The sequence below is a fragment of the Streptomyces sp. NPDC020597 genome, assembly GCF_044335095.1.
Taxonomy (GTDB): domain Bacteria; phylum Actinomycetota; class Actinomycetes; order Streptomycetales; family Streptomycetaceae; genus Streptomyces.
Genome location: NZ_JBIRUL010000027.1, coordinates 1 through 57,671, shown reverse-complemented (window position 1 = coordinate 57,671; position 57,671 = coordinate 1). Strand labels below are relative to the sequence as shown.

The 57,671-nt window shown below is 70.4% G+C and carries 41 protein-coding genes and 2 pseudogenes; 13 read left to right on the top strand and 30 right to left on the bottom strand.

The window, feature by feature from the left end; all coding sequences use genetic code 11:
- Positions 1–41: 41 nt before the first annotated feature.
- From ACH4ZA_RS32415 to ACH4ZA_RS32405, 3 genes and pseudogenes are all read left to right on the top strand, one after another.
- Positions 42–806: pseudogene (locus ACH4ZA_RS32415) on the top strand (helix-turn-helix domain-containing protein); the annotation flags it as partial.
- Between the two features lie 378 nt (positions 807–1,184).
- The gene (locus ACH4ZA_RS32410; protein WP_398432814.1) at positions 1,185–2,381 is read left to right on the top strand and encodes a GDSL-type esterase/lipase family protein; all 1,197 of its coding nucleotides are present in this window, start codon (positions 1,185–1,187) and stop codon (positions 2,379–2,381) included.
- A gap of 294 nt (positions 2,382–2,675) precedes the next feature.
- On the top strand, positions 2,676–5,570 hold the full coding sequence (locus ACH4ZA_RS32405) for a glycosyl hydrolase family 95 catalytic domain-containing protein (RefSeq protein ID WP_398432813.1): 2,895 nt from the start codon (positions 2,676–2,678) through the stop codon (positions 5,568–5,570).
- 50 nt (positions 5,571–5,620) lie between these two features.
- On the opposite strand, the gene ACH4ZA_RS32400 is transcribed toward ACH4ZA_RS32405, so the two are convergent.
- Entirely contained in the window at positions 5,621–6,190 is a 570-nt protein-coding gene (locus ACH4ZA_RS32400; protein ID WP_398432811.1) for a hypothetical protein, read from the bottom strand.
- 217 nt (positions 6,191–6,407) lie between these two features.
- Entirely contained in the window at positions 6,408–10,274 is a 3,867-nt protein-coding gene (locus ACH4ZA_RS32395; protein WP_398432810.1) for a hypothetical protein, read from the bottom strand.
- Positions 10,275–10,481: 207 nt separating this feature from the next.
- Here ACH4ZA_RS32395 and ACH4ZA_RS32390 point away from each other — a divergent pair, with 207 nt between their 5' ends.
- Entirely contained in the window at positions 10,482–10,721 is a 240-nt protein-coding gene (locus ACH4ZA_RS32390; protein ID WP_398432809.1) for a hypothetical protein, read from the top strand.
- Positions 10,722–11,033: 312 nt separating this feature from the next.
- Here the strand turns inward: ACH4ZA_RS32390 and ACH4ZA_RS32385 are convergent, their stop codons facing one another.
- On the bottom strand, positions 11,034–12,317 hold the full coding sequence (locus tag ACH4ZA_RS32385; RefSeq protein ID WP_398432808.1) for an MFS transporter: 1,284 nt from the start codon (positions 12,315–12,317) through the stop codon (positions 11,034–11,036).
- A gap of 56 nt (positions 12,318–12,373) precedes the next feature.
- On the opposite strand from ACH4ZA_RS32385, the gene ACH4ZA_RS32380 reads away from it, so the two are divergent.
- Positions 12,374–13,438, top strand: coding sequence for a DUF5937 family protein (locus ACH4ZA_RS32380; protein WP_398432807.1), 1,065 nt, complete (start codon positions 12,374–12,376; stop codon positions 13,436–13,438).
- A 616-nt stretch (positions 13,439–14,054) separates the two neighbouring features.
- Here ACH4ZA_RS32380 and ACH4ZA_RS32375 read toward each other — a convergent pair.
- Positions 14,055–15,248, bottom strand: coding sequence for an FAD-dependent oxidoreductase (locus tag ACH4ZA_RS32375; protein WP_398432806.1), 1,194 nt, complete (start codon positions 15,246–15,248; stop codon positions 14,055–14,057).
- A 75-nt stretch (positions 15,249–15,323) separates the two neighbouring features.
- On the opposite strand from ACH4ZA_RS32375, the gene ACH4ZA_RS32370 reads away from it, so the two are divergent.
- Positions 15,324–15,809 carry a MarR family winged helix-turn-helix transcriptional regulator gene (locus ACH4ZA_RS32370; protein WP_398432805.1) on the top strand — a complete coding sequence of 162 codons (486 nt, stop codon included), beginning with the start codon at positions 15,324–15,326 and terminating at the stop codon, positions 15,807–15,809.
- Positions 15,810–15,888: 79 nt separating this feature from the next.
- Here the strand turns inward: ACH4ZA_RS32370 and ACH4ZA_RS32365 are convergent.
- The 3 genes and pseudogenes from ACH4ZA_RS32365 to ACH4ZA_RS32355 all read right to left on the bottom strand — a co-directional run.
- Positions 15,889–16,144 (bottom strand): annotated as a pseudogene (locus tag ACH4ZA_RS32365) (hypothetical protein); the annotation flags it as partial.
- Between the two features lie 21 nt (positions 16,145–16,165).
- Positions 16,166–17,152, bottom strand: coding sequence for a trypsin-like serine peptidase (locus ACH4ZA_RS32360; RefSeq protein WP_398432804.1), 987 nt, complete (start codon positions 17,150–17,152; stop codon positions 16,166–16,168).
- A 54-nt stretch (positions 17,153–17,206) separates the two neighbouring features.
- Entirely contained in the window at positions 17,207–17,725 is a 519-nt protein-coding gene (locus tag ACH4ZA_RS32355) for a hypothetical protein (protein WP_398432803.1), read from the bottom strand.
- 97 nt (positions 17,726–17,822) lie between these two features.
- Here ACH4ZA_RS32355 and ACH4ZA_RS32350 point away from each other — a divergent pair, with 97 nt between their 5' ends.
- Positions 17,823–18,512 (top strand): SDR family oxidoreductase, encoded by a 690-nt coding sequence (locus ACH4ZA_RS32350; RefSeq protein ID WP_398432802.1) that lies wholly within the window; start codon positions 17,823–17,825, stop codon positions 18,510–18,512.
- Here the strand turns inward: ACH4ZA_RS32350 and ACH4ZA_RS32345 are convergent.
- From ACH4ZA_RS32345 to ACH4ZA_RS32325, 5 genes are all read right to left on the bottom strand, one after another.
- Positions 18,448–20,265: an ATP-binding cassette domain-containing protein gene (locus ACH4ZA_RS32345; protein ID WP_398432800.1), complete on the bottom strand. Its 1,818-nt coding sequence runs from the start codon at positions 20,263–20,265 to the stop codon at positions 18,448–18,450. The two genes, ACH4ZA_RS32350 and ACH4ZA_RS32345, sit on opposite strands and share 65 nt — an antisense overlap.
- Positions 20,266–20,404: 139 nt before the next feature.
- Complete coding sequence (locus ACH4ZA_RS32340; protein ID WP_398432798.1) at positions 20,405–22,216, bottom strand: ABC transporter ATP-binding protein; 1,812 nt, start codon at positions 22,214–22,216, stop codon at positions 20,405–20,407.
- Positions 22,217–22,356: 140 nt separating this feature from the next.
- Complete coding sequence (locus tag ACH4ZA_RS32335; RefSeq protein WP_020127262.1) at positions 22,357–22,482, bottom strand: SapB/AmfS family lanthipeptide; 126 nt, start codon at positions 22,480–22,482, stop codon at positions 22,357–22,359.
- A 129-nt stretch (positions 22,483–22,611) separates the two neighbouring features.
- A complete protein-coding gene (gene lanKC, locus ACH4ZA_RS32330; RefSeq protein ID WP_398432796.1) occupies positions 22,612–25,266 on the bottom strand; it encodes a class III lanthionine synthetase LanKC in 2,655 nt (884 codons plus the stop codon).
- A 333-nt stretch (positions 25,267–25,599) separates the two neighbouring features.
- Complete coding sequence (locus ACH4ZA_RS32325; protein WP_398432794.1) at positions 25,600–25,920, bottom strand: hypothetical protein; 321 nt, start codon at positions 25,918–25,920, stop codon at positions 25,600–25,602.
- 151 nt (positions 25,921–26,071) lie between these two features.
- On the opposite strand from ACH4ZA_RS32325, the gene ACH4ZA_RS32320 reads away from it, so the two are divergent.
- Positions 26,072–26,848, top strand: coding sequence for a hypothetical protein (locus ACH4ZA_RS32320; RefSeq protein ID WP_398432792.1), 777 nt, complete (start codon positions 26,072–26,074; stop codon positions 26,846–26,848).
- Between the two features lie 241 nt (positions 26,849–27,089).
- Here ACH4ZA_RS32320 and ACH4ZA_RS32315 read toward each other — a convergent pair whose 3' ends face one another.
- The 6 genes from ACH4ZA_RS32315 to ACH4ZA_RS32290 all read right to left on the bottom strand — a co-directional run bounded on the left by ACH4ZA_RS32315 (position 27,090) and on the right by ACH4ZA_RS32290 (position 33,631).
- On the bottom strand, positions 27,090–28,025 hold the full coding sequence (locus ACH4ZA_RS32315) for an SDR family oxidoreductase (RefSeq protein ID WP_398432791.1): 936 nt from the start codon (positions 28,023–28,025) through the stop codon (positions 27,090–27,092).
- A gap of 283 nt (positions 28,026–28,308) precedes the next feature.
- The gene (locus ACH4ZA_RS32310) at positions 28,309–29,577 is read right to left on the bottom strand and encodes an MFS transporter (RefSeq protein ID WP_398432790.1); all 1,269 of its coding nucleotides are present in this window, start codon (positions 29,575–29,577) and stop codon (positions 28,309–28,311) included.
- Positions 29,578–29,630: 53 nt separating this feature from the next.
- Positions 29,631–30,743: a DUF5937 family protein gene (locus ACH4ZA_RS32305; RefSeq protein ID WP_398432789.1), complete on the bottom strand. Its 1,113-nt coding sequence runs from the start codon at positions 30,741–30,743 to the stop codon at positions 29,631–29,633.
- Between the two features lie 174 nt (positions 30,744–30,917).
- Positions 30,918–32,642, bottom strand: coding sequence for an acyl-CoA dehydrogenase family protein (locus tag ACH4ZA_RS32300; RefSeq protein ID WP_398432788.1), 1,725 nt, complete (start codon positions 32,640–32,642; stop codon positions 30,918–30,920).
- 70 nt (positions 32,643–32,712) lie between these two features.
- A complete protein-coding gene (locus tag ACH4ZA_RS32295; RefSeq protein ID WP_398432857.1) occupies positions 32,713–33,273 on the bottom strand; it encodes a PadR family transcriptional regulator in 561 nt (186 codons plus the stop codon).
- A 178-nt stretch (positions 33,274–33,451) separates the two neighbouring features.
- Positions 33,452–33,631 carry a hypothetical protein gene (locus ACH4ZA_RS32290; protein ID WP_398432787.1) on the bottom strand — a complete coding sequence of 60 codons (180 nt, stop codon included), beginning with the start codon at positions 33,629–33,631 and terminating at the stop codon, positions 33,452–33,454.
- A gap of 465 nt (positions 33,632–34,096) precedes the next feature.
- Here ACH4ZA_RS32290 and ACH4ZA_RS32285 point away from each other — a divergent pair, with 465 nt between their 5' ends.
- Positions 34,097–35,233, top strand: coding sequence for a glycoside hydrolase family 5 protein (locus ACH4ZA_RS32285; RefSeq protein ID WP_398432786.1), 1,137 nt, complete (start codon positions 34,097–34,099; stop codon positions 35,231–35,233).
- Between the two features lie 54 nt (positions 35,234–35,287).
- Positions 35,288–35,713: a VOC family protein gene (locus tag ACH4ZA_RS32280; protein ID WP_398432785.1), complete on the top strand. Its 426-nt coding sequence runs from the start codon at positions 35,288–35,290 to the stop codon at positions 35,711–35,713.
- A gap of 234 nt (positions 35,714–35,947) precedes the next feature.
- On the opposite strand, the gene ACH4ZA_RS32275 is transcribed toward ACH4ZA_RS32280, so the two are convergent.
- Complete coding sequence (locus tag ACH4ZA_RS32275; RefSeq protein WP_398432784.1) at positions 35,948–36,400, bottom strand: DUF1569 domain-containing protein; 453 nt, start codon at positions 36,398–36,400, stop codon at positions 35,948–35,950.
- A gap of 154 nt (positions 36,401–36,554) precedes the next feature.
- Here ACH4ZA_RS32275 and ACH4ZA_RS32270 point away from each other — a divergent pair, with 154 nt between their 5' ends.
- Complete coding sequence (locus ACH4ZA_RS32270) at positions 36,555–37,049, top strand: lamin tail domain-containing protein (protein WP_398432783.1); 495 nt, start codon at positions 36,555–36,557, stop codon at positions 37,047–37,049.
- A gap of 111 nt (positions 37,050–37,160) precedes the next feature.
- Here the strand turns inward: ACH4ZA_RS32270 and ACH4ZA_RS32265 are convergent, their stop codons facing one another.
- Positions 37,161–38,270, bottom strand: a complete 1,110-nt coding sequence (locus ACH4ZA_RS32265) for a TolB family protein (protein ID WP_398432782.1) — start codon at positions 38,268–38,270, stop codon at positions 37,161–37,163.
- 265 nt (positions 38,271–38,535) lie between these two features.
- Between ACH4ZA_RS32265 and ACH4ZA_RS32260 the strand changes: the two genes are divergently transcribed.
- The gene (locus ACH4ZA_RS32260) at positions 38,536–38,949 is read left to right on the top strand and encodes a TraR/DksA family transcriptional regulator (RefSeq protein ID WP_398432781.1); all 414 of its coding nucleotides are present in this window, start codon (positions 38,536–38,538) and stop codon (positions 38,947–38,949) included.
- Here ACH4ZA_RS32260 and ACH4ZA_RS32255 read toward each other — a convergent pair.
- The 7 genes from ACH4ZA_RS32255 to ACH4ZA_RS32225 all read right to left on the bottom strand — a co-directional run bounded on the left by ACH4ZA_RS32255 (position 38,932) and on the right by ACH4ZA_RS32225 (position 52,799).
- On the bottom strand, positions 38,932–39,753 hold the full coding sequence (locus ACH4ZA_RS32255) for an ATP-grasp domain-containing protein (RefSeq protein ID WP_398432780.1): 822 nt from the start codon (positions 39,751–39,753) through the stop codon (positions 38,932–38,934). The two genes, ACH4ZA_RS32260 and ACH4ZA_RS32255, sit on opposite strands and share 18 nt — an antisense overlap.
- A 93-nt stretch (positions 39,754–39,846) precedes the next feature.
- On the bottom strand, positions 39,847–40,632 hold the full coding sequence (locus ACH4ZA_RS32250; RefSeq protein WP_398432778.1) for an SDR family oxidoreductase: 786 nt from the start codon (positions 40,630–40,632) through the stop codon (positions 39,847–39,849).
- A 92-nt stretch (positions 40,633–40,724) separates the two neighbouring features.
- On the bottom strand, positions 40,725–41,135 hold the full coding sequence (locus ACH4ZA_RS32245; protein ID WP_398432777.1) for a VOC family protein: 411 nt from the start codon (positions 41,133–41,135) through the stop codon (positions 40,725–40,727).
- A gap of 374 nt (positions 41,136–41,509) precedes the next feature.
- A complete protein-coding gene (locus ACH4ZA_RS32240; RefSeq protein ID WP_398432776.1) occupies positions 41,510–42,037 on the bottom strand; it encodes an STM3941 family protein in 528 nt (175 codons plus the stop codon).
- 156 nt (positions 42,038–42,193) lie between these two features.
- On the bottom strand, positions 42,194–42,640 hold the full coding sequence (locus ACH4ZA_RS32235; RefSeq protein WP_398432775.1) for a hypothetical protein: 447 nt from the start codon (positions 42,638–42,640) through the stop codon (positions 42,194–42,196).
- On the bottom strand, positions 42,627–49,022 hold the full coding sequence (locus ACH4ZA_RS32230) for an RHS repeat-associated core domain-containing protein (RefSeq protein ID WP_398432856.1): 6,396 nt from the start codon (positions 49,020–49,022) through the stop codon (positions 42,627–42,629). Before ACH4ZA_RS32230 ends, ACH4ZA_RS32235 begins: the two co-directional genes overlap by 14 nt.
- A 228-nt stretch (positions 49,023–49,250) precedes the next feature.
- On the bottom strand, positions 49,251–52,799 hold the full coding sequence (locus ACH4ZA_RS32225) for a LamG-like jellyroll fold domain-containing protein (protein WP_398432855.1): 3,549 nt from the start codon (positions 52,797–52,799) through the stop codon (positions 49,251–49,253).
- Positions 52,800–53,510: 711 nt separating this feature from the next.
- Between ACH4ZA_RS32225 and ACH4ZA_RS32220 the strand changes: the two genes are divergently transcribed.
- Positions 53,511–54,044, top strand: a complete 534-nt coding sequence (locus ACH4ZA_RS32220) for a hypothetical protein (RefSeq protein WP_398432774.1) — start codon at positions 53,511–53,513, stop codon at positions 54,042–54,044.
- Positions 54,045–54,086: 42 nt separating this feature from the next.
- Here the strand turns inward: ACH4ZA_RS32220 and ACH4ZA_RS32215 are convergent, their stop codons facing one another.
- From ACH4ZA_RS32215 to ACH4ZA_RS32205, 3 genes are all read right to left on the bottom strand, one after another.
- Positions 54,087–55,463 carry a glycoside hydrolase family 43 protein gene (locus tag ACH4ZA_RS32215; protein ID WP_398432773.1) on the bottom strand — a complete coding sequence of 459 codons (1,377 nt, stop codon included), beginning with the start codon at positions 55,461–55,463 and terminating at the stop codon, positions 54,087–54,089.
- A 94-nt stretch (positions 55,464–55,557) separates the two neighbouring features.
- The gene (locus tag ACH4ZA_RS32210; protein ID WP_398432772.1) at positions 55,558–57,126 is read right to left on the bottom strand and encodes an alpha-L-arabinofuranosidase B; all 1,569 of its coding nucleotides are present in this window, start codon (positions 57,124–57,126) and stop codon (positions 55,558–55,560) included.
- A gap of 416 nt (positions 57,127–57,542) precedes the next feature.
- A partial coding sequence (locus ACH4ZA_RS32205) for an AbfB domain-containing protein (RefSeq protein ID WP_398431743.1) occupies positions 57,543–57,671 on the bottom strand: 129 nt, incomplete at its 5' end.

Below are 57,671 nucleotides of genomic sequence, written 5' to 3'. Positions count from 1 at the left end.
CGTGGGCTGAAATCGTCCATCGCTGGTAATTTTCCGTCCTCATGAGGACGACGACGCTCTGGCTCGACGAGCCGCCCACCGTGGTGGGCGCCGGCATCGGGGTGCACGGCGTCTCCACCGCGCACGACGTCTTCCGCCTGCCGGACCTGTGGCAGCTGCACCTCTACCACTACGAGGGCGCCCTGTCGCTCGGGCAGTCCGTCCACGCCATACGTCCCGGCCACGTCAGCCTCGTGCCGCCGAACACGGAGGTGCACTTCCACTACCGGGGCAGGTCTGAGCACCTCTACGTCCACCTGCGGCTGCGGGAGAGCGGGTCGGCGCGGGCGGTCCCGGTGATGCAGGACGCGGCGGCCGAGAGCGCACGCCTGGCCGATCTGCTCCGCCGAGCCGTGACGGCCCTGCCCGCCTCGCCCTCGCAGGCCACCGCCGAAGTGTGGGCCGCTCTGTGGCGCATCGCCGAGTTGCCCCGCGGCGAGGGAGAGGGACGCCGCCACCCGTACGTGTCCGCCGCTCAGGCCCACATCGAGGAGCACCTGGCCGACCCGCTGTCGGTGCCGGACATAGCGCGGGCCGTCGGGATCTCCCACACGCACCTGACGCGTCTGTTCCGTGCCGAGACGGGCCTCACGGTCGTGGCGTACATCCGGCGCCGGAGGCTGGAACGCGCCCGTCATCTGCTGGCGTCCTCCACCCTGTCCGTCACCGCCGTCGCCGCGGCGGTGGGCATCGCCGATCTCCAGGCCTTCAACAAGGCCTGCCGTCGGGAACTGGGCGCGAGCCCGCGAGAGGTACGCGCGGCAGCCGGACGCCCCGGCCCGAGCGGCGAAAGAGAGACGTCGCAGGTGCTGAGGGCACGGAGGGCACAGGAGGCACCGCAGACCCCCGAGGCGCCGGAGGCACTGCAGGCGCAGGAGACACCGGGACGCCTCACCGGCCCCTGATCGAGGCCGCACACGGCCCTCCCGGGCGTTTCCATGCCCTCACAGGACGTCTCGTTTCACTCGTTGACGGTCACGACACCCCTGATTACTGTGCGCTACAAACCCCCCACTCATCGATGGACATTCGATATCTCGGACCCTCGGACGACCCCGCCCCGCCCCCCATCGTTCCGACGGACCGGCGCTTGGCGAGCGGCGAGCGGCGAATGGCGACCGAACCCAGCGAAGGAGACATCACGGATGACCGCGCTGCGCACGGCCCGCGGAACTCGGCGGAGGCACCACGGGCGGACGACGGTGTTCGCCGGACTGACCGCCCTCCTGGCGGCCCTCCTGAGCGGTGTGGGCACCGCGGGCGCCGCGCGGGCGACGCCCGCGGACACACGCGCTCTTCAGGGACCGGCCGACGCCGACGGCGGGCGGACGGCCCGCGTGAAGGGCGTACTGGCGCAGGTTCACACCGCAGGGCGGGTCAAGGACATGGGGAGCACAGTGCAGTACAGCTGGCCCGGAGTGTATTTCGAGGGCCGTTTCCGGGGCACGGGTGTGGGCGTGGTGCTCGACGACTCGGCCGCCGACTACGACGTCCAGGTCGACGGCGCCACGGTCGCCACGCTCGTCGCGCCCGGCCGGACCACGTACCGGGTCGACGGCCTGCAGGACCGCACGCACACCGTCCGGCTCGTCAAACGCAACGACACCCCCTGGGCCACCAGCGCGTTCAAGGGATTCGTCGCCGCGCCCGGCGGCGCCGTGCTGAGCAGGCCGGCGGCCCGCGTCCGCCAGGTCGAGTTCATCGGCGACTCCCTCACCGTCGGTTACGGCAACCTCTCCGCTTCCCGCGACTGCACGGGGGACCAGGTCAGGAGGACCACCGACGCCGACGTGAGCTACGGCGCCCTCACCGCCCGCCGGTTGGGGGCCGACTACCAGCTGAACGCCTACTCCGGCCTCGGCATGGTGCGCAACTACAACGGCGGCTCACCGGATGTCACCTACCGGTCCTTCTACGACCGTGCCCTGCTGAACGCGCCCGGGGACGTCTGGCAGAACCCCGGCACGTGGCACCCCCGGCTCGTCGTGGTCAACCTCGGGACCAACGACTTCTCGACGGCCGTCAATCCCGGTGAGCCGTGGACGCCCGACAGCCTCGCGGCCGCCTACCGCACGGCGTACGGCGACTTCCTGCAGAAGCTGCGGACGCGGTACGGAACCGCGACGACCATCGTGGCCGTCGGCGCCGGATCGTTCGCCGGTCATGTCCAGCAGGTGGTCAAGTCACGTACGGACGCCGGGGACAGCCGGGTGCGGTACTGGTACCTCGACGACTCCGGACTGGACTTCGCCGGCTGCCACTGGCACTACTCGGCGCATGACGACCGGCTCGTCGCCGACCGGCTCGCCTCGTTCGTCTCCGGCCTCCCGATCGCCTGGTGACGACCGGTAGCGATACATCCCACCTCATTGGGGCGACACCCTACTCAATCGCACACCCAGAGCAAGCCTGAAGTACCGAAAAGACAGGTGAACTCAGCCAGTTCAAGATTTTCCCGTCCTTCCCCTGGGCACAGGAAGGAGATGTCCCCGTTAATTCATCCCATGTTCCAGGTGTCAGGAGCCCGGAACATGGACGGGTCCCCTGGAGTCGGCTGCAGATCCGTCCCCGCAAGGAGCGGGTGCCGCGCGGCGTCGCACCCGCCCTGCCGCACTCACCACCAACGGAGTCAGCACATGGATCTGCCCGACCTGCCCATCGACCGCCGGCGCTTCCTCACCGCCGCCGCCCTGATGGCCGGGGCCACGACCCTCCCCCTCGTGTTCGCGGGCAGCGCCTCCGCAGCCGTCCCGCCCCAGGTCACCCTCCCTGACCGCGGCATATGGGACGAGGCCGCCGCGTCCGCGTGGACCGACGGGTTCCTGAGCGGCAACGGCGAGTACGGCGTCGTCTACTACGGCGCTCCCACGCTCGAGAAGATGATCTTCAACCACCACCGGTTCGTCCTGCCCAACGGCAGCCGGAGCGTCATGCCCCCGGTGATCTCCGGCCGGCTCGAAGCGGCACGGGACAAGGCGCTGTCCGGTGACTACGCGGGCGCGGCCGCCACGTTCGCCAACGGCTGGAACCTGCGCTGGACGCAGACCTTCCACCCCGGCTACGAACTCCGGCTGAGCACGCCGGGCATGACCACGGTCAACGACTTCGCCCGTGTCACCGACTTCCGCACCGGAGAGGTCACGCACACCTGGACCGACCAGTACGGCATCTGGGAGCGCCGTGTCTTCGTCTCCCGTTCCGACCAGGTCATCGTCCACGAGCTGCTGCCGGCCACGGGACGCACGGTCGACACCACCCTCAGCGTCAACACCGCCCTCGACGGCGTGCCGACCGGCGTCTCCTACTCCACGACCGCCACCGTGCGCAACGGCGACGGATACCTGAACCTGCGCGGCACCTACCCCTCGGGCGGCGCCTACGGCTATGAGGGCGCCACCCGCGTCGTCGTCACCGGCGCAGGCGCCTCGGTCACCGCCGGCGGGTCCACCCTCGTGGTCGCCAAGGCCACCAGGGTGCTGCTGCTGACCAAGCTGGGCCGCTACGAGACGTCGACCGGCTGGAACTCCCAGCCGCTGCAGACCGCGCTCGCGGGGCTGACCGCCGACTACGCCACCCTGCTCGGCCGCCACACCCCGCAGCACCAGGCGATGTACGACCGCTCCAGCATCGACCTGAACGTCTCCGCCGCCGACCGCCAGTTGTCCACGAGCGCCCTGATCAGCCGGCAGAACAGCAACAGATCCGCCGTCGACGTCGCACTGCTCGAGCGGATGTACGATTCCGGCCGCTACCTCTTCATCAGCTCCAGCGGGGTGCTGCCCCCGCGTCTGACCGGCATCTGGACCGGCACCTGGAACGGCTCCTGGGCCGACGACATCACCACCGACGCCAACATCAACCTTCAGGTCGCCGGAGGCAACATCCTCGACCTGGGTGACGCGATGCAGGGCTACTTCGACCTCGTCCTCGGTCAGCTGGCCCACTGGCGTGACAACGCCGCCAACCTCTACGGCGCCCGCGGCTTCCTCGCCCCCTCCCGCACCGACGGCGAGTACGGGCACATGCTGCACTTCAACAACGCCAGCTTCCCCGGCGAGGCGTGGACCGGCGGCGCCGACTGGCTCCTGTACCCGCTGCTCGAGCACTACCAGGTCACCGGCGACACTGCCTTCCTCCGGAACAAGCTCGGTCCGGCCCTGATGGAACTGGCCCTGTTCTACGAGGACTTCCTCACCCGGACCGACGCGAACGGCAAGGCCGTCTTCGTCCCGTCCTACTCCATGGAGAACACCCCGACCAGCACCGGCCAGGCCTTCTCCATCAACGCCACCGGCGACATCATGGCCGCCAGACACGCGCTGCAGGCCGCCGTCGACGCCGCCGACGCCCTCGGCATGGAGCAGGGAAGCGGCCAGGGGGTGCAACGCTGGACCGCCCTGCTCGCCAAGCTGCCCGCCTACACGATCAACAGCGACGGGGCGCTGGCGGAGTGGTCCTGGCCGGGCCTGACCGACCGTTACAACCACCGGCACGTCTCCCACCTCTACGGCGCCTGGCCGCTGCACGAGATCAACCCCGAGGAGAAGCCCGACCTCGTCAAGTACGCCCGCACGGCCCTCGACAAGCGCGGCGACGAGAACTACTCGGCCCACGGCAGTCTGCATCGCGCCCTGGCCCGCGCCCGCCTCAAGGACGCACCCGGCGTCTACGCCAACCTGCTGAAGATCTACGGCAAGAACATGGTGTGGCGGTGCCTGATGACCTCCCACAACCCCAACCTGGACATCTACAACTGCGACGCCGCCAACGCCGTCCCCGGCATCCTCGGTGAAGCGCTGGTCTACAGCCGCCCCGGAGTGCTGGAGATCCTCCCCGCTCTCCCCGACCAACTGGACAAGGGCGTCATCAGGGGTGTCCGCGGCCGCAACCGCATCACCGTCGAGTCGCTCACCTGGGACACCGGGGCCCGTACCGCCACCGTGAAGCTCACCTCGGACATCGACCAGGACATCACCTTCATCTGCCGACGGGGCATCACCTCCATCACCGCCTCGGCCACGGTCACGACATCGTCCCTCGGCAACCACGCCCGGGTCGTGTCGCTGTCCGCCGGAACGAACACCACCATCACCGTCGGCCTGCTGACCGGGCTCTTCAAACTGGTCAACGGCAACAGCAGACAGGTCATGGACGTCTCCGGCTCCTCCACCTCCAACGGCGGCTCCGTCATTCAGTGGCCCTGGTCGGGCAGCGCCAACCAGCAGTGGAGGTTCCTGCCCAACTACGACGGCTCCTTCCGCCTGTCCAACGTCCACAGCGGCAAGGTGCTCGACTGCCCGGGAGCCTCCACCAACGCCGGCACGGCCCTGGACCAGTGGCAGGACACCAACGCCGGCAACCAGTGGTGGAAGCTCGTACCGGCTGCCACCGGCGGCTACTACCACCTCGTCAACGTCAGGAGCGGCCTGCACGCGGACGTGGCGAGCGGATCGGCCGCCGACGGCGCCAAGGTCGTCCAGTGGCCCGGCGGCAGCGGCGCCGGCCAGGAATGGCAGCCCGTCGGAGTCTGACGCCCCGACGGCGAGCGCCGCCGGGGTGAAGCCGGTCAGCCGTGGAGGCGTCAGGGGGCCGTAACTACCACGTTGAACCAGGGGGTGCTGAGCGATCGCAGCGGCGAGTCGAGCTTCTGCATGTTCAGCCGGTAAGTCCCGGCGGGAAGCACTCCGCCGCCGGGCAGCGGGGCCAGCGGCAGGTACCGGCCGTTGAAGACACCGCTGCGGTCGTACGTCCACAGACCCGCGCTGGTACGCAGGATGGTGTAGGGGCCGCGAGCGAGCGAGGGGTTGACCGCGGACTTCTGCGAACGGTTGAGGACGAAGGACGCGCCCGCGTACGACGGCACGCGGGCCGGCCGGGTGAGGGTGAAGCTGAAGTAGCGGTTGGCGTAGCCCGCGCCGGAGGTCAGGGGCGGGCAGTTCACGGCGACCACGGTCCGGCCCGTCACATTGCCCAGGGCGAGAGGGTTGCTGTACGAGCCCGCCCCCGCGAGCCGACGGCAGTCGTACCGATAGGTGGCGGCGGAGGCGGACGGAGCGAGCGCCAGTGTCATGGCGGCGGCCGCCGTGGTGGCCGTGACGACTGCGGCGACCTTGCGCAGCGGGCGGGGCAGGACGGTGCTGTGACGCTTCATCTGGTGGTTTCAACCCCCTTCGTGAGGCCCGGAGTTCGAGCCGTCCGGAAACCTAGCCCAGCCGGGGTGCGGCGGGTGGCGGGTGATCGGTCGGGGAGAGAAACAGATCGCGGATGACGCCGGGCGGACTGCCCTTCTTCGTGGGCAGGACGGATGAGGTCCATCGGACCTCGCCCGGTCATGTCCTGTCCCCTGGGCCGTGTGCCTTGTGGCCCGGCTACGGGCGGTGCAGGGTGATGACCGAGGGGGTGCTCGCGTCCCTCTTGACGACGAACCGCTCGGCGGCCAAGGTTCGGACGGCTTCCGGCGCGAGGTGTGCAACTTGCTTGAGGAGGCCCTGCCACGAGCCGAGGGCGAGGGCCCGCGCGATCATTCGTTCGCGGTGCGGCGAGGCAACGGAGTCCGCGAGACGTGCCAGCGTGTGCGCTTGTGCGGTCTTCTGGTGTTGCAGGTGGACCAGCTCCTCCGCCTCCGCGGCACGCGCCGTGGCTCTGCGTGTGTCGCCCACCTGCACCAGAGCCACCGCCAGTTCGGTGAGGGGTGACAGTCGCGAATGGTGCGGCAGTCCGCCGATGAGCGTCTCGGCCAGGGTGGCCAGTGCGGCTGCCCGCTCTCGGGCGATCGAGTCGGCCGCAGCCGGTGGGGGCGGGGTGGCCGAGGGGTGGACCTGTGTCGACCGGATGCACAGGGCACAGGCCTCGGCGCGTGCTCCGGGATCCCCGATCGCCTCGATGGCCATGTCCGCGCGACCATGCTCTCCCAGGGTCGTGTAGAGCTCCGCCACGCAGGTCAGCTCCAAGGGCATGAAGAGGTCGTCGCCGATCGCGAGGGCGAGGACTTCGGCGTCCGCGGCCAGTCGGCGCGCCTCGTCGTGCAGCCCATGGGAGGCCATCGTCCTGCCCAGATTGATCAGGCCCCTTGTCCGGCGAGCCTGTTCCTGGACGCCCGGATTGTCCTTGATGGTGCGGGCGAGCTGTTCGGTGCGGTGAGCGAAGTGGCGGACACGGTCGAGGTCACCCCGGGCGGCGGCGAGGTCGGTGAGGGAGTTCAGCACCCGGCACCTCTCGTCGTCCATGTCGATCTGGAGAGCCCATCGCTCGGCGTCCTCAGCGAAGACGGCGAGTCGTCGGTCGTGGGGTCCGGAGCGGGTCCGGGGCGTCCGGTGCGGTGGGACGAGAGCCTTCGCCAGGGTGATCATGGCTTCGGCACGCTGCCCGTGATCGTCGATCTGGCGGACCGCCAGTTCCGCATCGGGCACGTCGCCGGCATCCGTCAGGACCTGAGCGAGGTCGGCGAGGGCGATGCTCCGGGGGTGTGCTCCTTCGGCGTCGCCCGCACCGCACAGCGCAAGACGGGCGACAGCGACGGCAGCCGCGTGGTCTCCGGCGGCCGCCCTGGCGCGGGCGATCGACGAGAGGGCCTCGAGCCGCTTGAGCCCCCCGTCTGCCCTGTGCGCCAGACGGGTCGCCTCCTCGAGTGAACCGGCCCAGGCGAGGCCTTTCGCGATGTCGGCCAGTCCGTAGTCGTCCGACGCCTTGTCGCCGCGGGCGGTGTTCTCGGCCTCCGCCGCCAGTTCCACGCCTCTGGGCCGGTCGGAGACCGCGAGTTGCCTGGCCACCAGCGAGAGTGCCCTGGCACGTGAGTAGGCGTCCGGAAGTGCCCGGGCGATCTCGACGGCACGGTCGTGATCCCCTGCCGCCGCCATGGCGCAGGACAGGTCCTCGGTCGCCTCGGCGGCGCTGCGCCGCCGGGCAGATGCCAGGTATGTGTCGTCGTTCTGCTCGGCGGAGACGCCCGTGAGGGGAGCGACGATGGCATCGACGACCATCTGTGCCTCCCGGAACCTGCCGGCTGTCGCAAGCCCTTTGGCCAGTCCGACGAGCATGTCCTCCCGCCGGTACTCCCAGTGCTCGAACGAGCTGCTGATGCGCAGCGCTCTGGTGACGTCCCCGACGGCAGCGGCGCTCTGCACGAGACGCGCGTAGGCGTGGTGCCACATCTGTTCCCCGTCCATCGAGCGGGCGGTCCGCTCCGCCGCGGCAGTGCACTCGAAGGCGGCCGCGGTGTCGCCGGACGCCGCCCTCACCTCGGCCAGCTCGCACCAGAGCAACGTGCGGCGGTAGCGGTCCGAGGCGCCCAATGCGTGCAGTGATTCCTCCACGGACTCCGCCAGACGCACGGCCCGAGCCGTTTCCCCGGCGACCGCCGCTGACCGTGCCACCTCGGCCAGAGCGGTCCCCCGGAAGAAGGGCTCGGCGATGCCGCACGCCACGATCTCGGCCTGCTCCAGATCACCGCCGAGGGCGATCCCTTTCGCCAGCGCGACGAAGGCGCGGAACCGGTCCCCGGGCAGGGGGAGGCTCCGTGCCGTCTCCTGGGCGCCGAGCCAGTCGCCGGCCTGTGCCAGGCCCTCCACCAACGGAACGAGACCTGCTCTGGACCCGAACTCGTCGGAGCTCGACCGGGCGGCCGCCTCCGCCCGACGGGGCTCGCCCAGCGAGGCCCAGGCCGCCGGCAGGGAAGCGGGGAGGATGCGGTTGCGGTCCGCGAGTTCGTTGCGGTGCACGGACAGCCGCAGCAGATGAACGAGGTCGGGGCTCGCTTGCGCGAGAAGGAAGTCCTGAGCCGTTTCGATCTCGGCGAAGGCGGCCGCGTCCCCGCCGGAGACTTCGAGCATGCGGTCGTGACGGCCCCGGTCGGCAGCGCACCTGAGCATCTCGGCCACCGCTTCCGCCCGGGCCTCCCCCGCTGCTCTGCCCACCGCCGCCTTCAGCATGTCGTGGTAGCCGGCGAGAAGGTATTCGGGCGTCTCCTCGGGCCATCCGCGCCCGCGGTAGGCGTCGGCCCAGGCGCGCAGCCGCCGACGGTGGCGGGCGAGGTCTGCCCCGCCGAGCTCCTTCTCCGCCATGACCCTCAGCTCTTCGTGAGCGAGTATGTAGACGCCGGCCGCTTCCTGACGCCTCCACAGCCCGGGACGGGTGGTGAAGGCGCGGCCCGTGGCCGCGTGCAGCCGTCCCTCGACCGCGTATCCGGCGAGTCCCGTGAGCTCGGCCAGGTCGTCCCGCGTGAGACCTCCGCCGGCCGCCGTCACAAGCCCCAGCAGATCCTGGCCGGCGGAGTCGCCGTGCAGGAGGCGTCTCAGATCCCGTTCGGCGGCGGTGCGCACCACCTGGGCGTGCGGCGAGGCGTCCAACCGCCGGATTGTCACGCCCTGGCGAAGGGGATGGTCGTCGGGGACGTCGTAGGGAATCGGCGGATGCGGTCGGCCCGCGACCACGACCCGCATGCCGCGCGGAGGGCGGACCGGAAGGAGCGCGGCGATGCTGTACGTGCCGGACCCCTCCGACACCCCCTGGTCCTCATCGAGGCCGTCGACCAGAAGGACGAGGCGACGGCCGCGCCGCAGGCAGGACGCGACGGCCGCCTCCAGCAGCCGCTCGAGGTGCGCCTCCCACAACTCCCGCGACGGACGCGGCAGTCCGGTGCCGCCCAGTACGGCGAGCTGGTCGGAGACCGCTTCGAGGAAGGCCCACCTGTCGTTGTGGGCGGCGAACCGGGCCGTCACGAAGAACGACACGACGTCGACCTTCGGTGGCGGGTTGAGCGCGAACCACGACATCAGAGCGGACTTGCCCGCCCAGGCGGGGGCCTGCCACCACAGGTAGCCGTGCGCGGCGGGACCTCCGGTCGCGAACTCTGCCAGCTCGTCGAGTTCGGCGGTGCGGTCGAGGAGTTCGGCAGGGGCGATCTGTTGCACGTACGTGCCGTAGAGGGAGCCGGGTGCGGAGGAGACCCACGCGGTGCGGGCCGCACGCAGGAGCTTCCGTCCTTTGGCCATCTCATCCGTGCCGCCGCCCAGGGCCTTCACCAGAGTGTCGAGTTGGCCCTCGTCGGCCGGCAGTCGCAGGCCGCGGAGCATGTTGCCGATCTCGTTGTGGCCTATGAGGCCCGACGTCCCCGCTGCGATCTTCCGCAGACTCGCGCAGCCGTTGGCCTCGCGGATCTTGTCGAGGTGCAGGAGCAGGTCCCGCACCGGTCCGGACTCGGGCCACCGCCCCTGGTTCGTCGGTTCGCCCCTCGCCACAAACGCTCTCCGCCTCTTCTGCCTGTCCGCCGGGTGTCCTGTGACGGGCTCGGCGACCGGCGCGGAACCGCTGGTCAGCCGACGTGCCTGTCTCCCCTCCCGCACACAGGACAGCACAACGCGCCGTCGGGGGGCGGCGGAAGCGCAGTATTCGTGCCGTCACAGGCGCCGGCCGGCCCGCTCCTCCTCACGGACAGGACCCAGAACATGAACCAGTGGATCTGCACCGACCGGCCGGCGTCGACCCGGCACCACCAGGGCAACGGCACGCCGCGCCGCATCGTGTCCGAGTTCCGGGCCCGGCTGCGTCAGCCGCTGGACGTCAGTCGCCACCGCCGTCTGCGCGCCCTCGCCCGCACGGCGGGCCACGGCATCGTCCGCGGCGCCGCCGGCGCCCTGGGCGCGAGCGGGATCGAGTGGATCATCTGGTGGATCCAGCAGCGCTGATACGGCGCACCCGCTGATCCCGTCGTACACCGCCGGCGGTCCCGGCCTCGGCACGGCCTTCTCGCCGCGCAAGCGGGGGCCGGTCTCCCGATCTCCCGTTCTCCCGGTCGCGCTGACCGCGGCCAGAGGGAAACGGAGCGTGGCCGCCGACGGCAGCCGATGGAGCCGTCGGCCTGCTACGGGTGGTCAGCAAGCCGGGCGGCAAGCGGGCGCCACCGTGCCCGAGCGCTTCAGTTGGCCCCCGAGCGCTCTTCCTGGCCCGGTTGGGCGTGGTGGCTGGCCCACGAGACGGGACTGCGGGCGGCGCCGGGTTCACGCTTCGGTGGCGGACGCCGCCGATGCCCGGTGGGGCAGCGCAGGAGGTGCCGGCAGCTCTCGGAGTGCGCGGATGGAGGATCGGAAGACCGGGAGGAAGGCGCCGGCCAGGCACAACGCGCCTGCCCACACGGCGATGCGTACGTTCGCGGCCTCACCTATGAGGCCGCCCAAGGCGGAGCCGATGGCCAGGGCGCCGGTGAGCAGGAAGCGGAAGGTGGCGTTCATACGGCCGAGCAGCGGGTCCGGAGTCAGGTGCTGGCGCAGGGTGACGCCGAGGACGTTGTCGATGCCCGTCTTGGTCATGGCGGCCAGCCATCCAGCGCCGGCCACCCACAGCCACGGGCCGGTGTCGACCAGTGCAACGGCCGGTGCGGCGGGTGCGAACCACAGCCCGGCCAGGGCCAGGGTGCGGCCGTGGCCGAGGCGGGCAGCAAGGGGGCGGGCGAGGCGGGCGCCGAGCAGGATGCCCAGGCCGCCGGCTGCCCAGTACAGGCCGAGTGCTCCGGCGGGCAGGTGCAGTTCGCGGCTGAACAGCACCGGCAGCATGGCGTTGATCATCTGTGCGCCGAGGTTGGTGAGGGTCGCGGTGAGCGCCAGGGGCCGCAGCTCGCGGGTGCCGAAGACGTGGCGCAGCCCGTCCGTGATCTCGGTGCGTAGCCGTCGCCTTGCGGTCGAGGGCTCCGTGCGGGCGTGGTGGCGGGCCACGCCGGTGAGGCCGCAGGCGGAGGCGAGGTAGGCGAGGGCCCCGCCGAGGATCGCCAAGGGTGCCGTGAGGAGTTGGACCATGAAGCCGCCGGCGCCTCGGCCGGCGATGTTGGCGCCGGCCATCAGGCTGACGATGGCCGCGTTCGCCGGTACGAGGTGCTCGCGGCCGACCAGTTCGGGCAGGACGCTCTGCGAGCCTACGTCGAAGAACACGGTGGCACAGCCGGTCAGCAGCACCACTGCGTACAGCTGCGGCAGCGAGAGCACGCCCAGCCACCAGGTGAGCGGTATCGAGGCGAGCAACACCGCGCGAGCGGCGTCTGCGGCAACCAGCAGGCGGCGCCCGGACATGCGGTCCACCCACGCGCCCGCGGGCAGCCCGATGAGCAGGAAGGCGGCGGTGGACAGCGCAGCCAGCGCACCGGCCTGGCCGGGGCCGACATCGAGCATGGTGACGGCGAGCAGCGGTATCGCCACATAGCCGACGTTGCTGCCGAGGTGACTGAGGGCGCTTGCGGCAAAGAGCGTGCGGAAGGCGCCCATGCGCCACGGGGAATCTGGGGCTTCGGTCATGCGGCGTACGGTGCGGGACGCTGTGCGGCTCTCCATAGAGATTTACGCTGGGCTGAATGATCGAGATCGAATTCGCCATGGAGGACGTGGCCCGCACCCGCTTCGCGATCTCCCCGCTGTGGGAGGTGGTGGCAAGCGTCAGGGTGCTCAAGGGGGCGGACGAACACGGCCTGCACCGCACCTGGGCGGACCAGGTACGTCCCCGGCTGGCGGCGGCCGGTCTCGACCTGAGCCCACTGTTCGACCTCGTCCCGGTGCCCGTGCGCTCGCCCTGGGCCGGCCGCATCCCGGGGTTCATCTGCCCGGCGCCCACGACGCCGCTGCCGTCGCTGGAGATGGAGCTCGCCACGGTGCGGGCCATGCCGCCGGCGCTTCTGCACACAACGGCCGAGGTGCCGGAAGCGAGGATGGCGGCGCTGCGCGGCGATCCGGCCGCCGAGCTCGCGCGGCTGGCAGACGCGATCGAGGCGTACTGGGAGCTGGCGCTGGCCCCGTACTGGTCGAGCATTCTCACGCTGCTGGAGGGCGACATCCGCTACCGCGCCGGCCGCCTGGTCGACGGCGGCGCGCAGCACCTGCTCACCGACCTCGACCCGCAGGTCACCTGGGATCAAGGCACCCTGCAGCTGGATCACCGCACCGTGCGCGGAGCGCGCCGGCTCGACGGCCAGGGCTTGTTGCTGGTGCCCTCCGTCTTCGTCTGGCCACGCGTCTTCTCCGTACTCAACGAACCGTGGCAACCCTCGCTGCGCTATCCGCCTCGCGCCGTCGGCACGCTCTGGCACACCCGGCCCGCGACCGTCCCCGACGCCCTGGCGGGGGTGCTGGGCCGCTCCCGCGCGATGGTCCTGACCGAGCTGACCGCTCCCGCATCCACCACCGAACTCGCCCGCCGTACCGGCCTGACGCCCGGCGGCACGTCCCAGCACCTCACCGCCCTGCGGAACGCCGGCCTGGTGAGCGCCCACCGCGCAGGCAGGCAGGTCCTGTACGCACGCACCCGGGCCGGCCAGACACTCACAGAGGCTGCGGAGTCGGGCTCACCGCCGTCCGCCGGGAACCCGAAGAGCCGGTACCCGCAGGCTGCCGGCGAACGCCAAGGGGCGCGTCGTGCACCGTGAGCTCGCCGGCGGCGTGTTCGTTCACGGCGGGCCGAAGGCGTGCGCGGGCGACGAGGTCGCCTTGCGTGTACAACAGGGCGTGCTCGAGTTCGCGTTCCTTCACCGCCCAGGCCACCGCCGCGTCCACTCGGCGGGCCGTCTCCTCCCCCACGGCGCCGAAGCCGGCGCGCAGCCGGGCGGCGAGGCGGGGGCGGGCTCGGCGTGCACGGGCTCCCTGCGGGCGCCGAGCGGGCCGGGCTTGGCGCGCAGCAGCCCGGTGTACCTGCTCTCGCGGCCCGTGACCTTCTGTGCGGCGCGGGCGGGGATACGGCATCGGCGGTCGGCGGCGCGCGTCCTGCCGGTCGGCATAGTCGCGGAAACCGCCCTCCCGGGCGCCCGAACAGCTCAGGCTGGCCGCGAGGGGCCGGCTGCTGATCAGCGCGGCGGGCGCCGCCCGACCGCCCGCTGAGTGATCGGACCGGCGATCTGGCGGGCCGCTTCGCGGGCGGGGCGTCCGACGCCGATGAGACGTACGCCAGGCCGCCCCCGGCCACCCCGACGGCAACGGCAACGGTCGCCGGTATCCCGAGCAGGTCCGGTTTCAGCGGCGTCCGGCGGTCGACGCGTCGCGCGCCCCTCAGGCGGCCGCCGGGCGGTCCCAGTCGATGTGGTGGTCGTACATCCAGGCGTGCGATGCCGGGTTGGCGAAGTACCGCAGCGCGACGGGCATCATCAGGTCCCGCAGGACCCGGGCGACCGGACCGGCGGTCTTGCTGTTCGACAGCGTCCGGGAGTACGCCACCACCTTCTCCACGCGCGGACGGCGCAGGCGCTCGTACGTCGTGTACGCGGTGGTGGTGTCGGGCGCGTCACGCAGGCACTGGGCGAGTACGACGGCGTCCTCGACGGCCATCGACGCACCCTGGCCCGCGGACGGGGAGGTGGCGTGCACGGCGTCACCGATCAGCGCGACCGGTCCCCGGTGCCAGACCGGGCTGGTCGGGATGTCGTACACGGGGTAGGCGCCGACCTCCCCGACAAGGTGGTCGAGGACGCGTCCGATGACGGGTGTGTCGTCGGCGAAGAGGGCGGCGAGGTGGCGCCGCCACCTGTCGGTCGTCATGGCGGCCAGGTCCCGCAGGTCCGGTTCGCCGGGGCGGTGGAGGTTGGCGAACCAGTAGGTCTCGCCGGACTCGCGGACCAGATAGCCGAAGAACGCCCTCTTGCCGAAGACGAGGTGCTGGGTGTCGGTGGTGGGGGCCAGCCCGGCGCCCTCGCTGTAGCCGCCGACGCTGAGCAGTCCGGTGAAGCGGGGCGCCGGCGCGTCGGGGGCGAGGAGCGCCCGGGTGCGGGAGTGGATGCCGTCGGCGCCGATCAGGAGGTCACCGGATGCCTCGGTGCCGTCGGTGAACCGTGCGACCACCCCGGTAGGCAGGGTCCGGTAGGTGTCGAGGCGCTTGCCGAACACGAGGGGGATGCCGCACGCGAGGACCTGCGCGCGCAGCGCCCGCTGCAGCTCGCCGCGTCGGACGCACACGCTCACGGAACCGTCAGGCAGCCGGGTGCCGTTGGCGACCTCGCCAAGCCGCTTTCCCGAGCCGCTCGACAGGACCATGCGGGGAATGGGCACCCCGTCCACGTGACGGGTGAGGTCGACACCGATGGCGCGTAGCGCGTCGAGTCCGTTCGAGGCGGTGTTGAGGAACAACCCCACGTAGTCGTCGGGCCGGTCGTACGCCTCGTGGACCAGCGGCTCGATGCCCGCGCGCCGCAGTGCCAGGGCCATGGTCAGGCCGCCGATCCCCCCGCCGATGATCAATGCCGTCGTCATTGTGACGCCGCCCCCTTGGATGCTATCCTGTAACACACAGTTATTTAGTTCGTACGAACGAAATTTAAGAGGAGGATGGCACGGGTGTCAAGCGATGCGGATCGACGCGGCGAACTGCTCGCCGCGCTGCATCAGGCCGGCCGCGAGCACAGCAACGCGGCGGTGATGTTCCACGCCGCCGTCGGCGCTCGGATGGGCCTGGGCATGACGGAGGAGAAGACCCTCGATCTGCTGGAGCGGGAGGGGCCGTTGACCGCAGGCGAGATCGTCGCGCGCACAGGTCTGGCACCCGCGTCGGTGAGCGGGCTGGTAGACCGGCTGGAGCGCAAGGGCTTCGTCCGCCGGTCACGTGACCATGCCGACGGCCGCCGGGTCATCGTCGAGATCGAGCGGGACCGTGTGGCGAGCTTCGGCGCCCTGTTCGCCGACTTCGTCTCCGGCCTCGAAGCTCTCTACGCCGACTACACCGACGAGCAGCTCGACGTGATCCTCGACTTCCTCCGCCGGTCGGCCGCAGTCCAGCAGCGGGCCACGGGCGCATTGACCGGGGAGACCGCCTGACGACGCCCTCGACCGATCCCTCGCCCGCGACAAGGCCCAGCACCCGGCGGATGGTCCGCCGAGTACCGGGCCATGGGCCTCAGGTAGCTGCGTCCGGTCGCGACCACTGCTCGTCAGCGTCGCGTAGGTCCCCCTTCCCGCACACCACGCCGTCCCTGTCCCGGTCCAGCCGCAGCGGATCGCCCCTGCCGTTGACCTCAGGCAATCGAAGTCGTTCTTCTTCAGCCACGCGCAGCGGGCCGCCGTCGTCCTCTCGACCCCGCCGGGAAGGCCGTCGGGACGCAGACGTTCGCGCTGCCGTAGTGGCGGTCGCAGCCGGAGACCGTGGGGCTGACCTACTTGGGCCGCTCGCGTCCCTACGGCAGGGTGCGGGGCCGGGCCGGCGGGGAGCCGGCCACCGCCGCGTTGTACAGACGCTTGAGGTCGGAGCCGAAGTTCGGGCTGTAGGAGACGTCGGCGGTGGGCCCACCCGTCTTCCAGCCGCCTATGCTCCCCACCACCTCGCCCGTCCCGGTGCGCGCATCGAAGTTCGCCAGGAACGGGCTGCCGCTGGTACCGGGCCGGTAGTCGTTGCAGGCAATGCGGAGATACGACCCCGGGGTGTGGTCCGTGGGTGTGAACCGTCTCGTGGAGTTGGTGCAGGTCAGCGGTTGGCGATCCGAGCCCGGATAGCCGATCAGCCTGACACGGGCAAAGGCGTAACCGCGCCCGGTGGCCAGGGTGTTGCCGCCAACGACGTCCTGTACCTGTTTGCCGTCGTCGCGGGCATCGACCTGGACGAACGCGACATCCCACGGCGCGCCCTCGGCGTGCCCGCGGTCGTAGTAGCGCTGATCGATCCAGATCCTGCTGCGGTTTGCCGAGTCGGTGCGGACAGGGAAAATTCCGTGCGGTCGCGGGTTGGCCGCGGTCCACTGCGGCACGAACGCCATCGCATTGCTGCCGGTCCTGGAGTCCAGGCAATGTCCGGCGGTCAGCACGATGTTGCGGTGCGGGCTGTTGATCACGCTTGCGGTGCAGAAGTAGGAGCCGCTGCGGCGTTGCATATACATCCGCCCGATCATCGCCAGCCCGCCGAAGTGCGAGCTCGTCGGGTGTGCGCCCGTCAGGCGGGCGGGAAGAGCCCGCGGTGACGAGGGCATCCCCGGGACGTCAGGGAACGGCTTCGCCTCGGCCATACGCTCGCTGGTCCAGAACTGCCGTGCTGCCGCAGCCGTCCAGCGCGATGGGGTCGGACCGGCCGCCGCTGCACTGGCCGTGTCGACCACGGCGGTCGTTGTGATCAGCCCGGCGACCGCGCTGGTGGTGGCCAGGGCGCGGAGCACCTTGGTACGTCTGTTCACTCGGTGTGTTCCCCCGACAGGTGACCGGACATGATGAACCGACGATAGGGGCAATCACTCGATAGTCGAAATGGATGCCGGATGAGGTGGATCGGCACTGATGGCCCTGTCCGGGACGGCAGTTGAGACGATCTTGCCGGTGCGGCTGAGCGGCTGAGCGGCTGAGCGGTCGGCGGCCCGGTCGTAGCGAATGCGGCGACCGGTGGACTCGGACAGCGCTGCTGCGATGCTGGCGTCGGTCACGGCCTCCGGCCCGGTGACCTCGAGGATCTCTCCCTGGCTGCCGCCCTCGGCCAGGACGGCGGCGGCCACCGCGGCACTGTCGTCGCGGGTGACGTGGCCTGTGCGTCCGTCCCGGCTGTTGCTGGGCAGGACTCCATTGGCCACGGCCCGAGGGGCCACTCCGACCAGGTTCAGCATCTCGACCCACACCTTGAAGCGCAGCACGGTGAACGGCAGTCGGGATTCCGCCAGCAGCCGTTCGGTGGACCCGTAATAGGGGACGGCACGCGCCCGATACGACGCTGCGCACCGCCCCTGATCCGCACCGCTTTGCACGGGGGCACGGCGCACGCCCCCTCCCGCGCTGCGACCTCGTCGTGCGCCTGTGTGCCCTCAACTCGCCTGTGCGCAAAGGGATGTGATCAGTATTTAGGGTATGTATCAGGCTATGGGAGTTCACCTCATCACAGGTGCTGGTTCGGGGATCGGCGCGGCGGTGGCGGCGTCGTTCGCTGCCAGGGGGGAGGAGTTGTGGTTGCTGGCGCGGGACGAGGCACGGGCGCGGGAGCTGCGTGAGCGGTTCCCCGCGAGCCGGACGGTGGCGGCCGATCTGTCCGAACCGGCTTCGATCCGCGCCCGGTTGACGGCCGGCGCGCTACCCGAACGGCTGGATTCACTCGTGCATGCGGCCGGCGTGGTGGAGTCGGGTCGCGTGGACGAGTTGAGCGCTGCGGTCTGGCAGGACACGCTGGCGGTGAACCTCGTCGCCCCGGCGGAGCTGACCGGACTGCTGCTGCCCGCGCTGCGCAGGGGACGCGGCCATGTGATCTTCGTGAACTCGGGGGCGGGCGTGCACGCGCCGCCGCGGTTGAGCGCCTATGCGGCGTCGAAGTTCGGCCTGAAGGCGCTGGCGGAGTCCCTGAGGGCCGAGGAGTACGCGCACGGTGTGCGGGTCACCACGGTGTATCCCGGGGAGACGGACACTCCCATGCAGGTCAAGCTGCACGACCAGTTCGGTCTGCCCTATGCGCCGCAGGATCATATGCGTCCGGCGTCGGTGGCGGCCGCCGTGGTCATGGCGCTGGATGTTCCGCAGGACGCGACGATGAGTGATCTGATGCTGCGCCCGGGGTGTTGAGCCCTGCGCCGGAGCGGCGGACGCCGGTGCGGCCGGCGCCGGCGCCGTCGGCCGTGCCGGTTCGCCAGTGGCCCATCAGGTCGGCGTAGAGCGGGACTTCGGCGAGCAGTGCGTCGTGGGTGCCGGTGCTCGGCCGCGTTCCGTCCAGGAGGAGGACCCGGTCCGCGCCGCGGGTGAGGGACAGGCGGTGCGCGACGGTGACGACCGTGCCGGGCCGACGGCGGAACGCCACTTCCACCCGTCGTTCGAGCGCCGCGTCCAGGTGCCGGGTCGCCTCGTCGAGGACGACCAACCTGGCGCCGGACAGATAGGCGCGGGCCAGGGCGACGAGGGCGCGTTCCCCGCTGGACAGCGCGGCCGGCTCGACAAGCGCGTCGGCCCCACCGAGCCGCTCGGCCAACGGGTCCATCCCGAGTTCGGTCATCACTTCTGCCAGGGCGGCGTCCGTGGTGTCGGGGACGAAGTAGCAGAGGTTCTCGCGCAGGGTGCCCGCGAAGACGTAGGGGCTCTGCGGTGCGAGGACCCGGGCGCGGGCCAGTTCTCGCGGGGGAATGTGTTCCAGGGGTGCGCCGCCCAGGACGACCTGTCCGCGGTCGGGCGGCAGCATGCCGGCCAGCACCTCCGCCAGGGTCGACTTTCCGATGCCGGAGGGACCGACGACCACCAGGTGCTCGCCGTCGGCGATCGTCAGATCGAGCCCGTCGAGGACCGGTTCGGCGTCCGTGCCGTAGGCGAAGACGATGCCCGACAACGTCACCGAGCCGTCGCGGGGCAGCAGGGCGGACCCGTGGTCCGGACCGGGATCCGGGCGGCGGGCGGCCTCGGCGAGCCGTTCGGCGGCCACGGCCAGCCGCAGCCAGGACGCGCCGAGCCCCTGCACCAGCAGACGGATCGCGGGTTCGAGGGTGGCCAGGACGTAGGCGAGGACGCCCACGATCTCGCCGGCGGTCACCCCGCGCGCGTGCAGACGCGGTGCGGCCAGGACGACGAGGAGGAGGGGGCTGTGCGCGCCCAGGGCCACGATCAGCCGCCGCAGCGCGCAGACCGCGGCCAGGGCTCTGGAGGCTCGAAGATGCCCGCCGACCGCGTCGAGGGCCTCTCGTTGCGCGTGGTCGTGCGCCCCGCAGGCGACGATGTCGCGCAGGGCGGTGACGGTGGCGACCGCACGGCCGGCGAGTGTCTCCTCGGCGTCGAAGGCCGCCCGCTGTCTGCGTACGGTCGCGGGCGCCAGGACGGCGAAGAGGACGAGGGCGACCAGGAGAGGTGCGGCGACCAGGGGGGCGGCGGCCGGTGAGAGGACGGCGGTGCCCGCGATGACGGCCGCGACCGTCAGGACGAACTGCCACAGCAGCATCAGCTGCCCGGCCAGTGCGTCGCGGACGGCCTCCACCTGCCGGGTGAGGCGGGCCACGGCCACGGCCGCGCCGTCGTCGTGAGCGGCGCCGGGGGCGACGGCGCGGTGGAGGACGCCCGTGACGACGTCCCGCAGCAGCCGGTCGCGCAGCGGCTCGACGATCTCGGCCAGCCACGGATAGCTCTGCCGGCTCGCCCAGGCCCCGCCGAGGGCGCTCAGGGCGAACACGCCCAGCGCGAAGGCCGCCGTGCGGGGCCGGTCCATCAGGAAGCCACGGTCGACGGCCCAGGCCAGGGCCTTGCCGCAGACGAGCGCCGGGGCGGCGGAGAGGAGGGTCCACCAGGTCAGCCGGAACGCGGCGGCACGGTTGGCGGCGAGGGCGTGGCGGAGCAGGCGCACGGCCGTTCCGTGGGCCGCGGTGAGAGAGGAGGCATGCGGGGGATGCGGGCGGGACGTTTCGGCCTGGTCGGCCGCAGTGGGAGTGCGTCGATGCGTCGCCGGTCCCCGAAGGCGTTCCCCGCGCGGCCGGTGCTCCACGTCAGTCATTCGCGACCTCGTTCGCAATCGCATCCGCGTCCTCGTTCGCGCCCTCATCGGCGTCCTCCAGGCCGTCGAACAGGGTGCGGTAGGCCGGCAGCCGCCACAGTTCGCGATGGGGGGCGAGGGCTGCGATGCGGCCCTCGTGCAGCCATGCCACCAGGTCGGCGCGGGCGGCCGTGGCCGTGCGGCGCGTGACGACAAGCCGGGTGCGGTCACCGTACGAGTCGTCCAGGGCGCGAAGAACCGCGGCCTCCGTGGCGGAGTCCAGGCTGGAGGTGGCGTCGTCCAGGACGAGCAGGCGGCTGTCGCGGGCCAGGGCGCGCGCCAGCCCGAGGCGTTGGCGCTGGCCGCCGGACAGCGGCGCGTCGGCGAGCGGGGTGTGGTACCCGGCCGGCAGTCGGCGCACGAATCCGTCGGCCTGCGCAGCGCGTGCGGCCGCGTGGACCCGCTCTTCGGGAAGTCGCCCGACGGGGCGCAGGGCGTCCAGGACCGTGGGACCGGTGAGCTCCGGGTCGCAGAAGGCGTAGGAGACGGCGGCGCGCAGGTCGGCCGGACGGATCTCGTCCAGGGGCATGCCGTCGAGTGAGACGACGCCCAGGTCCGGGGCTCTGAGTCCGCCTGCCACTGCCGCGAGCAGGGACGTTCCCGCGCCGGAGCGGCCGACGAGTGCCACGTGCCGCCGTGCGGGCAGGACGAGGTCGAGTCCGTCGAGAATCGCGCCCCGCGGGGTGCGTACGGTGATGCCGCGCAGCTCGACGCGTCCGGGCCCCGGGGGCAGACCGCGCAGGCCCGGCGGATGCCGGGGAACGGCGAGCACTTCCAGCACCCGCTGGTGTCCGGCGCGGGCGCGGGCGAGGTCCAGCAGGCTCTGGGCGGTACCGAAGCCGCCGAGCCCCAGCGTCGCGTATCCGAGGGCGGCCACGAGGTCGCCGGGATCCAGGGCGCCGGTGGAGAGTTCGTAGCCGGCGACGGCCATCACGGTGATCTGCGTCGCCGGAGCGAGCAGCCCGGTGGACCAGGCGACGCGGCGCTGGCTGTCCCACAGGGCGCGTCCGTGCCGGCCCAGCTCGGGCAGCGGCGCCAGGACCCGCTCGATCTCGCGCTCGACGGTTCCGGCGGCTGCGATGGTGCGGTGACCGGCCAGGGCGTCCAGCAGCCGGGCCGCGACGGCGGCCTGCGCGCTCTGGTAGCCCTCGCCGCGGCGCACGGTGCGTCGCAGGTGGCGGCGCAGCAGCAGCCAGCCCGCGGGCGCGGTGATCAGGAAGGCGGCGGCGAGTTCCGGGGCGAGGAGCCCCAGGGCCAGCACGGAGCCGGCGGCCATGGCGAGTTGGGCGATGGCGTAGACGGCGGCCTGGGCGCTCAGGCCGGCCTCGCCGGCGCTCGCGGTGAGACGGGCCACGAGCTCCCCGGTCGAGGTCGGTCCGGCGGGGTGCGGGCCGAGGTTCATGACGTGTCGCACCAGCGCGGAGCGCAGTCGGGCGGTCGCCTCGGCGGTGGCTCGCGGGCCCGCGTACTGCGCGAGGATCTCGCCCGCTGTGAGCAGACCGAGGACGACGGCGACCGTGAGGAGGCCCTGCCCGGCGCCGGTGGACAGGGCCTCGTCGACGGCTGCGGCGAGAACGGTGGGCAGGACCAGCGCGGCGACCGAACTCACGGCCACCGCGGAGGCGAGGAGGAGGGGCCACACCCACGGCCGGGCGCAGTCCGGTGCGGGGCTGCGCGGCGTCCGGGCGCTGCGCGCGGCGGCGGTCCAGGACGTACGATCGGGGGTTGCGCGCCACTGCGGCAGGTGGCGGCGATCCTGTCCCATGCTGGCTCCTACGGGCGCTCGTCGTAAGGTCGGCGGGGCGGCACAGAACGCCGGCCCGGGCTGTCCCTCAGCCCGGGCCGGCTCTGTTCAGCGGGTCGGCTCACCCCACCGCGGGGAGGGGGACGACCCGGGCGGTGCGGTCAGAGGCACAGCAGCGTGCTGACGGTGCTGTTGGTGCAGTTGACCGCCGACAGGGAGCTGAGGACCGACAGGTACTCGGTGGTCTCCTCGGGCGTCTCCAGGGCCTGCAGGCTGAGGATGGACATGGTGATCTCCTGTCACTGTGATGGGTGCTTTCCGGCGATCGCCGGAAACTCTGGGCCGCGACGTCGGATGTCGCGGGGGCCGCGGCGGTGCGCGGCGGGCAGACCGTCGTGGACGGGCCGCGGGAGAGGTCAGAGCGCCGGCAGCGGTGCCTGCGTCCGGGTCTGAGGCTGTGTTTGCGTCTGCGTCTGCGTCTGGGGGGCCTCGGGGGCCGCGACTCGGCGTCCGGTCCAGAAGGGCAGCGCCGGCGTGTCGGCGAGAGCCGATCCCAGCGCCAGCAGGATGCCCGCGGAGCCGGTGGCGAGGTCCATCGACAGGCGCAGCAACTGCTCGCCGGGAAAGGCCGCGTGGCCTTGGTGGGGGATGAGATGCCACACGAGGCGACGGATGTGCCGTCGGATCACCGGATCGTCGTCGCCGGTGCCGGTGCCGGTGCCGTCGCGGAGCAGTTGGAGCAGCAGGATCAGTCCCGCTCGTCCGTTGAACAGGCCGGGCTGCACGATGAACTCGGGCTCCGCCGCGCGGCGGATCTGCTCCAGACTGCGTTGTCGTCCGGTATCGGGACGGTGACGCAGTGCCGCGTGCAGCGCGGCGGCGATGCCTGCGCTGCCCGTCTCCAGGTAGGGCAACACCCGGCTGCCTTCGTCGACCTGGAGGGTCCCGTCGTCGCCCAGTACGCAGCGGGCGAGATCGAGGCGCAGAGCTCGCTCGGCCAGGTCGAGCAGACCGGTGTCCCGGGTGCTGTCGTACAGGCTCAGGAAGAACAGGGCCGCGCCGGACGGGCCGTGCAGGAGTCCGGGACGTGTGCCGGACGCGGGGGCGGCGCCCTCGGCCGGCAGCCGGGCCGCGAGACGCTGGGCGACGTCGAGTGCGGTGGCCTGCAAGGAGGCGTCGCACACGGTGTCGGCGAAGTGCAGCAGCGTCAGTCCGATGCCGGGCAGGCCGCCCGCGAGGTCGCTGCCCTGTCCGTCGAGCGGCTCCTGGAGCAGCCGGTCGAGGAGGTTGTGCGCCTGCTGGGTGCAGCCGAGGCGGTCCAGGGCGAACGCCACGCCGTGGGCTCCGGTGTAGAGACCGGGCCGGCAGGGTCTGCGTGCGACGGCTTCCAGCAGCCATTCGACGTGGTCGCCGGCGACGGGCGCTCCCACGGTGTGCAGAGCCCACAGCACTCCTGCGGCGCCGTAGGCGAGGCCGAGTCCGTCGTGGGTGAACTGGGCGGGGTCGCCCGGGAAGAGGCGGTCGGTGCGCTCCGGAGTGGCGCTTGCTCCGATGGCCGCGGCTAGGGAATCCCTCAGGGCGGGCCAGTCCGCGCGATCGCCGCTGAACAGTTTCGCCAGTCTGCCGAAGTCCGTTTCGGCGTGCGACGCCGGAAAGGAGGGCGAGGCGGCCGGCGTCGGGGTGGGCACGCTCGGCCGGCCGTGCTCCGCCGCGGCCGGCAGCGCGAAGCGTCTCCAGGCGGCGTGGGTCAACTGGTCGCGTTTGCCGGTGTCCAGCGCGGTGAGCTGGATGAGCGGCATGAAGATCCACAGCCGGAGGGCGTCGAGGGCGTGGTCGTCGATCGCGTACCCGCTGAGGTCGGCGGGGGCTGCGAAGCCTGCCGCGCCGAGCCCCGGTCTGACGAAGTCGTCGGCGGGCGAGGCCAGTTCGAAGTCCACGAAGCACACCTGGCCGTCGGGACGGACTATCAGGTTGCGCGGGTGGAGGTCCCCGAAGACGACGCCGCGGGCGTGGATGGCGCGCAGCCCTTCCTCGATCTTCGCGAGGACGTCCAGTGCCTCGTCCCGGAAGCGTTCGATCGCTCCGGGCCCTGGGTCGGGATGAATCAGGGGGTAGCGTCGGCCGAACCATCTGTTCAGCGGCTCACCGGGTATGTACTCCTGTACCAGGAAGTGGTGTTCCCAGGCGATGTGGTAGCCGAGTGCGGCGGGAACGAAGGGCACGCCCTTCAGCCGGTGCAGGATGTCGCGCTCTCTGCCGAGCCGCGACACGGCGTCGTCGCCGCGCTGATCGAGACCTGCGTCCGGGCGGGCCTCCTTGAGGACGACCTGGTCGCCTCCGGAGGCGTGTCGTGCGAGGTAGATGCCTCCGCCGTTGGAGAAGTGCAGGGCCCGTTCCACGGTGTAGGGGAGGTCGGCCATGCTCGTGGCGGCCCGGTCGGCGAGTGCCTGCGCCAGCACAGCGGGGACGGGGGCCCAGTCGGGCACCTCGAACACGGCGCGCCGTACGTCGGGGCGCAGACGGCCGGACGGTTCGCGCAGGGCCAGGACCAGCTCGCCGCTGTCCGACCGGCAGAACTGCTCGGTGAATCCGCCGTAGCGCAGGTACAACGGCCCGTTGCGCCATCGCAGATCGCTCAGGATGTACGGTCCCCGCAGGCCGGCCAGCGCCTCGTCGAGGTCGGTGAGACATCGTTCCAGCTCGGGTTCGTCGACCGGGTAGAGGGTCATGAACTTGCCGCTGGACCCGCGTGAGGCGTACTTCGCGTTCTGCGTCTGCACCAGGGCGGGACTGCGCAGGAACTTGTAGGCCACGTTGTGCTGGAGGCAGTAGGAGCTGACGACGGAGAGGATGTGCTCCGCGTTGTCCAGGCAGGCCGACACATGGATCTTCCAGCCCTGGTCCGGCAGTTCGACGGCGGCGGGCGTACGCCCCACCCACACCTCTCTCGCGGAGCCGAGCCAGCCGGCAGGTAACGGCTCCCCCACCGCGGCGAACTCCTCCGAGGTCGCCCACCGCACCGGTGAGTCGTAGAACGTCTTGTCCGCGTACGAATACGCTTCATAACGCATGTCCATAACGTCCCCCAACTCGGCGAAAGAGCCTTCCCGGACGAATGCAGTACGTACGGCGTACCTGTCCCACTTCCTTCGGAGGTGGTAGGGTGACCGCTTTTTTGTCCTGCGATGTGAAGGTAAGGTACGGCCGACTCCGCTTGGCAGAGCGCATTCGGCGCGCACCTCGGGGCGCGCGAAGCCCGGGCGCCTCGCCGGCGCGCCTTCCATCACACCGCGCATATGCGTTCGAGCTCTGACAGGGGCAAAGACCTGGCGGCGGTGTTCGGACACATCCGCACCGCCCGCCGGACTGCCCGCCGGTCCGTGCCGGCGGGCAGTCCGCAGAAGTCACTTCCTGCGGAGCGCCGCGAGCGCCAGCGTCATGCCTGCCAGAAGCAGGAACGCCACGAGCGAGGCGAAGAAGACGACTTCGATCCAGTCGGCGTTCGCACCGGTGAGCGTGCCGTCGGCGGACGCGCACGCCACCTCCGGCGGAAAACTCTGCCGGCGCAGGTCACTGCAGGAGTTCGGCAGATCGTCGTGGACGACGTAGGCGTTCACCCAGCACAGCGCCCAACTCACCACGGTGGCCGTCAGCGAGGCCAGGGAAGCGGCCCACAGTGCGGTCGGCCGGTTGGTCGCCTGGGAAGCCGTGGGAGATGCCGTCATGATCGGAGCGTACCTGCCGCCCTGCGGCCCACTCCCCCGCCCAGGGCACGATGCGCGGTGAACTTCCCTCGTTCCGCCGGGTTTCGGTACCGTCCCAGCCTCGGTGCGATCACGAGGGGGACGGGTGAAGGGTGCAGGCACGGAGGCAGAGATGCCTGAGTCGAGCTGTCTGGTCGGCGGCTGGCTGGTCGGGTGCAAGAATCCGATGCAGGTCGTGAGCAGCGAAACCGTGGCACTCGCCGAGGACGGCCATCTGCGAGTGACGGCAGACGAAGACGGCTACGTGATACTCCCCGGCACCCGGTCCACGGCCGGGCTTCCCCCGGACCGAGCCGTCCTGCTGGACGCGATACTCGGCAGGGAAGGCGAGCTGCGGCTCCGGCGCGAACCCGGTCCGCCCGCCTCCCTCCGCGGTACCAGGATCAGCCTCGCGCAGATTCAGCAGGGCGTCACCAAGGCCGTCCGTGAGCGCGGCTACTTGGCCCGGCAGTACTACGTGCTGTGCAGCATGGCGATTGCCGTACTGGCCGGTGTGTTCCACCTGTGGAGGGGGAACACCTCCACAGCTCTCCTGCTGGGCATGGCAGCGGCCTTGCTGGGCGCCGTGTCACTCCGGAAGCCTCATATCAGCAAGGCCGGAAGCGCCGAGCAACGGCGTCTCCTCGCGCTGCAGGCCGCCCTCCGACGTTCCGGCGGGCCCGCACACGCAGGGGCGGACTCCCCGCTCGTCCATCGTCTGCTGCCCTGGGCCGTCCTTCTGCTCGACGGCGAGGATTTCGGCCGTTGGTACGCCGACAACATGCTCGACGTCGAGTTGCCCCGGTGGTGGGAGCAGGAACCGGACGGCCAGGACCCGACCTTGCGGTTCGTCTCCCAGGAAGGGATGAAGGGTCTCCTGCATTCACTGCTGCACCAGGTCGGCCCGTAGTCGGACCGCGCATCCCGGTACCCGCCTTCTCCCCGGCCGAGCCGTCACCTCAGCATCGGCTCCGCAGCTCCTGCGTGGCCCGGCGCATCTCGTCCGCCAACCGTGTCAGGACCTCAGGGAGCGGGGTGTCGTCACGCTGAGTCCGACGGTGTGTCCGAGGGGTTCCGTGAGGTGTTCGGCCCCGGCCCGAGACCGCGGGTCCGGTCAACGCCTCCCATGACGCCCGTGCGCGGTCTGTGCGTCACCGGTAGCCGGTCGCGTCCGCCGGCTTGCCCGCGTCGGCGACCTCGACCAGGTAGCGCCAGCAGTCCGGTCGTGACCCGTCGAGGTCGGTGAAGTCGTATTCACGTGCGAGTTGCCCGCTGGACAGCGACCGGCCGTTCCAGCGGGCGACGTCGGCGTCGCCGGCCAGCGCCGCGACCGCGCGTCCGACGTACGCCGGGCTCTCCGAGATGCAGAAGTGCGGCACCTTGGTCAGCGCGTCACGCCAGTTGTCCTCCGTGACGCCGAAGGCGTCGAGCATCATCTCTGAGCGCATCCAGCCCGGACTGACCGCCACCGCCGTCCCACCGTGCGGCCTCAGCTCGTGTGCGAGCACGAACGCCATGCGCAGCACGCTGTTCTTGACCAGATCGTAGAAGTACGAGTTCCGGTAGTTCGCCGCGTTGTAGGCAGCCGTGCCGTCGGTCATCTCGACCACGAGGCCCCCCGGTCGCCGCACCAGCAGGGGAAGCAGGAAGTGACTGGTGATCGCATGGGTCTCCACGCCCAGCCGGAGCAGCCGCAGCCCGTTGTCGAGGTCGTGCTCCCACACCGGCTTATCGAACTCGAACAGCCGCTCGCCGCCCCAGACGTTGTTGACCAGGACGTCGAGCCGCCCCTGTTCGTCGCCGATGCGCTCGGCCAGCGCCCGTACCTGCTCGGGCACCAGGTGGTCGGTCGGCACCGCGATGCCTGTTCCGCCCGCTGCGGTGACGAGTTCCGCGGTCTCCTCGAACGTCTCGGGCCGGTCGTATTCCGAGCGTCGGGACGCGGTGGTGCGGCCGGTGACGTAGACCGTCGCGCCTGCCGCGCCGAGCTGGACGGCGATGCCGCGCCCGGCGCCCCGCGTGGCGCCCGCGACCAGCGCGATCCTTCCGTGGAGATCCGGTGTCGAGGTGTCGCGCATCAATCCCATGAGTGTCCTCTTCTGTCGCTGCGGTCCGTCCGCGTCCGCCCTCGGCGCCGTCCGGTGACACCATGCTCACCCCAAAACCCGACAGGGCGTGTCGTATTTCTTCACGCGTCTCACCGACGTGGGCGCGCCTGCCTCGTCCTTCGACGGTCCTTGGGCTGCTGGTTTCCGTGGAGGCCCTGGGGCCCGCCCTCGCGACACAGGCAGGACTGCTTGATCCCGCCGAAGGGCGCCGCGGTGGGGCGGAGGCCGCGCAGGGACGTCGCCGAGCGCTTCCCCGTCCCCTTCAGCGCGGCGAAGAGCCTCCCCCTTCGGGCAAGGGGATGAAGCCGCGGTGGTCTCGATCCGAAGTGCCCGTCCGGCCGTCCGGCAGGCCGGGCTGCTTGGCCGTCGTCGCGGCGAGGATCGTGGCGGCCACCAGGGCAAGGGCTACCAGGGCTGCCCCCGACAGCATGAAGGCCGCCCTCGCCCCGACCAGGGAGATGGTCGTCGACGCGATGAACGGGGAGACGGCGAGGGCGCCGGCGATGCCTGCCTCCCACAGACCGAGCGCCTTGGCGAGGTGGCCGTCCGGAATGCGCTGCTGCACCAGTGCGATCAGCGGGATGTCGGTCAGCGCGGAGGCGAGCCCAGTCAGCGCGAGCAGAGCGGCTGCCACGATCGGAGAGGTGGCCAGGCCCAGCGGAAGCCGGAAGACACCCAGCAGGGCCCAGGCCAGCACGGCGGCCAGCGCGAGTCTGCGGATCGGAACCCGGGAAAGGAGGAGGGCTCCGGCGACCTCCGCCAGCCCGGCGACGCCCAGCAGCAGACCGTACTCGCCGCCCTGTCCCACCAGGGCCACCAGGCCGACGGTCAGGAAGCCGCTGGTGAGGGTGAGAGCGAGGACGAACGTCACGATCACCAGCAGTACGTCCGGCTGGGAGCGAACTGCTCGCAGGCCCGCTGCCAGGTCGGAGCGAAGCCCCGCCTGACGGCTGCGGACGGGAGCACGGACCCGGAGTGCGGCGACGGCGGCCGCCGAGAGCAGGAAGGTCAGTCCGTTCAGTGCCACAGCGGCCGTCAGGGAAGCGACGGCAAGCACTGGCGCGAGCACCAGCGGACCCACGAAGAAGGCGGCGCGGAAAGCCACTTGCAGCAGTCCGTTGGCCTGCTGCAGAAGTGCGGGCGGCACGATCTGCGGCACGATGGCGTTGCGGGCGGGAGCGAACGGCGCTCCGACCAGCGCCAGCAACGCTGTCGCCGCCACCAGCACGGTCAGGTTCATCGATCCGAACGCGAACAGACCCACGGCGACGGCCACCAGCGCCGCCCGGAGCAGGTCCGTGAGGATCATCAGACGCCGCCGGTCGTAGCGGTCGGCGTAGGAAGCGGCGACGAACGTCGTCAGAAACGCCGGCGCGTACGCGGCCACGGTGACCAGCGCCACGGCCGCCGGATCATGGGTGAGCGACCAGGCCAGCCAGGCGGTGGTGGCGGTGAACATGCCGTCGCCGAAACGTGAAATGCCCTGACCTGCGAACAGAAGCAGGAAGTCCCGGTCCTTCAGGAGTGTCATGCCCCCTACTGTCGGAACGAGCGGCGCACCTGATCAACTGATTGAGAATGACGCTAATCAGTGGGGTCGCCGGCGTGCAGGAAGGCCTCCAGACTGGGCGCGAGGGCTGCCACCTGCTCCGGGACCAGCCGGTACAGCACGTAGTAGCCCTCGCGACGGCGCTCGACCAGACCTGCCTCGCTCAGCACGCGCAGCTGCTTGGACAGACCGGCTTCGGTGATGCCGACGAGGGGGGCGAGCTCCTGCGTGCTGCGCGGTTGTTCGGCGATCAGCCGCAGGGTGCGCAGGCGGGTGTCGTCGGCCAGCGCCCTCAGGATTCCCGTGAGTCGCGCCGGGGGGATGCGCGGGCGGGCCTCCCGGGCGATGGATGACGCGGGAAACACCAGTCCGAGCGGCCAGGGGCCGTCGCAGTTGACGCGAACGTGCGGCCATACGTAAGCGCTGGGGGCGAGGACGAGCGGCCTTTCCGGGGTGATCTCGACGTCGTGATCGTGCGGTCGTTCCAGCCGGACCCGTCCGGCCTCGGGGTCGCTGCGCACCTCCGGCCACAGGCCGCGGAACAGGGCGTACAGACCGTGCTCGGCGATCTGCGAACCGGCCTCGGCGACGCTCTCGGCGAGAGCCGGCTCGATGCGCAGCCACTCGTGGGAGAACGCTTCCTCCCAGTAGTGCTCCAGCATCCGCAGAAACCGCTCCAGCAGCGCGGCGGGCTCATCGAGCAGCAGCCCGGCCAGCCGGTGATCGCCCGCCGCCCCCGCCAGATCGTCCAGTCGACGGCGGACCTCGGGTTCGTCGAGGGCGGCGGGATTCCTCCCGGCCCCGCCGCCCAACGGCTGACCGCCCAGCGCGACGGCGAACTCCAGCTGCACCAGCTCCGGGTCGACGGAGCGCAGCCGTCGCACCTCGTCCTCGAAGCCGAGGAGCTCTCCCGTGGGCGACGGGAAGAAGAACTCCGGGAAGTAGGACCGGAAGGCGAAGGAGAACGCGTCGATCTCGCGTTTCAGCGCCGGCGACAGCCTGCGCATGGCCCGTACCCAGGCGTGCTGGACGGGATGGTGCTTGGGTTCCACCAGCACGTGCAGGCTCAGCACCGCCTCCATCGACGGCGAGTACGAGAACCCGACGAGTTCTGCGCCGGTCGCGGGGATCCGGAAGGTGATGGTCATGGTGACATCATCACCACGACCCCCACCGGGCGGCCGCGTCGAGCGCCGAAACGCGACGGCGTGCCTCGACGCCCCCGGCGGACGCCTTCCGCGACCCGCTGAGTCGACGTGCTGCGTCACCTCGGCTCAGCGGCACGGCCGGCCCTGCTCGGGACGTCCCTCGAGTCCGCGGTCTCAGGGCATCATCTCGTACGTGCCCGACAGAGCCTCGACACGCTGCCAGACGCGTTCGGAACGCGTCGCGTCCACCACCGGGCGCCTGACCGCGCCGAGCGCCCAGAGCTGCTGCCCCTCGGTCGCGGAGTCCTTTCCGTGCAGTTCCACGGCGTGCGCGGAGAAGTCGCGTACGAGGACGGCGAACAGCTCGTCGAGCACGTCCTCGTCGAGTCCCGTCAGGGCTGCCTGTTCCAGGACCAGCTGCCCGTGGACGACAAGCGCGAACAACTGCCCGACGGCGAGGAGCAGGTCGAGGTCCCGGGCCTGCTCCTCGTCCGGAGCGGCCGTGCGTACGAACTCGCAGAGGGCGTCGGCCTGTTCACGGAACCGGCTCACGTTGGAGAGGCGGGCGTACGCGTCGAAGGCCGGCCGCCAGTCGTGGAAGCGCACCGAGCCGAGGCCGCGAGCCGGGCCCTGGCGGAAGAGGAAGTCGTCGTCGGCCGCTTCGAGGCGGGTGGGGACGGGCGGGTAGGCGACCGGGTCGAGGAGGTGGTTGCGCATGAACTTGAGGATCAGCGCCAGGTTGACGTGGACGGTGCCCTCCAGCTTCGGCAGTCCGCGGATCTCCACGGCGGCCTGGGCGAAGTAGTTGTCCTTCTCGAAGCCCTTGGCGGCGATGACGTCCCACATCAGGTCGATGACCTTCTCGCCCTCGGTGGTCACCTTCATCTTCGTCATCGGGTTGAAGAGGAGGTAGCGGCGGTCGTCGGGGCCCGCGGTGCGGAAGTAGTCGACGGCGCGGTCGCTGAACAGCTTCATCCCGACGAGCCGCACGTAGGCGTCGGTCAACTCGCGCCGCACGTGCGGGAAGGCGGTGACGGGACGGCCGTACAGGATGCGGTTCCGGGCGTGGGTGACCGCCTCGTACATCGCGTGCTCGCAGATGCCGATCGATGCGGTGCACAGGTTGAACTTGCCCACGTTGACGGTGTTGAGCGCGGCGTCGAAGGCGGCGCGGCCGGTGTGCAGGACGTCGCCCTCGGCCACGGGGTAGTCCTCGAGGCGGAACTCGCTGACGAACTTCGAGGAGTCGACGACGTTCTTGACCAGGTGGTAGGCCGGGTGGCGGCTGTCGGCGGCGAAGAACACATAGCCGTCGGGGCCCTCGACGTCGGTGCGGCGGCCGAACACGGAGACGAGTCCGGCGGCGTTGCCGTTGCCGATGTAGTACTTGGATCCGGTGGCCCGGAAACCGCCCGCGCCGTCGGGCTCCAGGAGCATGTCGGTGGAGTAGATGTCGGCGCCATGGGACTTCTCCGACAGGCCGAAGGCGAACACCTCACCCTGCGAGAGCAGTTCCGCGGCGCGGGAACGGGCGGCTCCGTTGTCGCTCTGCCAGACCGGTCCGAGGCCGAGAATCGTGACCTGCCAGGCGTACCAGTAGTCCAGGCCGTAGAAGCCCAGGATCTCGTTAAGGGCGGCGATGCGGGCGGTGTCCCAGCGCTTGTCGGCCTCTCCCTCCGCGGCGGCGGAGGCGGGAGTGAGGAAGGACGCGAAGAGCCCCTCCTTGGCGGCGAAGGCGAGGAAGTCGCCGAGCCACGCGCGGCTGCGGTAGTCCTCGATCAGACGGCGCTTGCCGCGCTCCTCGAACCAGTCGACGGTCGCGCGCAGCAACCTGCGGGTCTCCGGGTCGAAGTGCGCGGGGTCGTAGGTGCGCGGGTTGAACAGCAGCGCGTCGGCCATGGATGCCGCCTTTCGGCTGAGAGGAGTGGGTGTGGTCTGCGGACAGGGGGTCGGAAGCCTGTTCGGCCGGTCAGCGACCGGAGGCGAATCCGGCGAGTGTGGCGAGGACGTCGTCCAGCCAGGCGATCATCATGCGCTCGTACGCGATGCCGCCGCGCAACACGACGTGCTGGAGCTCCTGTTCGGCGTCGGGCGCTCCGTCCGACGGCGGCTGCTGTGGGAAGTCGCGGGCCTGGCCCGCGAGATAGCGGGTGAGGCGGTCCTCGTGCGCCCGACGGTGACGCTCGACCTCGCCGATGAGACCGGCCGGGTCGCCGAAGGCGGCGCCGCGGACCTTCACCGCCAGGTCGTGCCGCACGCTCTCCGGTTCGGTGCGTTCCTGCAGCCACGCGTGGAGCGCCTTGCGGCCCGGGTCGGCAACGGAGTACTCCTTCTTGTCCGGACGCCCCTGCTGCGGGACGTCCCGGACGTCGATCCACCCGTCGCTGCCCATCCGCTTGAGCACCCGGTAGATCTGCTGGTGCGTGGCCGTCCAGAAGTACCCGATGGACCGCTCGAAACGCCGGGCCAGCTCATAACCGGAACCCGGCTTCTCCAGCAGGGAAACGAGGATCGCGTGCTCGAGCGCCATGCTCACGATGCTCCTATGCACCTCGTTGCATAGCAACGCCGCCGCGATGAGAAAGAGCTCACCCGGGTCACGTCGCCCAGGTCACAGAAGGCAGCGGGCTCCCGGAGGGGGCGGGCGCGGGCCTCGCACAGATCGAGCAGGCGGCCGGGCTCTGCGCACCGGACACGTGCCCGCCCCTTCACCAGCCTTGCTGGTCATCCCCCAGTACGTTCCCGCCGAGGAAGGCGGCCGGCTTTTCGGCGCGCGGAAGGTCGCCCCACTTGTCGACGTGGACGAAGACCGTGTGACGGTCAGCCGGCCTCGACCCGTAGCGGTCGTCACAGTTGAAGGCGACCTCCACGCCGTCGTACGCGGCCACGGCACAGGAATGGTTTCCACGTCGTCCGGCCACCTGCCGGCCAAGCCGATCGAGGCGAAGCCTCGACCCAGCGCCCTGACGAACTCGTCCTCCACTGTGCCCGGCAGGACGTAATGCAGGAGGGAGACGGGCAGCTCGGGCTCCAGCAGCGGTGAGGTCACTGCCGTGGATTTCGCCGCGGCGACCCCCGATCGCCGGGATCACCCGGCTCGAGGCCGAGGACGGCGGCCCGATGAGCATCGGCGCCCCACGCGTCGGCCTCGCCGTTCCGGACGGGTCGGCGGCCAGTGGGTCAAACACCTGAAAGTGCCTTCCTGACTTGGGACGATGAACCCCTCTGCGGGGTTCGGTCAGTTCAAGCGGAGGGCGCCTTCCACGTGCAGGCTCTCGACGTCGAACCCCCGATTTCCCAGGCGTGGGCGCATTCGGGATGCGCCCACGCATCACCCCCCATCGGGAGACACGATGAGATTTCGTCCCTCCACCGCAGGACGCCGCTGGGCAGCAGGCGTTCTCGCCATGCTGCTGAGCCTGATCGGAGCGCTGCTCATGCCCGAGCCGGTGTCCGCGGCGCCGGCTGCCCGCGGTACGTCCGCCACGTCCGGCACCGGGCATGCCGCCGCTGCCTCCGTCTCCACCGCGTTGCCCACCAGGCTGCGCGGAGTCAACCGCTCCGGCACCGAGTTCATGTGCGTGCAGAACCGGGGCATCTTCGACGGCCCCGCCGACGGCGCCTCCGTCCAGGCCATCAAGAACTGGCGGGCCAACGTCGTCCGCGTTCCGCTCAACGAGGACTGCTGGCTCGGCATCAACGGTGTCAACCCCGCCTACAGCGGCGCCGATTACCGCAACGCCATCTCCGATTACGTCTCGCGGCTCCGCCAGGCCGACCTGTACGTCATCCTCGAACTGCACTGGAGCAGCGGTGTCCACATAGGCATCGGATCCAGTTGCTGGACGTACGCCTCGAAGTGCCAGAAGCCCATGCCCGACAGCGACCACACCCCGGACTTCTGGAAGTCGGTGGCCAACACCTTCAAGAGCGACCAGGCCGTCGTCTTCGACCTGTTCAACGAGCCCTTCCCGAACCTGGTGATGTTCGACCGCAACGCCTCGTGGAAGTGCTGGCGCGACGGCGGTTCCGCCTGCATCGGCTTCCTCTACTCCGTGGCCGGTATGCAGACCCTCGTCAATGCCGTGCGGTCCACCGGCGCGACCAACCACATCATGCTCGGCGGCATCAACTACTCCAACGACCTGTCGGGGTGGCTGACGTACGCGCCCTCGGACCCGGCCGGAAAGCTCGTGGCGTCCTGGCACTCGTACAACTTCAACAACTGCAACACCCAGAGCTGCTGGGACTCCCAGATCGCGCCCGTCGCCGCCCGCTACCCGCTGATGGTCGGCGAGATCGGCCAGAACGACTGCGCCCACGGATACGTCGACACGCTCATGAACTGGCTGGACAGCCGGGATCTCGGCTACCTGGGCTGGACCTGGAACACGTGGGACTGCAAGTCCGGCCCGTCCCTCATCACCGACTACGACGGAACCCCGACCGCCTACGGACAGGGACTCAAGAACCGCCTCACCTCCGGCTGACCGGAGTCGGACGGGAGGGCTCGGGCTCAACTGATCGTGTGGCAGGATCACGGGATGCTACGACTTACCGACTTCATCATCGACTGCCCGGACACGATGAAGCTGGCAGCCTTCTACTCCGAGGTGACGGGGCTTCCGGTCAAGGAGGGCAGCAACGCGAACTGGGCCGGTATCCGGTTCGGCGAGATCGAACTGGCCTTCACCCCGGTGGAGGACTACCGAGCCCCGCAGTGGCCCGACAGCGAGCACCCCAAGCAGTTCCACCTCGACTTCGAAGTCGACGACATCGAGGCCGAGGAGCGCCGCGTACTGGCCCTCGGCGCGACACTGCAGCGGGACTGGATCGGCCCCGAGGGCTACGGCTTCCGCGTCTACACCGACCCCGTCGGCCACCCCTTCTGCCTCTGCCGGAACAAGGGTGTCGTCTGGACCGATCAGGGCCCGACCTGGCCCGAGCGCGACCAGGACGTGGCGGAGTGAGCTGAGCGGCCGTATCTCCTGAACAGGAAGGAGTGAGGTCTCCGGTCAAGGGTTCGTCGACCGGGGAGAACCGGACACCGGAGACCTCATGGCCGCCTCTGCGGTGACGGGGCGCCTCGATTCGACCGGCGCACAGTGGGCAAGCCGTCGTGCACGCGCATCAGGGTGCCGCCGGCGCCCGTCGGCGGCTTCACGCCCAGCGCGAGCCGCGCCGTAGCGGGCCACGCCGTGCCGTCAGGCGTCCACCAGGCCGGGGAGGTGCTCGGCGAGATGCATGGCGTGCAGCCGCGCGAACTCGTCGTGCGTGCAGCGTCCGTAGGCGGGGTGGGGAGCGTGCTCTGCGGTGTGGCTCGTGAACAGGGCCACCGCCTCCGTGAGGCCGGCCGCGGCCTCGGTCACCGGCACTTCCGGGTCCAGGGGTGGCGCTCCGTAGATCTCGGCGGCGAGCGAGTGCCTCGTGGCGCCGCGACGCAGGAAGACCCGTTTGGCGAGGGCGCCTGCCGTTGCCCGGAACAGGGCGGGCTTGAGCGCGGGGTAGCCGGTCACGGAATAGCGGACCGTCTGGGCACAGTGCTGCAGCGTCTGGGAGAGATTCCAGGAACTTCCCGGAGCCAGCAGCTCGCGCTCGGGCCTGGCCAGGTCCTGGTGCAACCGTTCGGCGAGCCGGGCGAGATCGATCGGGGGCATGTCAAGAGCTTACCGTGGCGCGAACCGAGACCACTGCACCCCTCCCGTTCGGCCGACTCGCGCCCTTCACAACTTGCACACGACAGGAACACCCGTCGTTCACTTCCGATAGGCTCCAGGCGCTTCATTCGCACCATTGAGGGGGGATTTCCTCATGCGCATACGCCATGTCCTGGTCACAGCCGCCGTTGCCGGCACGATAGCCGCGATCACCACGGGACCGGCTCAGGCCACCGAGTACACGTCGGCGCTGAAGGTCAAGGGCATCCAGTACGACGCCCCCGGCAGCGACTCCAACCGGTGTTCCGGCGGCAACACCAAGGACGAGTACCTGACGATCAAGAACTACTCCCGTACAGCGACCGTCGACCTCAAGGGCTACGTCGTCAAGGACGCCACGGGGAACAAGTTCACCTTCGCCTCCAGCCACAAGCTCGAGCCCGGCGACTACGTGAAACTGCGCGGCGGCAGGGGGACCGACTCCGACGCCGGGAACGTGGTCTACCGCCAGAACTGCAACTTCATCTGGAACAACGACAAGGACACCGTCTACCTGCTGAAGCCGTCCGGCGCCAGGGCGGACGTCCACTCCTACACCAAGCGCGCCAACGACGCCGACGGCAACGGATACATCAACTACCACGGCTGACCTCCCGCCGGGTCGCCCGTTCGCCGCGAGACGACCGAAGGCGCTGTCCCTTCCCTCCGCATACGGCCGGAAGGGGCAGCGCCACCCGTGTCCCCCACTCCCCCGCCGCGATCAGGAGAAGCGGCGGATGAACACGTCCGACTTCCCGTTGGTGTCCGAGGGCACGATGTCGTCGGCCGTGGAATGGAAGACGACCTCGCGCCCACCGGCACTGACGGCGTCGGTCCCGGCCGATGCGGGCTGGTTGCACACGATTTCGTCGGCGCCCGTCTCCAGATCGCGCAGCACGAGCGCCGGTCCGCTCGTGTCCTGGGGGGCGTACAGCAGATGTCGTCCGGTGGGATCGATCGCCAAACCCCTTACGCCGGGCACCAGTTGGTCCGCGCCCGAGCTCTGGTCGTGGATGTAGGTGTCGGAGCCCGACAAGTAGACGACCTTGCTGCCGTCCTTGCTGAGCTGGACGAGTGTGGCCGCCCTGGACGGACCTTCGATCGGGCCGGTGGAGGTGTGGTCGGTAGCGTCCCAGACGAAGACGTCCTGTGTCTGGCCGTCCTGATAGGCGACGAACCGGCCGTCGCCGCTGATGGACGGGCGCGACTGGACGCTGTGACTCAGCTCGGCGACGGTCTGCGTGGTGTTGGCGCGCCAGTCCAGCACCTCGATGCGCTGGCGGGACGGCGGCCGGCTGAAGGTGGCCACATGGGCGATGTAGCGGCCGTCGGCGCTGAGCGAGGGCTGGCTGCAGCTGAGGCCCGAGCAGTTGACGCCGATCGAGCGTGCCGAACTCACCTGGGACAGCAGGACCTTCGTGTCCCGGAACAGCTGCCCCCACAGGGCGACGTACTGCCCGTCCCCGCTGATCACCGGGCGCTGGATCGGGGACGTGTTGGTGCTCATCTGCGTGGTCTCGCCCGCCCGCTGATCACGGACGAACACCTTCTCGAACGTGACCGGGTTGGAGGGTGTCAGGCTCTTCGCCGACGACGAGAAGGCGATACGCCCGCCGTCGGCTGTGATCGTGGCGCCGGCGGAGTCGCCGTCGCCCTGGGCGCCGTCGGTCGCGACACTGATCCGCTCGACGCCGGCCGCGCTGTCACTCGCTGCGCCCGGCACGGTCGCGGGCTCAGCCGAAACGGCTCCCGGCAGCGCCGTCGTGACCGCGCAGACCAGCACCGTGGCGCCTAAGACGGCCCGCACGCGTCCGGCGACCTTCTGATCCATGATTCCCATCGTCTCCCCCAAGCCATGACATCGGTCGTCCTCTCCGGCTCCCCACCGGAGGACCCCAAGCATGCAACCGCGACGGCGCCGCGGGGTCAATGCGTCGCACGAAGGTCCCGATGCGCCGGCGGCGTCCGAGCCCACCCCCCTGCCACGCCGTGGACGGCGTCCGTCGTCCACCGCGTCCCGCGAGCCACGCGTACGCGGAACGCGGCCGGCCGGCCGGCCGGGGGAATGCCGAAAACCGTGTCGGCGTTGTCGCAGCATGGGCGATGCATCCCGCGACAGCCAGGACGAGCCCGTCGGGTCCAGCCTCAGGGGCGCGCGTGCGCGCCTCGCCGCCGACCGGGCCGACACCCTCGCCCGTGCGGCCGCACTGAGCCGCGACTTCGACGGGATCGTCGCGGCGAACGCCCTGGTCGCAGTCGACGACGAGCACGACCCCGAGGGGGGCACCACCGCCTTCGAGCGTGCACACGTGGCGGCCCTGCTGACGCAGGCGCGCGAGCACCTGGAAGAACTGGACCGGGCGCTGGAACGTCTTGAACAGGGACAGTACGGTCGGTGCGAACACTGCGGCCGGAGGATTCCGCCCGAACGCCTGGAGATACGCCCGGCGGCCACCACCTGCGTCAGCTGCGCCCGAGCCGGCCCGCGTCGATCACCGCCGCACGCCTGACCCCGGCCCCCGGCAGAAGCGGCGGTCCCGCTCCGCCATCCGCGTCCGGGGGCCGGCTGAGCGCAGGACGACGTCCAGGACCCGGTCGGGATCCGCGGCGTAGCAGTTGCTGAACCACGCCATGTTCGCCTCGACCACCGCCCACCGGCCGGCGGCGCCGTGCTCGGATGCGGCCAGGATCCCGACGTCCACCACCACCGCTCCGGGCAGGCCGGCACCGCACGTGGCCAGCAGGTCGTCCGCGAACTCCAGGACATCGGCCTCATGGCGGTGCCCGTCCAGGCGCTCGGCGTCGAGACGGCCGAAAGTGGCGTACTGCGAACCCGTACGGACCTCGCCGTCGAGGAGGTACAGGCGAAACTCGGCTGCCCAGGTCACCACGTCGCTGATCTGTACCGGCACGTCCGCCGACAGCTCCGGCCCCGTCGGGAGGCTGCTCCCGCCGGCGTAGACAGCGGCCGGGAAGGTCTTGGCACTCGGCGGCTTGACGAACGCCGGCCGGGACAGGCGTCGCGCCTCGCCCAGGGTGGCCATGGCGATACGCCGTCCGGTGTACGCGTGGGGCAACGTGGCCAGCCAGTCGTCGGTCGGTTCCAGGAGTGCGACCTCGAGGGCGTCCGCGACGCGCGCCGCGAAGGTGGGGCCTCCGAAGTAGTGACCACCGCGCCTCTGAGCGGCGTTGCCCGCCTCTCCGTGGGCGGGGAGCACTTCCACGTCCATCCCCCGCCGACGCGCAGCACTCGAGAGCAGTTCGGAGGTCGAGGTGTATTGCGGCGCCAGGGCCAGGAAGTCGTGCTCCGTCATGATCGCTGACGATGGCATCGATCCGGCCGGACCGTCCAGTGCTTTCGCGTCAGCCCTGCCGAGGCGTCCTGCTCCGTGTCGGCGGGGCCGGGGTCAGGCGAGGCCGCCGTTGCTCTTCAGCAGCTGTCCGTTGATCCACTGCCCCCGCGGTGAGCACAGGAACTCCACGAGGTGGGCGGTGTCCTGCGGGTTGCCCAGCCGTCCCAACGGCGTCTGGCGCACCACGTGGTCCCGGATGTCGTCGGACATCCAACCGGTGTCGACCGGCCCCGGGTTGATCACGTTGGCGGTGATCCCGAGCGGGGCGAGTTCATGGGCGGCGGCCAGCGTGATGCGGTCCAGCGCGCCTTTGCTCGCCCCGTAGGGCAGGTTGCCGACGGTGTGGTCACTGGTGAGGCTGATCACGCGTCCGGTTCCGTGAGCGCCCTGGAAGCGACGGCCGTACTCGCGGATCAGCAGCCAGGTGGCGCGCGCGTTGACCGCGAAGTGGCGGTCGAAGCTCTCCAGGGTGGTGTCGAGCAGGCCGGAGTCGACCGACTCGCAGTGGCACATCACGAGAGCCGTGACGTCGCCGAGGCGGCGCCGGACCTCGTCGAAGACACGTTCCGGAGTGTCCGGATCGGCGAGGTCCGCCTCGACGGCCGCCGTCTCGGCGCCCTCGTCCGCCAGGGACTCGGCGATGGTGTCCGCGGCGCCGGCCTCGACGCCCCAGGCCATGCGCGCGTCGTACGGCGTCCAGTACGTGAAGGCTACGTTCCAGCCGGCCCCGGCCAGCCGGCGGGCGACGCCCGCGCCGATCCCCACGGAGCGGCCGACTCCCGTCACCAGGGCGATCGGCCGGGCCGCGCCGGACACGGGCCGGGTTTCTGTGGTCGTCACAACGTGCCATCGTTCGACCCACGGCACGGACTTGCAATCGATATTCGGGCGGGTGAGCAAGTCATCGCACCGGTGCGGCGCGAGACGACCGCTCAGGCGGGCAGGTTCAGCTGCCAGGAGACGCCGAACCGGTCGTTGACCCAGCCGAACCTGGGGCTGAAGCCGTAGTCCCCCAACGGCATGAGCACGGTGCCCTGTTCGGCCAGGGCAGCGAAGAGGCGGTCCAGCTCGGCCTCGTCCTGGCACTGGACGAAGAGCGAGACGGCGGGCGTGAAGGTGAAGTCGTGCTGCACGGGGCTGTCGATGCACATGAACTCCTCACCGGCGAGTGAGAAGGTCGCGTGCTGCACACTGCCTTCCTTGCCGGGACCCGCGGCTCCGTAGCGACTGATGCCGATCACCTCGGCATCGTCGAACAGCGAGATGTAGAAGGTCATCGCGTCCTCGGCGTTCCCCTCGAACATCAGAAACGTGGTGATCTTCCGTGACGACACGATCTCCATGCGGGTGACTCCTTCGACGCTGTGCGGCGGTCGGTCGGCAGACGGCCAGGCTAGTGTCCAGAGCCCGTAGGTCAGCCGAAGCTCGCCGCGCCGACCGGGCCGCGGCGGGGGCGAATCGCGTGCGCCAACGCGGTTTGCCCACCTGGACACCCCCTGGCCGGCCTCGCCGACGGTGACCCCGACTCTGCGCATCGAACGGCTTCTGCCGGAGCCGCCGCCGTCCACCCCACCGTGGCCGCACCGAACCGGGACCCACTGACCCTGCTGAGCCGGATCGGTTTCGAGCATGTCCGGTACGACGCCGAGGACGACGGCGGCGCAACCCGCGTGTTGGCCCGGCGCCGCACGTCAGCCGGTCGGGCGACCTGACGCGCTCAGTGCTGCACGGCGAGTCCGGGGCGGTGGCGGCGCATCGCGTCCAGGACCGCCTCGGGCGGTACGGACAGCGTGTTCACGGCCATGGTGGCCGGCCCGAAGCCGAGTCGTGCGTTCATGGACGCCGTGCTGCGGACGAGCTTGGGTGCGTGGGCCAGATAGGCGTCCGGGTCGTGCAGCACCAGCTCGATGAACCGCTGCGAGGTGGTGCGCACCCGCTGCTCGCGTATCCGCACGAGGGCTATCTGGTCCCAGCCGAGGCGCCCCAGCCGTACGTGGTCCACTCCCGCGTCGTCCAGCACCAGCTCCGGCCGGTCGCTGAGCAGGCGCCGCATGATGAGGACCGAGCAGAGTCCGAAGAAGGGCACGGCCAGCGCACCGGCCAGGGTCATCTTCACGGTGCTGTGGGCGAGCAGGAAGGCGACGCCCAGACCGACGAAGACCAGGGAGCCGGCCAGCATGGCCCACACCCGCCCCTTGGCGAGCGGGTAGACCGTGGGGGGCAGGGGAACGCCGTTTCTGATCACGGGTCCAGACGATAGGACCGCAGTCCTCGTCGGCGGAAGCCGTTTGGCAGAGCCCGGCATGTGACTTCGGAAGGGGAGACGCGAGCACGCCTCCCCTTCCGAAGGGGGCGGGATCACCGGGAGCCGGTGACCCCCGGTGATCCGCTACCCGGTCGCCTACGAGCGGGTGTAGATCTCCTCGGGCTTCGGGAACTCCACGGCCGGTGACAGCCGAAGAGCCCCGGAGTCCTCCTCGTAGTAGTAGTACAGACCGAACTCACCCGGATCCGGTCCGCACTGCCCCGCGGCGAACGTGACGGAGACCCACGTGTCGCCTCCCGCCGGCACGGTGTCGACACCCCAGGAGAACGGGCATTGCGGCTTGGTGTCGGACTTCTCCATCAGGCTGCTCAGCTGGAGCTGGGCTCCCGCCGAGATGGTGCCCGTGCCGCCCTTCGCGAAGGTGACCCGGTCACCCCCGGGGTTGGTCCAGGAGCCGACGATCTGGCCCTGCGTGGGGACGGGGACGTCCTCTCCCTCGTCGCAGGCGGACACCCCCGAGACCAGGATCGCGGAGACGGCCGCTGCGAGAAGAGCGCGTCCGGCTCTCCTAGTACGGCACATAGATTTCCTCGATCCAGTTGATCTTCACGGTGATGTCCGTCTGACCGTCCGGCCAGATGTGCTTCGCGACGTCCGAGCCCGCCTTCATGACCGGGTTCGAGCTGCCCTTCTTGTACCCGTCGTCCGAGAGGCTGCGCGTCGCCGAGGCCACCGACATGGTGTTGGAGATCGACACCTTCACCTGGCCGACGAGGGCCCCGTGGTCCCACTCCGAGTCCGTCCTGGGCGGCTCACAGGCCACCCCGAGCAGTTCGTAGTCGAGATTGTAGGAGCCCAGCGCCATGCTCGCGGGACTGGCCCCGTAGATGCCCTCCGTGAGGAACCCGGTGAAGTCCGTGATGCCTTCCCAGATCTTCTCCCCGTCGGTGCGCTTGTCGTGCGACTTGTCGAACGATCCCTTCGCCGTGTACACGCCGTCCTTGATCATGCCCTGCATCTTGCGGATGAAGGACCGGAAGTGGTCCTCGGTGCGCAGCTGCCTGACGAACTCGCCGTCCGGCGGCAGGGTGACGTCGGACGGTCCGCCCTTGGCCCAGAGCATGACCAGCTCCTGCGCGGACAGGTCCATGACCTTGCTCTTCTTGCCGTCCTTGCGCTCCGGTTCCGGGTTCGGCCCCTTCTTGAAGCTCGGCTTCTTGAAGACGGCGACGTCGACGGCGGTCGTCCGGCCGGCGCGCGTGGTCACCGTGGCGCTGATGTACGTGTTGGACGTGCCGGGGACCTTGGTCGTGTAGGTCTGGGTGGAGTGGTAGACCCACGTCCCGTTCGGGCCCATCGTCATGTAGTCGTGGTACGTGCCGCCCTTGCCGTCGCTGCACCCGCGTTCGCAGTCCGTGATGGGCCGCAGACCGGTCGGGTCGCTCTTGGTGACGGGGGTGTTGTCGGCGTAGGCGTAGCCGTTCATCGACTCGTGGTCCTCGGGGACCAGGACGGGGTCGACCGACAGGAAGCGTCCGAGGGTCGGGTCGTACTCACGGGCGCCGACGTGGACGAGGCCGGTTCCTGAGTCGACGGGCTTGCCGAGGAAGCCCTTGTCGTCGGGCCACAGCGAGGGCGCCGCGCCGCGGCTCTCGCCGAAGGGCTTGGTGTAGCGGCGGGTGACGGCCTGGGTGGTGGCGTCGACGGACATCGAGGCGGTGCCGTGATGGTCGTCGATCATCCAGGTCAGACCGGTCTCCGTGCGCACGGCGGTGACGTCACCGGCCGGGTAGTAGCGCTGGGCGGTGAACTTGGCGGCTCCCGTGTCGTAGTGGAGTTCCTGACCGGCCAGGTACAGGACGGTCTGGTCGGCGCCGCGGCGGATCAGCAGATCGCCGTTGGCGTCGTACAGGTAGTCGGTGGCCTTGGCGCCCTCCGTGAGGCGGACGAGCTCGCCCTCGATGTCCCAGGTGAGACTCTGGGCGATGCCGGTGGCGCCGTACCGCTTGGTGGTGTTGCCCTGCTCGTCGTAGGTCAGCGACTTGGCCGTGCCGCCGTCGACCGTGAGCGAGGTCAGGGTGTGCGGCTGGCCGGCGCCGTCGGCGTCGACGGCCGGGTAGCCGTACGCGGTGGCGGTGTCACCGGTGGCCTTGTGCTCGGTCTGGGTGTCCCTCAGACCGCCGGGCTCGTAGGTCCAGCTGGTCCAGTACGGGGCCGGGCCGCCGAGGGCGGACGCCGAGCGGGCGGTGGCGCAGTCGCCCGAGGACGGGGTCCAGGCCTCGGTCAGGCGGCGGTAGCCGTCGTAGGCGAAGCACTGGGCGTCCTTGCCCGCCGCCTTGTCGGTGACGGACCTGACGTTGCCGGTCGCGTCGTACGTGTAGTCGACGTCGCTGGTGTATCCGGCGTTGGTCTGGTCGACCGTGTGCATGTTGGACAGGCGGCGGGTGCCGTCCTCGTAGCGGTTGAGGACCTGCAGCTGCTTGGCGCCGGTGGAGGTGCCCAGGCGGGTCTCCTCGATCTCGCCGTACGGGGAGTAGCCGATGTTCTGGACGTAGCCGGTCATGCCGGACGTGCCGGTGAGCATGCCGAGGCTGTTGTAGCTGTTGGCCACGGTCTCGGCGGGCAGGCCGGCCACCGCGGGCATGGACGTGGACTGCACGGTGCCGTCTCGGTTGTAGACGGTGGAGGTGGTGAAGGTCTGCGGCGCGCCCGCGGTGACCAGGGGGTCGGCGGCGGCGATGACGGTCTTGCCGCCCTTGGGGCGGCCGAGCGCGTCGTAGCCGGTGACGGCCTGGGAGTAGATCTTGCCGGTGGTGCCGCCGACGTAGCGGATGGCCGCGGTCACCTGTCCCTTGGCCAGGGAGTCGTAGGTGAACTTGGTCAGCTGGTGGGCGTTGTCCTTCACACCGTCCCAGGTGCCGGTCTTGCGGCCGAGCTCGTCGTAGTCGGTGATCAGGGTGCGGGTGGTCTGCAGCAGGGTCGTGGTGGTGGCGACCGGCTGGTCGGCGTCGTTGTAGGCGGTGGTGACGGTGCCCTTGTCGGGGTCGGTGGAGGTGGTCTTGCGGCCGCGCAGGTCGTAGCCGTACGACCAGACTGCGTTGTCGGGACCGGTCATCTTGGTGAGCCGGCCGGAGGGGTCGTGCTCGAAGAGGGTGCGCGTGTAGTCGGCGCCGGTCGGGGCCGGGCCGCCGTACTCACGGCGCTCCAGGATGCGGCCGCGGGCGTCGGTGATGCTCAGGGTGCCGGTGCCGCCCGCGGCGGCGGTGACGGCGGTGCGGTCGCCCTGGTAGTCGGTCTTGGTGCGCCACTTCTCCTGGTCGTAGACGCGGAAGACGGACTCGGTGGCGCGGCCTGCGGCGTCGTACACCGTCTCGGTCGAGGCGGGCACGGAGCCGGGGAAGGTGTTGGCCAGGGTGCCCGACGGTGCGAGGTTGTCGTGGACCTGCTCGTTGGCGAGGTAGGCGAGGCCCCGGTCGTCGTACAGCGTCTCGGAGATCACCCGGCCGCCGTCCGGCGCGGGGACCTGCTTCTGGCGCGAGCGAAGGAGCGAGTCGAAGATCTCGTAGGAGCTGTTGTAGGTCTGCCCGTCGTTCTTGAGGGCGTCGGTGCGGACCCAGGTCTCCTTGTCGTTGTTGATGCTGTAGGCGTAGACCAGGGTGGCCGCGTCGCCGAGGGTGCGGGAACGGTCCGGCTTCCACACCGAGCGCACCCGCCCGAGCGCGTCCAGGGACCACTCGGTGACGTTGCCGTTGGCGTCGGTGGTCTTGGTGGCCGTGCCCCACGCCGGGTCCACCACGGTGGTGGAGGAGTACAGCTTGGGGTCGATGGTCGTCTTCGACGTCAACGGGCCGTAGCCGGTGTCGTCGGGGGCGTAGATCGTCCTGACCGTGCGGCCCAGGGCGTTGGTCTCGGTGAGGGGGCGGCCCAGCTTGTCGAACGTGGTGCCGGACACCTGCTGGTACACGGGCGCCTTGGTCACCGGTTCGTAGCTCGCGACCCGGGCGGTGGCGGTGATGTCGCCCTTGGTGGGCGCCGCGCCGACCGCCTGGTTGTCGTAGGCGGTGGTGGCGTCGGAGATGACGTCGCCGGGCACCGCCGGGACGGTCGTGCAGCCCACGGAGTAGACCTCGACCCGGCTGACCTTGTTCACCAGCCAGTCCGTCGTGTTGCGGGCGTAGCCGGTGCGGGTGCAGGTCTCGTCGCCGGTCTTGGCCGAGTCGCCGCCGTCCTCGACGGTGAGCGGCATGCCGTACGTCGTGTCGTACGTCGTCTTCTGCTTGACCGTACGGGTACCGGTGGACGTCTTGGTGCGCGTCGTGGTCTCACCGGGCTGCACGATCCAGGACTCGGTGGTCCCCCAGCTGTAGGTGTGACTGGCCGTCCGGTGCGACCACGGGGTGTTGATCGTGCCGCCGACCTCGTCGGTTCCGTTGTAGACGATCGTCTCGCGCACGAAGCCGGACAGCTGGCGGGAGTCGTCGAGAGCAGCGCCGGTGGAGTCGGTGACCTTCTCCACACGGGGTGTGCCGTCGAGCTCCTTCTCGCCGTCCAGGCCGCGCAGGTACAGGGTGGACTTCTTCGAGCGGGGGCCTTCGGCGTCGCCGGAGGTCTCCACGACCTTGCCGTAGCCGCGCCACTGCGACCAGGTGCGGTTGGAGGCCTTGGTCAGGCCTTCGTCGTCGGCGTAGCCCCAGCCCGCGCCGCCCTGGTAGTCGTAGTACGTCTCACCGGTGTCGCCGTGGCCGTAGGGGTCGTCCTGGAAGGTCGAGGTGACCACGTACTTGTGGAACCAGTCGGTGACCGGGGTCGCCCCGGACTGGGACCACTTGACGGGGAAACAGCGCCGGGTGTTCTTGTCGACGGCGCCCGGCATGCTCGAGCCCCAGACGCAGTCCGGATCCGAGTAGTTGACGGTGATCGTCGAGCCCGTCTCCGACTTGATCGTGCGAACGCGCCACTTGATGTAACGCAGGGTGTCGGGGCCGCTGCCCTCGACGTGGTTGGGCATCTGAACGCCGCCGAAGGCGATCGCCGGGAGCTGGGCTGCGGTGGCGTTGGCCTTGCCGGTGTTCTGGATCGACTTCAGCCACAGGCTCGCCGAGGAGGCGTCACCGGTGTCGGGGAAGTCCTGGTCGAGGTGCCAGGCGTCGACGTCGCGCTGGGTGGTGCCGGTGCCGGTCCACACCGAGGTCGTGATGTCGGTCAGGCGCTTGCGGGTGAAGAAGGACGGGCCGATCTGCGTGGTGCACTTGGTGCCGGACGCGCAGATCATGTCGAAGGGAACGTCGGGCCAGTTCGCCTTCGTCGTCGCCGTCAGGCTCGTGCACGAGGTCAGGCACCGCTCGGCGTACGTGAAACGCACCTGCTGCGCGGCCGGCTTGCTGTACAGCAGGTCACTGCGCAGGCCGTAGTCGATGCGGTTGAGGTAGCCGCCCCGGACGTAGGCGGTGCCGTTGACCGTGGTGTCGCCGTTCTTGGAGTAGTAGTTGGTCTCCTTGGCGTACCAGTACGTCGAGGCGTTGCCGTGGGTGTCCACTACGTAGTCCAGGTTCCAGCGCCAGGCCTGCGTGCAGGAGGAGTCGGCGAAGCCGGTCGACTTGTAGCACGGCTCGCCCGCGTCGTCGCCGAAGACCGGCAGCGTCCACACGGAGTTGGTGACCGGGTCGTCGTCGGACGTGTCGGTGGTGCCCTTGTCGCTCCAGCCGGGCAGGCGGTGCTTGCCGAAGAAGTACTGGGTGCCGGAGGCGTCGGTGACCTTCCAGTACTCGGTGTTGTCGTCGCCGTTGCCGGTGGCGCCCGTCAGGTGCTCGACGCGGGAGCCGTCCTCGTTCTTCACCTTCCAGCTGCCGCCGGAGGCCTGGGAGAGGGCCGCGCTGTCACAGGCGCTCTTGTCGGCGCAGGCGTTGACCAGTTCGACGGCCTTGCCGTTGAGGACCAGCGTGGCGTTGGCGTACTTCCAGCACTGGTCGCCCTTGCCGCTCTGCCCGTCGTCCTTGCACGAGGCGTACTTGCGCTCGATGTAGGACTCGGTCATCGAGAAGCCCTCGCCGACCACCGAGGTCTGGTTGTTCTCCCCGGCCGTACGCCCGTCCACGGAACCGGAGTTGTAGGAGATCGACAGGTTCGGGGACGGCCCTGCCGTCGCCGGGGGAACCCGCAGCGGGTAGTTCCAGGTGAAGTCACCCGTGCTGCCGCCCGCCTCCCACGTCGCGGTCGGGGACAGCGGGGTGGCGCCGTAGTCGCTGCCGCCGCCCGACGCGTCGGCGGCGGCCGCCAGCAGCATCGGGGTGCGGGCGGCGAGTGTGCCGCTCACCGTCTGGGTGGCGGCGTCGTTGTCCGCGCCGGCCACCGGCGTCTGCGTGCGGCACGCCTTCTTCTGCGGGGTCGTCAGCGCGCACGATGGCAGCGTGACCAGGTGCAGACGGGGGCCGAAGTCGCCGCCGTAGACGTCCTTGAAGGACGAGTAGTCGAGGGAGACGCGCAGTTTGTCACCGGTGGTGGGGGCCACGGTGAGCAGGACGCCGCTGACGCCCGCCTTCCGGGCGGCCGCCTGGGCGTGGACGCTCAGCGCGACCTTCGCGGCGGGGCCGGACGCCTTGGCCGGCTTCAACTGCTCGGCGGCCGGCGTCTGAGCGAGTTTCACGCCGAGTCCGCCGACGTTCACCGAGGCGGCGCCGCCGCTCGCCGGGAGCTGCGCGGTCGCTTTCGCGGTCGTCGGCCAGGTGGCCTTCTTCAGCCGCTCGTGCGTGGCCCGCGAGGCCGGGGCGGCCTTGTCCTTGGGCGCCTTGGACTTGCCCCGCTTGAGCACGCCGACCTTGTCGATCTTCGCGTCGGGCCGGTGCTCCAGCTTGCGGTTCGCCGCCGGCTGGGCCTGCGCCGCGAAGTCGTAACCCGAGGGCACGACCGCCTGCGGCAACAGGGAGAAGGAGAGAACGAGTCCGCCGCGGGCGAGCCAGCGGCGCACGACCGCCCCTGGCACGCGTCTGCGGAAAGGTGATGAAGACACGGTGATATCCCGGTTGTCGAAAAGATGAGGGGAAGAGAAGAAGGACGAGAACGGGACGGACGGACCCGTTCCCGGGCACGGGCAGGAGCACGAGCCCGGGAACGGGCACAGGTACCGGCACAGGCACAGGCATGGGCATGGGCATGGGCAGGACAAGAGTTCAGCCCGCCCTGCCCATGCCCGCCGTCAGCGCTGTTCGGCGTTGCGCCGGTCGGCGATCTCTCCGGTGGAGGTGGCTCCCGCCCACACGCGGACGCTGTCGATCGTCCCGGGGAAGTAGCGTGCGGCAGCGCCGTTGACCTTCGCCCGGCCGATCTCGAAGGCGCCGCCTCCCTGCCAGGGAGTCGAGTACGACACGCCGTCCTCGTCGCCCACGAGCGCGCTGTCGACGTACAGCTTCAGCGCGCCGAGCTGGGAGGTGTCGACGGCGTCGGCCGCCGCCTGGGCGTCGTGGACGACCGTCAGCATGACCGGCACGCCGAGTTGGGCCGTGACGAACGCGTCGGAGGCGTTGACGGTCCATGCCGCGCCGGTGCCGTCCTTGTCGGGGCGGCCGAAGGTCCAGCGGCCCTGGGTGCTGCCGGCCGGCTGCTCGTACCACACGCCCCAGGAGGACTGGCTGACGCCCGACTGGCCGAACACCTGCACCGCGTAGGACTTGGAGGTGTCGGAGAACCTGGCCGGGTCCAGCGTGACCCAGGCGGTCGCGGTGAACGAGCCGGTGTCGTCGACGAACGGGCCCGTGGCGCCGGCGTAGGCGCTGGTCCCGTTCAGGGTCATCGTCTGGGACGTCGTCACCTCTTCGCCGATGTCCGGGTCGCCGGTGGTGACCTGGGTGAGCGCCGCTCCGTTCAGGGTGAGGTTGCGGCCGAAGCCGCTGGTGTCCTTCACGGTGGCGCCGGTGGCGTTCGCCATGTCGGTGGCGTCCCACTTGGCGACCAGCGCCGGGACCGGGGCGCCGGACGTGCCGTCGCTCAGGTCCTCGTCCTCCAGCCACGCGTCATGGGTGACCTCGGTGTCCGCGAGGGCACGGGACCACACCTTGACCTCGTCGACGGTTCCGGAGAAGTTCTCCTTGCCGCCGCCGTCGTACCACAGCCGCCCGATCTGGAGGCTGCCGGACGCCTTCCACGGGGTGGTGAACGCCACCGGGACGCCCTGCGGGACACCGTTGACGTAGAGCTGGATGGTCTGGTTCGCCGCGTCGTAGACGCCGGCCAGGTGCGTCCAGGCGTTCAGGACCGGCGGTCGGACGCCGATCGAGCGGGTGATGGCGGGGTTGACGACGTCCGTCTGGTGACGGTTGAAGATCCACGCCTTGTAGGAGCTGGAGTAGTACAGCTGGAACCCGGAGGCGTTGACGCCCGCCTGGGACAGGACGGTGTAGTTGACGTCGTTCTTCGTCAGCCGCACCCAGGCCGAGACCGTGAAGGACTTGGTGGTGTCCAGGACCGCGCCGGAGGTCGACAGGTAGGCCGTCGTGCCGTTGAGCTTCGCCGCACCGGCGCCGCTGCGGGCCAGCGCGTCCCAGGTGGCCCCCGAGCTGGTCAGCGGGTGCGCGGTGGCGGTGGTGGCGTCGGTGAGGGCGTTGTCCAGGTGCCAGACGCCCGAGGGCAGTTCGGCTCCCTTGACGAGGAAGCTGTAGTAGCCGGTGAGCGAGCTGTGGGCGGCCGCGTCGTAGCCCCAGACCTGGATGGTGTTCTCACCGGCCTGGTTCGGGGTGACCGACAGGGTGGTGCCCGAGCCCGCGGCCACGTTGATCGGCGGGGAGAGTGCGCCGCTGTTCAGCTTCCACCGGTAGCTGACGACGTCGGACTGGATGCCCGCCGTGTTCGGGTTGGTGTCGGCTGGGGTGACGGTGAATTTGCCCGAGGTGCCCACACCGCCCGCCGCCGGGTTGGCGTCGGCCGGCTTGTACAGGCCGTCGGCGCTGGTGACGAGGGGCGGCGGCGGTGAGTCCGTGTCGACGCGGAAGTAGCACCAGGACGACCATGCGGAGTCCAGGACCCCGGAGTCGCCGCGGTCGGTGACGTAGTACGCCTGAGTCTTGACGCGCATGCGGTAGTTCGTCTGCGCCGCGAGTGCGCTGGTGCTGGCGTCCCGCACGGCGTTGTCGGCCACCCAGGAAGTGCTCGGCGAGTTCGCGGTCCACACGCGGCTGGAGCCGTCGGCCTTCCACACCTCGAAGTCGGTGCGCAGCTGGGCCTGGCTTCCGTCCGCCGACTGCACCGTGCCGAGCATCTTCGGCGTGGTGTCGCTGGTGGCGAAGGGCAGCGTGGAGGCGTTGCAGACGCGCCCGGTGGTGCCCTGCTGGACGCCGTACGACGTCGGCTTGTCCGGGTAGGAGACGTAGGTGACCGACAGCTTGGCGTCGTTGCGGAACCGCGCCCAGGCGGCCGCGTCGGACTCGTCGTGCGCAGTCAGCGAGAACGTGATCTGCGCCGCCTTGTTCGCGGCGTGGGTCGCGAGGGTCGGCGTCAGGTTCTCGTTGGTCTCGCCGCCCGAGACGTTGTCGCTGAACCGCACCCAGTTGGCCGGCTGCGAGGGGCTGCACAGGCCGCCGCGGCCGTAGGACACGGACCGGTCGCCCATCAGGTCGTCGGCGCTGGGCCGGCTCGACCAGGTGGTGCTGTCGGCGATGCCCTTGTTGACATGGCTCAGGTCGTACCAGTGAGCGTCACAGGTGAACGACCACGCCATGTACACCTCGAACGTGGCGTCGAGGATCTTCTTGCCGTGGATCGACGACAGCGGGTACTCGAAGTACATGCGCTGGGTGTACGGGCTGCTGGAGCAGAGGTAGCCGGCGTAGTTGGAGCAGCGCCCCACGCCTTTGTCCCCGCTGAACTTCCAGTACTTGGCGCCGTTGGAGGCCAGCGCCGTCCAGTCGCCCAGCGAGATGCCCTTGGTCGGTGGGTCGATGTACAGCGGAAAGACGGTGTCGGCGCCCTTCAGCAGGGCGGGGTCCGGAGTGATCTCCAGGGTGGTGCCGGTGATGCGCAGCGGCAGATCGGCCGCCGCGTCACCCGTGCCGGGGCCCTCGGCGGGCGCGGGCTCGCCTCCGGTCGCGGGCAGCGGGACGGGCGCTGCCGAAGTGGGCTCGGCGTCGACCGGTTCGGTACGGGCGAGCTGCGTGGTGACGCCCGCGGTGTCGGCGGCCGCGGTGTCGGCGGCGGGGGCGTCACCCGCGGAGTCCCACATCCGGCCGGCGGGGCTCTCGAAGACCGGAGTGCCGTCCGCGTCGCGTGCGACGAAGCCGCCGTCGCGGGTCGGGGCGATGTCCAGACCGGTCCCGGAGACGGTCATCCTGATCGTCGCGAGCGCGGGATTCTTCGCCGCCCGGGCGGACTTCACCACGAGCACGGAGGTGTAGCCGGTGCTCAGCGCCGTCAACTGCAGGTCGACGTCCGGCAGGACGTCGGCGTAGGTGGCGGTCGCGCCCTTGAGGCGCGGCGCGGGCAGCGTGCCGGGCCAGCCGAGCTTCAGCTGATGCCCATCGTCCTCGAGCGTGACCAGCCGGCCGCCGCTGCCGCCGCCCGAGAAGGCGACGTCCGCCGTGGTGTTCCTGGCCCGCACGGAGCCGTCGGCTTCGCGCACGAGGGTGGTGTCGATCCGGGCCCAGCGGCCGTCGTCCTCCTGAGCACGGACCGGAGCCGCGTTCATCTCCTGCGTGAAGGTGCCGTCAGGGTTGGCGAACAACTGCGTGGACTCCGACGTCTTCGCCGTCACCTCCACGCGCTCACCGGTCTTCGCCGCCCGCGCGCTCGCCTTCGACTCAGGAGTGGCGTCGGCCTTCGCCGAGGTCGCCCCTCCCTCTTCGGCGAACGCCGGAGCCGCCGTGACGCCGATGGCCGGAACCGCACCCCCCAGGAGAGCGACGGCTATCGCGCCGCTCCCGATCGCCCGGCGCCAATCGCGCCGACGTCTGTGCGTCAACACACCCCACCCGTTCTCTTAGATTTTTCTTACAGTCGGTGATCATGGATGGCTTGAACACGCCGGTCAACAGTGTCCTGCGTCACTCGGAGAGCGCCGTGACACCGGGGCGATCGGTGCAAGGAACCACACGAGCGCCACGGACAAGCGCTCAACTCTGATTGTTTTCAGGCCAGTTGGCCCGACAGGGCGGGCGTCCCGGCAGTGCGGCGGGAACGCGGCGCTCAGCTCCTCACGGACCTGCACGGAAACACCGGCGTGCACGTCATGGGACGCAACATGCTCCGTCGCGGCCGGGGAGCGTGGGACGAGATCTCTCGGCGGGGCGCTGCTCGACGAACTGGTCCCGGGAGCGGCGAGTTCTCAGCACGTTCCCGGCTGCCGCCCGCGGGGCGCCGCCACAACGACAAGAAAACGTGCTCGCAGGCGGAGAACACATGGAATTCTGTCGGGCACGTGCAGTGCGCGCGGAAGACCGGGGGACCAGCACTCCCCTGACGAGGGGGTCCCATGAAGTCGGCCATGTCGCTGCGGCGGACAACTCGACGCCTGCTGGCGGCCGTTGCGGTCGGCGGGGCCTTGGCCGGCGTGTCGGGGTGCACGGTGCCCGTCGATGCCGTCGCCGGCGTCTCCGTGACCGACGACGGCCGCCTGCTCGGCGTCATGATGGTCTGCGGGCATCGGATCGACGGCGCGACACTCTACGTCGACAGCGCCGACGCCGACGAGGAGACGACGGTCGGTTCATGGACGGCCGACAGCCCTCTCCACGCCGGTCTCGCCACCTGGCCTCTGGATTCTCCCGCGGCCGGCTGGACCGCGACCACTCCCCTGGCTCCGCTGACCGTCGGGACCGGGTACGCCCTCTACGGGTGGACCGAGGACAACTCGTGGTCGTCGACGAGTGTCACTTTCACGCTGACGGACCGTGATCGGCTCACCCCGGGGACGGTGCTCTACCAGAGCGTCTCCGACGACGGCGTGGAGTCCACCGCAGCCGTCCCCCTCGCCGAGTTCGAGCGCGAAGCCTGCCGGCACGACTGAGCCCACGTCGGTGCCGGCCCTTAGAGGCGTGCCGCCTCGGATTCAGTACCAGACGGAGAACGTGGCGTCGGCTCTGCCGGTCGCGTTGGAGATCGGGTCGATGCGCAGCGCGTAGTCGTAGTGCCGGATGTAGCGGTCCGGGTAGTTGTGAGAGCGGAACGACGACCAGGAGGGGTCGGCGAGTCCGGCGGTCTGGTGGAAGGTGGCGTCCTGGGCGAACTTCGTGGTGCCGTCGTTGGCGTCCTGTCGCAGCTGGTAGAAGGCGTGACGCAGGTAGCGGGTCGGCTGGGTGACTGACTGGAAGGAGACGCCGGAGGAGTCGGCCAGCCCCGGCACCAGCTTCCATTGCGAGTCGGTGTACGGGTCGAACGGGTACGGGTCGATGCGGGCGAGGGAATCGACCTGCCGCCAGTATCTGTCGGGGAAGTTGTAGGACTTCAGCCGGTTCCAGGCAGGCCTTCCCCACTTGGCTGCCATGTTGTCGTACACCGTCTGGGGGATCGGCTTGATGTCGGCGTGCTTGGAGTTCAGGGGCTGGGTGTAGACGCGACGGTCGGTGGCGGTCCAGGCTCCGGTGGAGAGGTCGCTGGTCTGCCAGGTGTAGAAGAGCGCGTTGGCGTCGCCCCACAGGTACCAGGTGCCGGCGGCCTCGGCGAGGATCGGGCCCTCGATGCCTCCCTGCGGTGCCAGCCCCGAGGTGAACTGGGTGAAGCTGCCGGGATTGAGCGAGGTGGACTTCGCACCCGTGAGGCTGTTGTGGCCTTTGTAGTACAGGTAGTTGACGCCGTTCACGTCCTTGGCGAGGGTGGCGTCGATGATGTCGTAGCCGGGGTCGAAGAAGACCTGCGGCGACGTCACGGTCTGAAAGTCCGTGGTGTAGTTGACCATGATCACGTTGTGTCCGCTGCTGTTGACGGCCGAGTAGGTGATGGCGTACTGGCCGCGGGAGGGGTCCCAGAAGGCTTCGGGCGCCCAGGTGTGGGTCGCCATGTCGTGCAGTTTGAGCAGGCGGTAGTTGTCGAAGGAGCGCAGGTCGGCGGAGTCCCAGACGTGGATGTACGGGCTCTTCCTGGTCCAGTCGGTGCCCTTCAGGTTGGTCGCCATGACGACGTAGGCGCCGTCCTGCTTGGGCAGGATGAAGGGGTCGCGCAGACCGCCGTCGCCCGCGGTCGGGGTGACGACGGGGTTGTTCTGGTTCAGCGGCATCCACTGCAGCGCGTCGGTGCTGACCGCGAGGTGCAGGCCGTAGTCAGTGCCGAGGTTCCTGGGTGACTGGGTGAAGTAGGCCATGACGAACGAGGAGTTCGTCGCGGCGCTGGCGGACTGGCTGCCCAGGGTCAGCCCGCCGGTCATGGACAGCGGTACGGCGGCCGCCATGCCGAGGAAGAGCCGGCGCGACGGGAGGGGGGTGGCGCTCATCGGGTGCCTCCGAGGGGTGTGCGGAGTCGGGGTCGCATGGCCCCGAGCCCGTGGGCGTCTCCGGCTGGAGGCGCCCACGGGCTCGGTCACTCGGTCAGCTCCAAGGAGCTGCGGTCAGCCAACTGGTGTCCTGGGCCCACGACCTCGTGTTGTCCCAGGCGTTGGTGCCACCGTTGCTGGCGATGTAGGCCGTGTAGTTGTAGTGGCGGAGGTACTTGGTCGGGAAGTTGACGGACTGGAAGGAGGTGCCGACCCCGCTGTTGCCCGCTGTGGGGCAGAAGGTGGCGTCCTTGCCGAACGAGCTGCCACCGTTGTCGGTGTTCAGGTAGAGCTGGTAGTTGGAGTGGCGCAGGAACTGACCCGGCTTGTCGGCGGACTCGAAGGACAGGCAGGAGGTGTTGGCCAGGCCGGCGCGGACGATCCAGGTGGCGTCGGCCTTGTCGGTGGCCGAGCTGGCGGAGTTGATGCTGGAGATGACGACCTTGGTGTCGGCGTCGTTGTGGCGGAGGTAGTGCGAGGTGCAGCAGGGCGCGGTGGTGGCCTGCAGGGAGATCCGGGAGCCTGGGGTGAGGGTCCCGGCGCTGGTCGACCCGCTGTTGTAGCCGGCGGCGGTGATGTTGGCCTGTACGGCGTTCTCGGTGGCGTCCGAGGGGTAGCCCGAGGTCATGACGCCTTCGTAGAAGGTGCCTTGGCCGGTGTTGCTGTTGTCGCCGCCGATACCGAGGATGATCGCGCCCTGCTTCTTCATCGGGTTGTAGCCGCTGGCGTTGGGGCGTACACCGTCGTAGAAGGTGGACAGGCTGCCCGACTGGGCGTTGCCACCGCGGATGGCCCAGTGGTTCGGGCCGCCCTTGACGATGGCGGTCGTGAAGCGGTGGTTGATGGTCGGGTCGCCCGCGTTCACTCCGCGGTTGACCCCGGAGAACAGGCCGTTCTCCAGGTCGGCCATGATCCAGGGGCCGGTGCCGCTGCCGGAGCCCCAACCCGTGCTGGTGCCGAAGTAGATGGCCTCCATGGTGCCGTTGCCGTCGTCGTTGCCGGTCGTCTCGGCGTTGCCGTAGTCGAAGCAGCAGCCGCCGTTGACGTGCGTGCCGTCGAAGATCGCGTACATGCCCTCCGGCTGGTCGCCGGTGGCGATGCCGTTGGTGTTGTTGTTGCGGTAGCCGGTGCCCGGTGCGACGTAGACGCCGTATGCCTTGTGTCCGCCGACGGTGACCGGCGCTTCGAAGGCGTTGGCCAGGTTGTCGTTCCCGCCCTCGGCCGGCCCGGGCCAGTGGCCCCTCAGCGCCTGGGTGAGGTCGTTGCCCTTGGGGGACTGGTCGTAGATGACGGTGATGACGCAGCTGGTGTTCGCGCAGAAGGCGTCCTGCTGCGCCGCGTCGGCGACACCTCCGACGGTCAGCGGGCCGATGTCCTTGGTCGTGTTGTCGGAGGCGCGCTTGACCTGGTACAGCGGGCCGTTGTACGCCCCGTACAGGGCGCGAGTGGTGCTGTGTGCGGCAACGCAGGGAGTGCTACCGGCGGCGTAGATGTCGCACGGCCCCTGGGTGGCGGCCTGCGAGGTGGTGGCCGTGGCGGTGAGAAGGCCGGCGGCGAGCGCGGCGGTGGCACCGGCCGCCAGCAGCGCGCGTCTGACGCTGCGTATCCAGGGAGGCTTGATCACGGAGAACTCCTTCTCAATGTGGGGTGTGTTGCGAGCGTCGACAGGCCCCTGGCGTCCGACAGATCGAACTGCGTCCGACCATATGGACGGTGCGGGTTGCGTCGACGCTTTGGTGCCGGTGCGGCTTCGGCCGCCTTCGGCACGGCTTTCGGGGCGGGCCGCTCGTCACCTCCGGAGGCCGGCGGCGAGCCGGCGGTGTCCTGGCGTGCACGTGTGGTGGCGCCGCGGTGAGGTGTTGCGAAGGGCGCCGCTGGCGCCGCTGCTCGTGGTGCACTCGGACGAGGCGCGGGGGATGCCGGCAGGGTGGCGGGCCCGGGCGGCCGGCTCCGCCGGGGGATGCCGGCGCTCTCCCGTCGGGGCGCCGGCATCCCTGTCGGCGCCGGATTCCGTGTCGGATCCGGTGTCTGGTCAGCTGGTCAGCTGGTCAGGCGGAAGGTGGCGTCGCTGCGGCCTGTCGCGTTGGTGATGGGGTCGAGGCGGAGCTGGTAGGCGTAGTGGCGGATGTAGTGGTCGGGGTGGTTGTACGACTGGAAGGACGACCAGGT

Excerpts from the sequence above, each read along its gene's own strand:
- ACH4ZA_RS32295 (WP_398432857.1), bottom strand. The coding sequence starts at position 33,273 with ATGGCGCTCGAGCACGCGATCCTCGTTTCCCTGCTGGAGAAGCCGGGT.
- ACH4ZA_RS32340 (WP_398432798.1), bottom strand. The coding sequence starts at position 22,216 with ATGGGACAGGATCGCCGCCACCTGCCGCAGTGGCGCGCAACCCCCGAT.
- ACH4ZA_RS32245 (WP_398432777.1), bottom strand. The coding sequence starts at position 41,135 with ATGGAGATCGTGTCGTCACGGAAGATCACCACGTTTCTGATGTTCGAG.
- ACH4ZA_RS32275 (WP_398432784.1), bottom strand. The coding sequence starts at position 36,400 with ATGCCCCCGATCGATCTCGCCCGGCTCGCCGAACGGTTGCACCAGGAC.
- ACH4ZA_RS32380 (WP_398432807.1), top strand. The coding sequence starts at position 12,374 with ATGATCGAGATCGAATTCGCCATGGAGGACGTGGCCCGCACCCGCTTC.
- ACH4ZA_RS32265 (WP_398432782.1), bottom strand. The coding sequence starts at position 38,270 with ATGGATCAGAAGGTCGCCGGACGCGTGCGGGCCGTCTTAGGCGCCACG.
- ACH4ZA_RS32315 (WP_398432791.1), bottom strand. The coding sequence starts at position 28,025 with ATGGGATTGATGCGCGACACCTCGACACCGGATCTCCACGGAAGGATC.
- ACH4ZA_RS32390 (WP_398432809.1), top strand. The coding sequence starts at position 10,482 with ATGAACCAGTGGATCTGCACCGACCGGCCGGCGTCGACCCGGCACCAC.
- ACH4ZA_RS32405 (WP_398432813.1), top strand. The coding sequence starts at position 2,676 with ATGGATCTGCCCGACCTGCCCATCGACCGCCGGCGCTTCCTCACCGCC.
- ACH4ZA_RS32385 (WP_398432808.1), bottom strand. The coding sequence starts at position 12,317 with ATGACCGAAGCCCCAGATTCCCCGTGGCGCATGGGCGCCTTCCGCACG.
- ACH4ZA_RS32235 (WP_398432775.1), bottom strand. The coding sequence starts at position 42,640 with ATGTGCCGTACTAGGAGAGCCGGACGCGCTCTTCTCGCAGCGGCCGTC.
- ACH4ZA_RS32215 (WP_398432773.1), bottom strand. The coding sequence starts at position 55,463 with ATGAGCGCCACCCCCCTCCCGTCGCGCCGGCTCTTCCTCGGCATGGCG.
- ACH4ZA_RS32325 (WP_398432794.1), bottom strand. The coding sequence starts at position 25,920 with ATGACGGCATCTCCCACGGCTTCCCAGGCGACCAACCGGCCGACCGCA.
- ACH4ZA_RS32310 (WP_398432790.1), bottom strand. The coding sequence starts at position 29,577 with ATGACACTCCTGAAGGACCGGGACTTCCTGCTTCTGTTCGCAGGTCAG.
- ACH4ZA_RS32410 (WP_398432814.1), top strand. The coding sequence starts at position 1,185 with ATGACCGCGCTGCGCACGGCCCGCGGAACTCGGCGGAGGCACCACGGG.
- ACH4ZA_RS32350 (WP_398432802.1), top strand. The coding sequence starts at position 17,823 with ATGGGAGTTCACCTCATCACAGGTGCTGGTTCGGGGATCGGCGCGGCG.
- ACH4ZA_RS32370 (WP_398432805.1), top strand. The coding sequence starts at position 15,324 with ATGGCACGGGTGTCAAGCGATGCGGATCGACGCGGCGAACTGCTCGCC.
- lanKC (WP_398432796.1), bottom strand. The coding sequence starts at position 25,266 with ATGCGTTATGAAGCGTATTCGTACGCGGACAAGACGTTCTACGACTCA.
- ACH4ZA_RS32285 (WP_398432786.1), top strand. The coding sequence starts at position 34,097 with ATGAGATTTCGTCCCTCCACCGCAGGACGCCGCTGGGCAGCAGGCGTT.
- ACH4ZA_RS32255 (WP_398432780.1), bottom strand. The coding sequence starts at position 39,753 with ATGACGGAGCACGACTTCCTGGCCCTGGCGCCGCAATACACCTCGACC.
- ACH4ZA_RS32270 (WP_398432783.1), top strand. The coding sequence starts at position 36,555 with ATGCGCATACGCCATGTCCTGGTCACAGCCGCCGTTGCCGGCACGATA.
- ACH4ZA_RS32280 (WP_398432785.1), top strand. The coding sequence starts at position 35,288 with ATGCTACGACTTACCGACTTCATCATCGACTGCCCGGACACGATGAAG.
- ACH4ZA_RS32375 (WP_398432806.1), bottom strand. The coding sequence starts at position 15,248 with ATGACGACGGCATTGATCATCGGCGGGGGGATCGGCGGCCTGACCATG.
- ACH4ZA_RS32220 (WP_398432774.1), top strand. The coding sequence starts at position 53,511 with ATGAAGTCGGCCATGTCGCTGCGGCGGACAACTCGACGCCTGCTGGCG.
- ACH4ZA_RS32335 (WP_020127262.1), bottom strand. The coding sequence starts at position 22,482 with ATGTCCATCCTCAGCCTGCAGGCCCTGGAGACGCCCGAGGAGACCACC.
- ACH4ZA_RS32260 (WP_398432781.1), top strand. The coding sequence starts at position 38,536 with ATGGGCGATGCATCCCGCGACAGCCAGGACGAGCCCGTCGGGTCCAGC.
- ACH4ZA_RS32320 (WP_398432792.1), top strand. The coding sequence starts at position 26,072 with ATGCCTGAGTCGAGCTGTCTGGTCGGCGGCTGGCTGGTCGGGTGCAAG.
- ACH4ZA_RS32300 (WP_398432788.1), bottom strand. The coding sequence starts at position 32,642 with ATGGCCGACGCGCTGCTGTTCAACCCGCGCACCTACGACCCCGCGCAC.
- ACH4ZA_RS32400 (WP_398432811.1), bottom strand. The coding sequence starts at position 6,190 with ATGAAGCGTCACAGCACCGTCCTGCCCCGCCCGCTGCGCAAGGTCGCC.
- ACH4ZA_RS32305 (WP_398432789.1), bottom strand. The coding sequence starts at position 30,743 with ATGACCATCACCTTCCGGATCCCCGCGACCGGCGCAGAACTCGTCGGG.